Raw genomic sequence first — 55,810 nt, 5'->3', positions numbered from 1 at the left:
ACACCGTGGTGAAGTCCGCGAACCAGGCCTCGGCGATGAAGCCGGAATCCGGCAGCGGCACTTCATCCGGCGGCGCTGGCGGCAGCGGGCTGCCGCCGGAAAACTCGTCCGACAAGGGCGACGAAAAGAAGGATGAAAAGAAAACCACGTCCGGCACGGACGACAGCGGAGCGAAGAAAAATGAAACAGCCAAGAAGATGTATTGCAACTAAGACGCTGCTGTTCATGGCCTCGCTGCTGCTGTCGGCGGGGGCATGGGCAGCGCAGGCCGTGGGCACGGTGGTGAACCTGAGCGGGCCGCTGCTGGCGAAGAAGGCCGACGGCAGCGCCAAGGTGCTGTCGCTGAAGTCGGCGGTGGAGCAGGGCGACACGCTGATCAGCGAAAAGAGCACCTATGCCCGCATCAAGTTCATCGACAACAGCGAAATCACGCTGAAGCCGGGCACGCAGTTGAAGATCGACGACTTCAGCTTTGAGGAAGACAAGCCGGAAAAGGACAGCGCGGCGTTCAACCTGGTCAAGGGCGGCCTGCGCGCCGTCACCGGCACGCTGGGCAAGCGCAACAAGGAAAAGTTCGGAATGAACACGCCGACGGCAACCATCGGCATTCGCGGCACGACCTTCATCGCGGAGTATGTGGCGCCGGATGACAAGGCGGTCGCATCCTACGGCATGGCGTCACTGGCGGCAATGACGCCGGTGAACGCCGGCAGCTACGCCGATGCACGCAGCGACATGCCGCAGCCGGTGCCGCTGCAGGTGCTGCCGCTGCGCGTCGCGCAGGCCGACGACGGCACGCTGACCGGCCTGCGGGTGCACGTGATCGACGGCATGGTCAACCTGAGCAACGGCGGCGGCTCGCAGGACATCGGCGCCGGACAGTTCGGCCATGCGCAAAGCTTCAGCCTGCCGCCGGTGACGCTGCCGGCCGACCCGGGTATCCAGTTCACGCCGCCGCCGCAGTTCCAGGCATCCACCGGACCGCACGGCAGCGGCGGCACGGCGCAGAATTCCGAAGCGGTCGACTGCGAGGTCAGGTAGAACCGCGCCCAACGAAGGGGAGAGCAACATGACACCCAGCCGCGTGGCAGACAGTTTCAAACTGGTGGGGGCGGGCGCCGCATTCAAGGACGAGATCTGTGAAATGATTGCCGATTCCCGGCTGTTCATGGATCTCGACTGGAAGGATGTCGAAGGGCTGGCGAACTACATGCAGTGCTACCAGGTCGACGCCGGCGCCATCATCTTCAAGGAAGGCGAGCCCGGCAGCTACATGTGCCTGCTGGTCAAGGGCGAGGTTGAGATCTTCAAGTACGACCAGGACGGCAAGCCGCACCGCATCGTGCAGATCACCCGCGGCAAGACCGTGGGGGAAATGTCGATCGTCGACGGCGAGCCGCGCTCGGCCACCTGCATCGCTTCCGAGCAAAGCGTGTTGCTGCTGCTGACCAGGGACAGCTACAACCGCATCATCCATGACCGGCCCGCGCTGGCCGTGCAGATCCTGACTCGGCTCTCAAAGCTGATGAGCCAGCGGCTGCGCGGCGCCAGCGGGCAGTTGGTGGAATACCTCGGGCCGGAGCGGCGTAACGTTCCGGTCATTACCTGACCGGCGCGCAAGCAAGTGCTTAGGGTGGGGGCGCCGGGGTAGAGCGTAGCAAAACCCACCGAAAGCCGTACACGTGGGTGCATGGCGGGTTTCGCTGCGCTCTACCTCGGCGGCCCCACCCACGCTACGGTTCTCCGTGCATGCGGCACACTCCGTCTACTTGATACAAACCGCCCGCACCTGCTTGATATCGGTAATGCCCGACAGCACCTTTTCGATGCCATCCATTTTCAGCGTCAGCATCCCGTCCTCCAGCGCCGCCGCAAGCATCACCGCCACCCGGCTGTGCTCCTGGATCAGGCGCTTCAAGCGGTCGGTGCCGATCATCAGCTCGTGCAGGCCGACGCGGCCCTTGTAGCCGCCGTTGCACTGGTCGCAGCCGACCGCCTTGTACAGCTTGAACTTGCCGCCGGCGTCCGCGTAGTTCTTCCTCCAGCCGTTCAGTACGCCCTGCATGCCGGCATTCTGGTCCTTGAAGGATTCCGTATTCTTCAGTTCCTCGCAGTACTCGGCCAGCAGCAGGCGCAGTTCCTCCGGCGACGGCTCGTAGGCCATCTTGCAGTTCGAGCACAGCCGCTTTGCGAGGCGCTGTGCCAGCACCCCGAGCAGCGCATCGGCGAAGTTGAACGGGTCCATGCCCATGTCGAGCAGGCGGATGATGGATTCCGGCGCGCTGTTGGTATGCAGCGTGGCGAACACCAGGTGGCCGGTGAGCGAGGCTTCGATGCCCATCGACACGGTTTCCTTGTCGCGCATTTCGCCGACCATGATCACGTCCGGGTCGGCGCGCAGGAAGGCGCGCATCGCGGTTGCGAAATCGAGGCCGCTCTTGCGGTTCACCTGCACCTGGCGCAAACCCTTCTGCGTGATTTCGACCGGGTCTTCCGCAGTCCAGATCTTGGTGTCCGGTGTGTTCAGGTGGTGCAGCACCGAGTGCAGCGTCGTGGTCTTGCCCGAGCCGGTCGGACCGCACACGAAGAACAGGCCGTAGGGCTTGCTCACCGTGCTCTTCAGGCGTTCCAGGTTGTGCGGCAGCACGCCCAGCTTGTCGAGCGGGATCGGTTCGCCGGCGGCGAGGATACGCATCACCACGTCCTCGACGCCGCCGGCCGACGGGATCGTCGCCACCCGCAGTTCAATGTCCAGCGGCGCGTACTTCTTGAACTTGATCTTGCCATCCTGCGGCTTGCGGCGCTCGGAGATGTCAAGATCGCACATGATCTTGATGCGCGCAGTCAGCGCGTTGCGGTAGCTGGCCGGGATCTCGATATAGGGTTCCAGCGATCCGTCCTTGCGGAACCGGATCATGGTCTTTTCCTTGCCCGGCCGCGGCTCGATGTGGATATCGGACGCGTTCTGGCGGTAGGCGTCGATGATGATCTTGTTGACCAGCTTGACCAGCTCGTTCTCGGCTGCCGCCGACAGATCGGCTTCCGACAGCTCGGAGCCTTCCTCGTCGCCCGCCTCTTCCATGCCCGACAGCAGGTCGCCCACGGAGGTCAGGTCGGCTTCGGCGCCGAAGAACTGGTCGACGGTCTGCTTGAAGTCGCGCTGCGTCGTGACGCGATAGGCCAGCTTCGCCTTCGGGAACACGTTGTTGATCACGCGCGCGCTGCGCACATGCTCGGGATCGATCGCGAGCACGACGATGCCTTCCGGGCCTTCCTCGATCGGCATCCACTGGCTCTGCTCGACGAATTCGCGCTTGAGGTTCTTCAGCAGGTCGGCCGGCTTCACGCGGTCCGCCCTGAACGGTTCGTACGGCACGCCGAAATGCTTGGACAATGCCTGGCCGATCGAGGCCGGCTTGACCTGGAACTCGCTGACCAGGATTTCCTCGATGTCGTCGCTCTTGCGGCGTGCGGAGCGCGTGGCCAGTTCCAGTTCCGCCGCCGACAGCACCGCTTCCTCGACCAGGACGCTGTATTTGGAGCGGATCAGCGGCGCCGGCTTCAGGCGCTGGGTGTACGCGATCGCCAGCGTCTTGCACAGTTCCTTGATGCCCTCCTCGGCGACGACGGAAAACGCCTCGCCGCTGCGGTTGTTGATCAGCTGCACCGCGCCCAGCAGTTCGTTCCTGGTTTCGTCGATCAGCGGCGCCACCAGCATCTGCTTGGTGCGGTAGCCGGTGGCCTGGTCGACGCCGCGCTGGAAGTTCAGCTCGGGCGAATGCGACTTCAGTTCCATTGCGTCGTACACGTCGCGGATATTGATCACGCGGCGCGCCAGCGCGGCATAGCCGGCGATGCTTTGCGAGGAGATCGGCAGCTTGAAATCCTTGAAGGAATTCAGGCCGGTCTTGATCTTCGAGACGATGCAGGTCTTGTCGTCGGAGAGGACATACAGCGTCAGCCGGTCGGCCCCGAACAGGTCGCAGATGTCCTGCGACAGGTCGAGCATGATCTCGTCAAGGTTGCTGGTGGCGTGGATCTTGTTGGTGACGGCCTGCAGTTTCTTGAAGAATGCCAGGCGGATATTGGTGTCGTCCAGGGACTTGGGAGTGCCGAGTACCGCGCTCATTGGATGTGGTCCCTCATGCTTGTTTCATAAATATCAACGCCGCGAGTGACAGGGAGCCGGTTCGTCGGCCGGGAGGAGCGGCGGGCTGCGAACGCGTCATTCCCGGCGGACGGCGCCGGGACCGGTGCGCATGGGATCATGGTGTTGTGGTCTCGTGTATGATTCCGCCTTTCGGCGAGCTTCCCAATGATAATGGATCGCGTTGCGAAAATGTATCACGGAAGCAAGCTTAAGCATGTCCATCCTCTTTGCCTCGACGAAAAAGCCGCAAGCTTGCGGATTCCGTCTACAATCATTCAAAAAAGCAAAGGGAGGGGCGTCATGAGGTCGCATTCCGCGGTATGCGCGACCCCGGCCATGCTGCCGGGCTCGCATGATGCGCAGCACACAACAATTTGCCTGGGTCCGCCCGGCGTCGCAACATGAAATTGCAGGTACTTGGATGTGCAGGGGGCATCGGAGGCCGTGAACGGCTCACCACCAGCCTGCTGGTAGATGACGATATCCTGCTGGATGCGGGCACCGGCCTTGCCAGCCTCGATATCGAACAGCTCATACGCATCGAGCATGTGTTCATCACGCATTGCCATCTCGACCACGTGACCGGGCTGGCGCTGCTGGTGGACGCGGTGCAGGGCAAGAAATCCGGACCTGTGACGGTGCATGCGACGGAAACCGTGATCGCGTCCCTGAAAAAGCACCTGTTCAACTGGGTCCTTTGGCCCGATTTCGCCGCAATCCCCAATTCCGAACATCCTTCCCTGGTCTGGCACGCGATCGCGCCCGGCGCAGCCGTCACGCTCGGCGCGCGCTCGGTGAAACCGCATGCGGTCAACCATACCGCGGGCTCGGTCGCCTACATGGTCGACAACGCACGCGCAGGCTTCCTGTTCTCGGGCGACATGTCCTCGACGCCGGAACTATGGAGCGCGCTGCGCGAGGAGCGGAAACTGACCAAGGTCATCGTCGATTGCTCCTTCCCCAACGCGGACATGGAGCTTGCCGCGAAATCCATGCATTTCTGCCCGCGCGCGCTGATCAACGATATCCATGCCGTCGCGCATTCGATCGAATTCCTGATCTATCACCTGAAGCCCGGCCAGGAAGACCGGATCATGCGCGAGCTGGGCGAAGAAGGCGGCGGACGCGCGTTCCGCGCGCTCAAGTGCGGCGACATATTCAATTTCTGATGACCGAAGTTTGACCAGGGCGGGCGGGAACGGCGCGCACTCCAGGCGCGCGCCCGCAGCGGAGGCCGGCTGTGCCGGAAAAAGTATGAGTGATCCCAGTTACACCGACATTGCGCAACGGCTGGAACGGCTGACCGAACTGAGTGTCGAGCTCAGCACCAACCATGACATCCCGCTGCTGCTCGAAAAGATCCTGAAGGCGGCCAAGGGCATCACCCATGCCGATGGCGGCACGCTGTATCGCGCCAGCGACGACAAGCAGCGCCTTTGCTTCAACATTTCGATCAACGACACCCTCGGCATGTACCAGGGCGGCGCCAGCGGACACACGATCGACATTCCCGACATCCCGCTCGTCAACGTCGACGGCAGCAAGAACCTGTCCGCGGTGGCCGCATATGCGGCCAACACCGGCACCTCCGTCAACATCCAGGACGTGTACAAGGTGGACCTGTTCAACTTCTCCGGCATGCGCCGGTTCGACGAACGGTACAACTACCATTCGCAGTCCTTCCTCACGGTGCCGATGACGGACCATGAGGGCGAGGTGATCGGCGTGCTGCAGCTGATCAATGCCAAGGACCCGGCCACCGGCCACACCCGCGCCTTTTCCGACACCGACCAGCGTTTCATCGAAGCGCTGGCGTCCCAGGCCGCGATCGCGATCACCAACCAGCAGCTGATCCTGCTGCTGGAAAACCTGTTCGAATCCTTCGTCAAGCTGATCAACATCGGCATCGACGAAAAATCGCCGCATACCGGCCGCCACTGCGAACATGTACCGGAACTGACGATGATGCTGGCCGACGCGGTGCACGACGCCGACAGCGGGCCGCTGGCCAGCTTCCGGATGACCCCCGGCGACCGCAAGCAGCTTTGGATCGCCGGCCTGCTGCACGACTGCGGCAAGATCACCACACCGGTGCACGTGGTCGAGAAGGCGACCAAGCTGGAGGCGCTGTTCGACCGCATCCATCTGGTCGATGCCCGCTTCGAAGTGCTCAAGCGCGACGCCGAAATCCGCGCGCTGAAGGCCAAGCTGGCCGCCGGCAACGATACGAAGCGGCATGAGGAAATCAACCGCGGCTTGTCGGCGGAACTCGCGCGGCTGGATGACGACCGTGAATTCCTGCGCTTTGCCAACATCGGCTCCGAAGCGATGTCCCCCGAAGCGCAGGCGCGCGTGACCGAGATCGCCCGTTACCGCTGGACCGGACCGGACGGCTTCGAGCGCGACCTGCTGAGCGAGGATGAAATCGCGAACCTGACGATCCGCGCCGGCACGCTGAATGCGCAGGAGCGCGAGATCATCAACAACCACATCGCGGTCACCATCCGCATGCTGGAGTCGCTGCCATGGCCTAAGCACCTGCAGGCGGTGCCGGAGTACGCCGGCGGCCATCATGAGCGGATGGACGGCAAGGGTTATCCGCGGGGCCTGCGCGGCGACCAGATGTCGGTGCAGGCGCGCATGATGGCAATCGCCGACATCTTCGAAGCGCTTACTGCGAAGGACCGCCCTTACAAGAAGGGCAAGACGCTGAGCGAGTCGCTCGAAATCCTCGGCGGCTTTTGCGAGCGCAGTCACATCGATCCCGACCTGTTCGACATCTTCGTGCGCAAGAAGGTTTACCTGCAATATGCGGAGCGCTTCATGGATCCGTCGCAGATCGACGAGGTCGACGAGAGCAGGATACCCGGCTATGTGCCCTGACCCGCGCCGTCCCTTGCGCCGGGAGTGATCGTGCGCCGCCTCCTTTCCCGTTTCGGTTTCCGCTGGGCCATCGCGCTGCTGCTCACGCTTGCGGCGGTGCTGCAGATCCTGCAGTACCTGCCGGCCACCCTGGTTGACCGGATGGACGTCTTCCTGTACGACGCGCGCATGCGCGTGCAGCGCGGCGATCTCGATCCGCGCATCGTCATCGTCGACATCGACGAAAAAAGCCTGGCCGAGGTGGGACGCTGGCCATGGAGCCGGGATGTCGTCGCGCAGTTGATCGAAAAACTCGACGGCCGATACCACGCGCGCGCAATAAGCTTCGACGTGATCTTTTCGGAGAAGGACACCAGTTCCGGCTACGGCACGCTGGAGGCGCTGGCACGCAAGGAATTCAAGGATGTGTCCGGTTTCGGGCGGCGGGTGCGCGAGCTCAGGCCGGTGTTCGACTACGATGCGCGCATGGCCGCGGCGCTCGACGGCCGGCCGACGGTGCTCGGCTATTTCCTGTCCAACGAGCCGACCGCGATTACCAAGGGCTTGCTGCCGGCGCCCGCGTTCACCGTCGCCGATCTCGGCGGCGCGCAGATCGACTCGCTGGCCTACCAGTCCTTTACCGGCAACCTGGAAGAGCTGCAGGGCGCCGCCAAGGCCGGCGGCTTCATGAATCCGACGCCGGACCCGGATGGCAACATCCGGCGCCTGATCCTGCTGGCACAGGTCGGCGACAACTACTACGAATCGCTGGCGCTTGCCACCGCGCGGGTCGGCCTGGGCGCAAGCAGGATCAAGCCTATCCTGTTCAGCGAGAAGGAAACCCGGCTCTCCGGCGACGCCCACCTCGAGTACGGCGCGCTGAAGGCGCTGCGCCTGAACAGCAAGCCGCAGGCCACCTACATCCCGCTCGACCGCAACCTGACCGTGCGGATCAATTACCGCGGACCGGGCGGGCCGCGCGGCGGCCAGTACCGCTACGTGTCGGCGGTGGACGTGCTGAAGGACCGTGCTCCGGTCGACCTGCTCGCGGATACCATCGTGCTGATCGGCACGACGTCCGCGGGACTGAAGGACTTGCGGCCGGCACCGGTGAACATCGATTACCCCGGCGTGGAGATGCACGCCAACATCATCACTTCCATTCTGGACGGCGACTTCAAGCAGGAGCCGGACTTCAGCGTCGGGCTGCAGCTGGTGCAGGCGGTCGTGGTCGGCATCCTGCTCGGCCTGCTGCTGCCGGTGCTGACGCCGCTGCTTTCGATCCTGGTGTCGCTGGGCGCGGCCGCCGGCGTGATCGGGACGAACTACTGGATGTACCAGGAACTGAACTGGGTGGTGCCGGTTGCTGCGTCGCTGCTGCTGGTGATCGCCTTGTTCGTGTTCAACGTGGCTTGGGGCTACCTGTTCGAATACCGCAAGGGCAGGGCGATGGTGAGCCTGTTCGGCGAATACGTCGCCCCCGAGCTGGTGGCAGAGATGGCCGCCAACCCGGAAAACTACAGCATGGAAGGCGAGAGCCGCGACCTCACGGTGCTGTTCTGCGACGTCCGCGGCTTCACCACGATTTCCGAAGGGCTCGATCCGAACGCCTTGCGCGAATACATCAACATCTACCTGACCGCGATGTCGGAAGATATCCGCGGCAACCGCGGCACGCTGGACAAGTACATCGGCGACGCGGTGATGGCATTCTGGGGCGCGCCGGTCGAACTGCCCGATCATGCGGCGCGGGCGGTCGCGACCGCGCTGAAGATGCAGGAAACCGCGCGCGCGCTCAACGAGAATTTCATCGCGCGCGGCTGGCCGCCGCTGAAGATCGGCATCGGCCTCAATACCGGCGAGATGCGGGTCGGCGACATGGGATCGAAGATCCGGCGCGCGTACACGGTGATGGGAGATGCGGTGAACCTCGGTTCGCGCCTGGAAGGCATCACCAAGGTCTACGGCGTCGGCATCGCGGTCGGCGATGCGACCACGCGGGCGGCACCGCAATTCGCATACCGCGAACTGGACCGGGTGCGGGTCAAGGGAAAGAACGAGCCGGTGCCGATTTTCGAGCCGCTCGGCCTGGACGCCGGCATCGATGCCGCGCAGCGGGCCACGCTCGACCAATGGCATGACGCGCTGCGCCTGGTACGCGAACAGCAATGGGAGCGTGCCGGGCAGCTACTTCAGGCCCTGCATGCGGCCCAGCCGGACGACCTGCTTTATACGCTGTATCTCGAGCGGATTGCATACTACCGTGACCATCCTCCGGGCCCGGACTGGGACGGCGTGACCACGTTCGAGACGAAATAGCGGGCACTCGACACGTCACCTCCGGCGGTGCGCTCCCACGGCGGCCGTCATTCCTGTTCCGGTTCCACGCCGGGTGTGACTAGGACGCGCGACACCAGCTCGTGGGGAACGCATTCCCATTGGGGCGCCTGCTGGATGAACTGGCGTCTGTTCGGCTCGAACTTCGTCGGCAAGGTTTCGGTGCCGATGTCATCTCCCGTCGTGAACGGCGGGGGAGCGATTGATGCACCGCAACCGCGCCGCGAATGCGCAGCCGGGCGAAGGGGCGGCACGCTATAGTCGGCGGGTGCGATGCAATGCGGTTGAGGCGATTGTTGCGGCCGCGCCGGCTCTGCACATGAAAAGTGGCGATGTCGTGCGCCTGAGGAATGTCCTGTGCGAAGAAGAATTCCGAGTATCGAAGCCCTGATTGCGTTTGAGTGCGCCGCCCGCCATGAAAGTTTTACGCGCAGCGCAGACGAGCTGTGCCTGACGCAGAGCGCGGTCAGCAGGCAGGTTGCCTGTCTTGAAGAGTATCTTGGCGTCCCGCTGTTCAACCGGGTGAAGAAGCGGCTGAGCCTGACCGACATCGGCCGCATTTATGCGAAGCAGGTACGCGAGCATCTGGAGCGCATCGAGCGCGACACGCTGGCCGCGATGGCGCGCCGCGGCGCCGGCGGCATTCTCGAACTGGCGGTCATCCCGACCTTTGCCACGCGCTGGCTGATTCCGCGCCTGCCGCAATTTTATGCGCAGCACCCGGAGATCACGCTGAACCTGACCACGCGCGCCGAACCCTTCATGTTCAACGACACCATCTTCGATGCGGCCATCCACTTTGGCAGTCCGGCATGGCCGGGGGCGGTCGCGCACCACCTGTTCGGCGAGGAAATGATGCCAGTGTGCAGCCCGCGCCTGATGCAGGGGCGCGCCTCGTTGCGTGCGGCGGAGCTGGCGGCGCTGCCGCTGCTGCACCAGTCGGCGCGCGCGGAAGCGTGGCGGAACTGGTTCGTGCAGGCCGGCGTGCATGACGTGCCAAGCATGAAGGGGCAACGTTACGAGCTTTTTTCGATGCTGGTCGAGGCGGCGCGCGCCGGCCTGGGTGTCGCGCTGATGCCGCGCATCCTGGTGCTCGGCGAACTCGCCAGCGGCCAGCTGGTCATTCCCTGCGACATCGGGCTGCGCAACGAAAAGAGCTATTTCCTGGTCTATCCGGAATACAAGGCGGAATCGCTGCCGCTGAAAGTGTTCCGCCAATGGTTGATGGCGACGGCGCGGCAGTACAGCGAGACCGATCGCCCCGTGCGCCGCGCCGCTTCCGACGAACCGGACTACGTGATATCGCCCTGACGAACAAGCCTATGGAAAATCTGGAACGCATCGCCGATTATTTTGAACGTAACAAGCTGACGCTGGTCACCGCCGAATCCTGCACCGCCGGGCTGGTTGCCGCCATCCTCGGCGACGTACCGGGCTGCGGCGGCTGGCTGGAATGCGCCTACGTCACGTATGCGCCGCAGGCGAAGTGCCGCATCCTTGGTGTCAATCCGGCCACGATCGACAAATACAACCTGACCAGCGAGCCGGTGGCACGCGAAATGGCGGAGGGGGCACTGCGCAACAGCAGTGCCACCGCGGCAGTCGCCAACACCGGTATCGCCGGCCCGTCCGCGCAGGATGGCATTCCTCCCGGGACGATCTGCTTCGCCTGGGCCTTCGAGCACAACGGCACGACGGCAGTGTTTTCCGAAACCCGCCACTTCGATGGCGACCGCAATGCGGTACGCAAGGCGGGCGCGGAATACGCGATCTGGCGCATCGTGCATTACCACGCGCAACTGGAGGATAGGGGCACGGCGAACGCAGGTTAGCGGTGTCACGCCCTGCGCATGCATTGCGCGCTCAACTCGAGTTGTGCGACTGCCCGGCGGCGTCCGGCGCAAGATGCCGCCGGCTGCCGAACCAGAGCGAATATTGCCGCGTGATCTCGGCGCCGAGGAAAAAGATCTGCGCCGAGTAATACACCCAGAGCAGCAGCGCGATGATGGAACTGGCGGCGCCGAAGCTGGTGATGAAGTTGCTGTTGCCGAGATAGACGCCGATGACTTTCTTGCCGATGATGAACAGTCCGGCCGTCACGAAGGCGCCGACCCAGACGTCGCGCCAGGGCAGCCGCACCTGCGGCAGCAGCTTGTAGATTGCGGCAAACAGCGCGGCGATGACGAAAAACGAGATCGCGGACGATACCGGCAGCAGGATATAGGTGGCGTCGGACCAGAAGCCGCCGAGATATTTTTCCACCACCCCAAGCGCCGCATTGATCGTGAGTGAGACCAGCAGCAGGAAGGCCAGCACGAGGATCATCGAAAACGACAGCAGGCGGGTGCGGATGAACGCCAGGATGCCCGATTGGTGCGACCGCGGCACGTCCCAGATGTCGTCGAGGCTGTCCTTCAGTTCGCCGAACACGGTGGTCGCACCGACGGCCAGCAAACCGAGCGCGGCGAGCGTCGCGATCAGGCCGGCCTTCTGATTGCGCGCATTGGCCAGCAGCAACTGGATCGCCTCCGCCCCGGAAGGGCCGACCAGTCCGTTGAGTTCCTGGAAGATGGCGCCGCGCGCCGCATCGTCGCCGAAAATCGCGCCGGCGATGGCCAGCACGATGATGAGCACCGGCGCGAGCGAAAACAAGGTGTAGAACGCGAGCGCTGCCCCCATGCTGGAAGCCCGGTCGCTGAACCATTCATCCACCGCGCCCAGCACCAGGCCGCGCAGGCGCTGCAGGAATGTCGTTGGAGGTGCGTGTCCCTTGTCCATCGCCGGATCCGGAAACCATTCGTCCTGCCGATTATCGCGTGACGAAGCGCCGTGTTTCATGATGAAGGACAATTGCGCCTGTACGCGACATCTTGTATCGATACAACTTGTTTCACTCCTTACCAATCGACACTGGAAGGGGGCCGGGCTTTCGCGTTTAATGATTCCTCCTATTGCGAGGTAAGCATGAAACAAACCCCATCCCTGGCGTCCGGCGTCCTGCTGGGCGCCGCCATCCTGAGCGGATGCGCAAGTCCGGGCTACAGTCCCTATCCGGCTTCCGGTTCCTACCCGGTCCCGGTGCAGACCTATCCGGCCTCCACCCCCGCGTACGGCAGTTACGGCACCGTCGACTCCATCCAGATGCTGCAGCAAGGCGGTGCCGGCAATGGCGGTATCGGCGCCGGCGCGGTCATCGGCGGCGTGGTCGGCGGCATGCTCGGCAACCAGGTCGGGGGCGGCCGGGGAAAGAAGGCGGCCACCGTCGCCGGCGTGATCGGCGGCGCGATGGTCGGCCATGAAATCGAGCGCAACCGGGCGCACAATGCTTACCAGGTCGGCGTGCGCATGGATAACGGCGGCTACCGTACCTTGACGCAAGACAACGTGTCGGATCTGCAGGTTGGTGCCAGGGTACGGGTGGAAAACGACCGGGCGTATCGCTACTGAAGCACACGCCGCCGACAGATTCAATGACAATCCTGCAACCCTGCCGGATTCTGCCGGCTGTGGAAAAATATCTACAGACGATGCCCGGGGCAGATGCTAGAATCTGCTCCTTTTCTCAGGAGGAACATTAATGAACAAGACTGAACTGGTTGATGCAATTGCAGCGGATTGCGACCTGTCCAAGGTTGCCGCTCAGCGTGCCCTCGACTCCGTCATCAACAACATTGTGAAGTCCGTTGCAGAAGGCAAGACCGTGCAGCTCGTCGGCTTCGGCAGCTTTGCCAGCGGCAAGCGCGCGGAACGCACCGGCCGCAACCCGCGTACCGGCGAAGAAATCAAGATCGCTGCTGCCAAGACGGTCAAGTTCACCGCAGGCAAGGCATTCAAGGACGCCGTCAACGGCTGATCCTGCGTCGCGGCCGCAATTGCGCGCGCCGGACACACCGTATCCAGGGCAACGCCGCATTCGCGCGCGTTGCCCTTTTCATTTTCAGCGCATCATCCAGCGCCGCAGCGCAAAGCTCGCCGCATCCACCAGCGCGACCAGCACCAGCATGGCAACGATCACGGTGGCCGCCGCCTGCATCTGGAACAGCGACAGGTGGTACTTCAGCATCTGCCCCAGCCCGCCGGCCCCGACCACGCCCAGGATCGCGGCAGCGCGGATATTGTTTTCCCATCGATACAGGGTGTACGACACCATCTGCGGCAGCGCCTGCGGCAAGGTCGCGTAAAAGAAGGCCGGCAGCGGGCGCGCGCCATTGATGCGCAGCGTGCTTTCGGGCAGCGGCGAGCAGTTTTCCAGCGCATCGGCGAACAGGCGCCCGAGCACGCCGGTGGTATGCGCGGCCAGGGCCAGCGTGCCGGCAAACGGGCCGAGCCCGGCTGCGATCAGCAAAATGGACGCCCATACCAGTTCCGGGATCGAACGCGAGGCGTTGAGCAGCAGCCGCGTCGCGCCGCGCGCGGTGCGCCCGAACCTGCCGCTCGCGGGCAGCGCCAGCACCATGCCCAGGAGGGCGGCGATGACGGTGCCAAGCGCGGACATCGACAGCGTTTCCGCAGTGGCGACCGTCACCTTGTGCAGGAACGGCATGCCCAGCTCCGGCGGCGCGAAGCCGAGCAGGAATTCGCGCGTGGTGCGCAGCGCATCCATCGTGAAAAACGCTTGCCACTGCAACGGCAACGTCGCGAAACTGGCGATCACCAGTGCCGCCATTCCCGCCAGCAGCGCCATGGTCGACAGCCGCACCCGCTGCGCGGGCGGCATGGAGGAGCGCACTTCGCTTGTCATGCGAGTCTCCTGCGGCAGAACTTGCTGACGCCGTCCGCGCACGCGACCAGCAGCACGAACACCAGCAGCATGGTCGACACTTCGCCGCCGGCCAGCATCTTCATCGATTCATCCATCCGCTGGCCGAGGCCGCCCGCGCCGACGAAGCCCATCACGACCGAGCCGCGGATCGCGCATTCCCAGCGGTAAACGGTGTAGGACACCAGCTCCGACGCGGCTTCCGGCAATGCACCATAGAGCAGCGCCGCCAGCCGTCCGCTGCCGTTGCGCAGCAAGGCTTCGGTGGCGTGCGCGTCGGACGACTCGAGAATTTCCGCATAGACCTTGCCGAGCATGCCGCAATAGGTAAGCGCGATCGCGAACACTCCGGCGGTGGGGCCGAGGCCGACGATGCGAACCAGCAGCAGCGCCCATACCAGTTCCGGCACGCTGCGCAGCAGTACCAGCAGCCAGCGCACTGTCTGCCGGATTGCCTGGCCGAAGATCCCGCTGCGCCCGGTCCCCAGGCGCGACAGCGAGAGCCGTTCCGTCACCAGCAGCGTCAGCGGAATCGCGCCCAGCAGCGCGAGCGCCATGCCCGCGGTTGCCATCGCAATCGTTTCCCAGGTCGCCTGCGCCACCAGCAGCAGGAATTCAGGGGAGTGCGCCGGCGGCACGAACGCGGACAGGAAACGTCCGGTCGCCCGCAGGCTCTGCTCGTCCAGCAGCAGCCAGGGCTTGAATTCGCTCCACGCCAGCAAGGGCCAGAGCACGGCGAGGAACAGCACGATGGCGGCCACCCTGCCGTGCCAGGCCGGATCGGGATGAGCGTGGTGCGCGGAAGGCGGCGACATGTCAGAAGCAGCGCGTGATGAGCGGCATCGCGCCTTCATCTCCGGCCTGCTCGCTCGCCGGTGCAACGGCATCGCGCGCGGCGTGCTGGTAGAGGGTATCGATCATCGCGTCCGTGACCGCCTCGCGCGGCGCGTCGAACACGATCCGGCCGGCGCGCACGCCGACGATGCGCGGGAAGCAGGCGCGCGCCAGTTCCACCTGGTGCAGGCTGCAGACCAGCGTCGCATTGCGTGCCGCCGCTTCCTGCTGCAACACCGAGAGCGTGTGCGCAGCGAGCGCCGGATCGAGCGCTGACAGCGGTTCATCGACGAGGAAGGCTTGCGCCTGCGACACCAGCAGCCGCGCCATGCTGCAGCGCTGCCGCTCGCCGCCGGACAGCCGGTCCACCCGCATGTACAGCTTGTCCTGCAGATTGAAGCGGGACAGCGCGTCCCACGCCGCCCGCGCATCGGCCGGTTTCAGCAGCGACGCAAACGCCTGCCACAGCGTCCATTGCGGCAGGCGCCCCGCCAGCACCGCGGTCACCACGCGCTGGCGCGGCGGCAGCGGCGGGGTCTGCGGCGCCAGGAACAGGCGCGCGCGCAACGCGCGGCGGCTGGCGTTGCCCATTGCCCACGGATCTATGCCGAACGCGCGGAACTCCCCGGCATGCGGCCGGTTCGCGCAGGCGAGCGCATGCAGCAGCGTGGTCTTGCCGGCTCCCGACGGGCCGATCAGCGCCAGCTGCTCGCCCTGGGAAATCGCCAGCGTCAGGTCGGACAGCGCGGCAGGACTGGCGGCAGCGGAGGAAGAGTGACGTACGCTGACGCCGCGCAGTGCAAAACTCATTCTTATTTCAACAGGCCGGCGTTGCGTGCCGCTTTCTCGATCTGTTCATAATTTTCGGTCCTGGTGGGAATGAAGCGGGTGGCGCGCTGCAGTTCCAGGATTTCCTTGCCTTGCGCATCGTTCGCATTCAATGCGAGGAAGGCGTCGGTCAGCTTCTTGCGCAGCGACGGGTCCATGTCTGCGCGCACCGTCCAGTTGTAGTCGTAGTAACCCGGGGTAGTGTAGAACACGCGTACCGACTTGCTGTCGACCTTGCCCTGCGCGAGCAGTTTCTCCCAGACCGAAATATTGAGTGCGCCGGCATCGACCTTGCCTCCGGAAACCGCCGCCACCGTCGCGTCGTGCGCGCCGGAGAACGCGACCCGCTTCATGTCGGTATCCGGATTCACCTGGGCGGCGAGCAGGAAGAAGCGCGGCATCAGATGGCCCGACGTCGACGATTCGGAGCCGAAGGCGAAGGTCTTGCCCTTCAGGTCTTCCAGCTTATTGATCGCCTTGTCGGTAGTGACGAACACCGAGCGGAATTTTTCATCTTCTTCACGCTGCACGATTGGCACCACCTTGCCGTTGCTGCGGATCTTCGCCTGCACGAAGGTGAAACCGCCGAACCACACCATGTCCAGCTTGTTGTTGATCAGGCCTTCGACCGACGCGGCGTAGTCGGTGACCGGAACGAATTCGACTTTCATGCCGGTCTTCTGCTCCAGGTAGCTGCCCAGCGGCTTGAACTTGCGCTGCAATTCGGTCGGCGCTTCATCCGGGATCGCGGAGACGCGCAGCGTCTGCTGCGCATGCGCGGCGCCGGTGAGGGCGAGCGTGGCGAGCGCGAAAGCGAGACTGGTCAGGGTTTTCATCGGTCTGGAGAGGAAGGAAGGGAGCATGGTGGGTGTCTTGTTCCAGGGGAAACGCGAGCGATAGGCGCGGCGGCTGCCCCGAAAAAGCTGGTATTTTAATTAAACGGGCTGCCGTAGTCACACCAATTCGGCGCGGCGGACGATGTGGCAGTTGATACTCCGATAATGAAAATGAAAAGGGCCTGCATGCAGCAGGCCCTTTCCGTGCCGGGAGATGCGCCTCAGTCCGCCAGTTCGATCAGCAGGTCCTTGGCCGCCACCACCGCGCCCGGCTTCACATGCGCATGCCTGACCACCGCATCGCGTTCGGCGCGGATCATGGTTTCCATCTTCATCGCCTCGATCGACACCAGCGGATCGCCCTTGGCCACCTTCTGTCCCGGCTTGACCGCGAGCGTGACGATCATGCCCGGCATCGGCGCGCCGACATGGTTCGGGTTGCCGTCCTGCGCGCGCGGGTGGGTGACCTGCTTCACCGCGCCGGCCCGGTCGATGCGCACCATGCGCGCCTGGCCGTTCAGTTCGAAGAACAGCTTGCTCTGGCCTTCCTCTTCCAGTTCGGTGCGGCCCTGCAGGCGCATCACCAGCGTCTTGCCCTGGTCGATATCCACCGAGATCTCCTGGCCTTCCTTGAGGCCGTAGAAGAACACCGGCGTCGGCAGCACGCTCACGTCGCCATAGTTGCGGCGATGCTCCGCATAGTCGCGGAACACCTTCGGGTACATCAGCCAGGACGCGAGTTCCTGTTCGCTGATCGTGCGGCCCACCGCCTTTTCCGCATCGGCCCTGGCCTGCGCCAGGTCGACCGGGGGCAGGTTCGCGCCGGGGCGCCCCTCCATCGGCTTGCCGCCCTTCAAGACCTTCTTTTCCAGTTCCTGCGGGAAGCCGTCCGGCGGGAAACCGAGCTCGCCCTTGAACAGCGAGATCACCGATTCCGGGAAAGCGACTTCCTTGTCCGGGTTGCGCACGTCTTCCGGCGACAGGTCGTTGGCGACCATGAACAGCGCCATGTCGCCGACCACCTTCGAAGTCGGCGTCACCTTCACGATGTCGCCGAACAGCTGGTTCACGTCCGCATAGGCCTGCGCCACTTCCGTCCAGCGGTGCTCGATGCCCATCGCGCGCGCCTGCTCGCGCAGGTTGGTGTACTGCCCGCCCGGCATCTCATGACGGTACACGTCCGAGGTGCCGGAACGCATGTCGGCTTCGAACGGTTCGTACTGGCGGCGCACGCCTTCCCAGTACTGCGAGATCGCGAACATCGCCTGCTTGTCCATTCCCGGATCGCGCGCGGTGTGCTGCAGCGCTGCCGCGATCGAGCCGAGGTTGGGCTGCGAGGTCAGGCCGCTCATCGCATCCATCGCGCCATCGACCGCGTCGCAGCCGGCTTCCACCGCCGCCAGCACGCTCGCGGCAGCGATGCCGGAGGTGTCATGCGTATGGAAATGGATGGGCAGGCCGACTTCTTCTTTCAGCGCCTTCACCAGCTCGCGCGCCGCATGCGGCTTGCATACGCCGGCCATGTCCTTGATGCCGAGGATGTTGACGCCGGCCCTTTCCAGTTCCTTGGCCATGTTCACGTAGTACTTCAGGTTGTACTTCGGACGTGCCGGATCGAACGGATCGCCGGTATAGCAGATCGCGCCTTCGCACAGCGCGCCGGTTTCGCGCACCGCGTCGATCGCTACCCGCATGTTCTCGACCCAGTTCAGCGAATCGAACACCCGGAACAGGTCCACGCCGCCGGCCGCCGCCTGCTGCACGAAGTGCTTCACGACGTTGTCGGCGTAATTGGTGTACCCCACCGCATTGGACGCGCGCAGCAGCATCTGGAACAGGATGTTCGGCACCTGTTCGCGCAATTGTGCAAGGCGTTCCCACGGGTCTTCCTTCAGGAAGCGCATCGCGACGTCGAAGGTGGCGCCGCCCCAGCATTCCATCGAGAACAGGTTGGGCAGCATGCGCGCGTAGTAGGGCGCGATCGCCAGCATGTCGGCGGTGCGCATGCGGGTGGCGAACAGCGACTGGTGCGCGTCGCGCATGGTGGTGTCGGTGAGCAGCACCTGTGGCTGCTCCTTCATCCACTGCGCGAATTTTTCCGCGCCCAGTTCCTTGAACTTGTCGCGGGAGCCGGGCAGGATGGGGGCCGATCGGTGCACCCTCGGCAGCAGCGGCGCGGGGATCACATGGTCGATGTTCTTGCGCCCCTTCATTTCCGGATTGCCGTTGACGACGACGTCGCCGATGAAGCGCAACAGGCGCGTCGCTCGGTCGCGCCGCTTGGCGAAATGGAACAGTTCCGGCGTGGTATCGATGAAGCGCGTAGTGCATTCGCCCGACTTGAACAACGGATGGTTGATCACGTTCTCGAGGAAGGGCAGGTTGGTCGACACGCCGCGGATGCGGAATTCGCGCAGCGCGCGGTCCATCCGCGCGATCGCCTCGTCCGAGGCCGGCGCCCAGGCGGTTACCTTCACCAGCAGCGAATCATAGTAGGGCGTGATCACCGCGCCGGAATAGGCGGTGCCGCCGTCCAGGCGCACGCCGAAGCCGGCGGCGCTGCGGTAGGCGACGAGGCGGCCGTAGTCCGGCGTGAAGTTGTTTTCCGGATCTTCGGTGGTGACCCGGCATTGCAGCGCATGGCCGTTCAGGCGGATGTCCTGCTGCGCCGGGATGCCGGCGCCGTGTTCATCCTTCTCGCCGATCTTCATGCCTTCGGACACGCGGATCTGCGCCTTCACGATGTCGACCCCGGTCACCTGCTCGGTCACGGTATGCTCGACCTGGATGCGCGGATTGACCTCGATGAAGTAGAACTGGTTGGTGTCGGCATCCATCAGGAATTCGACGGTGCCGGCATGGGTGTAGCTGACCGCGCGCCCAAGGCGCAGCGCCGCGTCGCACAATTCGGCGCGGCTGGCGTCGTCGAGGTAGGGGGCGGGCGCGCGCTCGACCACCTTCTGGTTGCGCCGCTGCACCGAGCAGTCGCGCTCGAACAGGTGCACCAGGTTGCCGTGGGTGTCGCCCATCAATTGCACCTCGACATGGCGTGCGCGGCGCACCAGTTTCTCGAGGTACATCTCGTCATTGCCGAAGGCGGCGAGCGCCTCGCGCCGCGCGACCTCGAGCTGGCCGGGCAGGTCCGCCTCCGATTCGATCACGCGCATGCCGCGTCCGCCACCGCCCCAGCTTGCCTTGAGCATCAGCGGATAGCCGATCTCGGCCGCCATCTTCTTCGCCTGCTCGATGTCGTACGGCAGTGCGCTGGTGGCGGGGACCACCGGCACGCCCGCCGCAATCGCGGCGTTGCGCGCGGCAACCTTGTTGCCCAGGGTGCGCATCACGTCCGGTTTCGGGCCGATGAAGGTGATGCCGTTCTTCGCGCAGGCTTCTGCGAAATCCGGGTTCTCCGACAGAAAGCCATAGCCGGGATGGATCGCATCGACATCCGCTTCCTTCGCGATCCGGATGATGTCATCGATGTCGAGGTAGGCGGCGATCGGCTTTTTCCCTTCGCCGACGAGATAGCTTTCATCGGCCTTGAAGCGGTGCAGCGCGAAGCGGTCCTCGTTGGCGTAGATGGCCACGGTACGAATGCCGAGCTCCGCGGCTGCGCGCATGACGCGGATCGCGATTTCCGAACGGTTCGCAACCAGGATCTTGCGGATCGTGTGACGATGGTGGGACGTCTTCATGGTGGTTGAGGTGCAAAGTTAAGAATTCGGCTGGCGCAAGGATAAGGCAAGCGGCTCTCCCTGGCGTGAAACTTTTTCAACAGATGCGTAACCCTACGTGCGTATGCTGACAGCATGCTTGCACCGCTGCGGCAGGCGAAAAAAACCCCGCTCGCGGCGGGGTCGGACCTTGCTCTCGGGGCGATCAGGCAAGATTCTTTGCGACGAAATCCCAGTTCACCAGGTTCCAGAACGCTTCCAGGAACTTCGGGCGGGCATTGCGGTAGTCGATGTAGTACGCATGCTCCCACACGTCGCAGGTCAGGAGCGGCTTGTCGGCGGTGGTCAGCGGGGTGCCGGCATTGGAGGTGTTGACGATGTCGACCGAACCGTCAGCCTTCTTCACCAGCCAGGTCCAGCCGGAGCCGAAGTTGGTGGCGGCGGACTTGCTGAATTCTTCCTTGAACTTGTCGAACGACCCCCACTTCTGGTTAATCGCATCGGCCACCGCGCCGGTCGGTGCGCCGCCGCCGTTCGGCTTCAGGCAGTTCCAGAAGAAGGTGTGGTTCCACACCTGGGCGGAGTTGTTGAACAGGCCGCCGGAGGACTTCTTGATGATGTCTTCCAGGGACGCGTTCTCGAATTCGGTGCCCTTGATCAGGTTGTTCAGGTTGGTGACGTAGGTCTGGTGGTGCTTGCCGTAGTGGTATTCCAGGGTTTCCTTGGACATGTGCGGCTGCAGCGCATCCATCGGGTAGGGCAGGGGGGGCAGGGTATGTTCCATGGCGCTTCCTTTCGGTTGTTACGGTTGATGTTGTTTTTGAAAGCCGTCATTGTAAGACGGATACGGACAAACTGCATGACCGGCCGTGTTGATGCAGTACGGAGGATCTGCGGAAAAGCGCGGCGGCATTTGGTCCGCTAGTCCAATGTTGCCTGCACGCTTGCGATTCCGACTTCCGCCGAGCCTTCGGCGAGGCGGACGGTGACGGTTTCCCGCGGCCGAAGGTCCTGCGGCGCGCGCACGATCCTGCCTTTACCGTCCAGCACCATCGCATAGCCCCGTTCCAGCGTGCGCTGCGGATTCAGCAGTTCCAGCTGGGCTTCCAGCGCGGCAAGGGCCTGCCGGCGCCGGGCCAGCTGCGTCTCCATGCGCGATGCAAGCCGGCGCGCGTCGTCCTTGAGCCGTGCGCGCGCCGGACCGGTCTCCGGCAGTTGCGCGGCCAGCCGCGTCTGCAGGTGCGACAGCGCGTGGCGCGCCTCGTTGAGCGGCACGCGGGTGGCGTGCGCAAGCCGGGTCTGCAGCGCGCGCAGCTTGAGCCGTTCATGCACGATATACGCGGAGGGACTGACCAGGCGCCGCGACATCCAGTCCAGCGTTTGCGCTTTTTCTGCCACCAGCCGGCGGAACGCACGGGTAAGGTCGTCCGCATGCGCGCCGAGCGTCGCCAGCCAGTCGGCGCGCGGCGCCGCCGCCATTTCGGCGGCGGCGGTCGGCGTTGGCGCGCGCAGGTCGGCGGCAAAGTCGGCGATCGTGAAATCGGTCTCGTGGCCGACACCGGAAATCACCGGCGTCGAACACGCGGCGATTGCCCGCGCCACCACCTCTTCGTTGAAGGACCACAGGTCTTCGATGCTGCCGCCGCCCCGGCACACCAGTAGTACATCGCATTCGGCGCGGGCGGAAGCGGTCTGGATCGCCTGCGCGATCTTTTGTGCCGCGCCTTCGCCCTGCACCGGCGTCGGGTAGAGGATGACCCGCACATGCGGCGCGCGGCGCCGCAGCGTGCTCAGGATGTCGCGCAGCGCCGCCGCCTGCGGGCTGGTGACGATGCCGACAGTGCGCGCGAACAGCGCGAGCGGGCGCTTGCGCGCCGGATCGAACAGGCCTTCCGCATTCAGTTTTTCCTTGAGCGCGAGGAAGGCTTCGTACAGGTTGCCCACACCGGCGCGCCGGATCGCCTCGACATTGAGCTGGTAGTCGCCGCGCGGCGCATACAGTGTCACCAGCGCCCGCACCTCGACCTTGTCGCCCTCGCGCGGCGTGAAGCCGGCATACTGCGCGCGGCCGCGGAACATTACTGCGCGCACCTGGGCGGCGTCATCCTTGAGCGTGAAGTACCAGTGGCCGGACGCGGCGCGGGTGAAATTGGAGATCTCGCCGGACACCCAGGCCAGCGGGAAGCTGCGCTCAAGCATCCGTGACACTGCCTGGTTGAGCGCGGAAACCGTCAGCACAGGCGGCGTCGCGCCTGGGTTTTCATTCAGGGAACCAGTATTCATGCGGCATTCCAAGGCAAAAGCTGTCCACAGCCGCGCCAAATCGTCATTTTTTCGTCATATCTCGTTACAAACTGCAAGGCGGGGCTGTAAGTCATTGATTTTATTGAGAAAAGAAGTTGTGCCAAATTACCAGCTGGAAAATAAAAGTCCTTTGAAATCAAGCACTTTTGCTCTCCCGCAGGGTTTTACCCACATACTTATCCACAGCCGCTGTGCAGAACTTTTTGAGCGGCATTGCGCTGCAACGCCTTGCCCGCGGCGTCCCAACAGGATACATTCTGCATCCGACTGAATTCACTCCCAAGGAGCCCGTTTTGCTCGCCATTATCCAGGCCGCCGGCTGGCCGATCTGGCCGCTGCTGATTGCTTCCGTTATCGGTTTGGCACTGATCATCGAGCGCGTATTGTACCTGCGCCGCCGTCGCATCCTGCCGGCCAATCTGCTCGACGAAGTGATACGGGTGTATCAGAACGGCAAGATCAGCAACGAGGTCGTGACCAACCTGGAACAGAATTCGCCTCTTGGCCGGGTGCTCGCCGCCGGCCTGCGCAACGTCAACGCGCCGCGGGACGTGATGAAGGAGTCCATCGAGGAAGCCGGGCGCGGTACCGCGCACGAGCTGGAGCGCTTCCTGACCACGCTCGGCACCATCGCCACGCTGGCGCCGCTGATGGGACTGTTCGGCACGGTGGTCGGCATGATCGAGATCTTCGGCTCGCAAAACGCCACCGGCACCAATCCGGCGCAGCTGGCGCACGGTATCTCGGTCGCCCTCTACAACACCGGCTTCGGCCTGGCCATCGCAATGCCCGCGCTGGTGTTCTACCGCCACTTCCGCGCGCTGGTCGACGGCTTCCTGGTCGACATGGAGCAGCAGGCGGTGAAGTTCGTCGACATCGTGCACGGCAACCGCAAGTAGGGCGTCCTCATGAATTTCCGCAAAGGCACGCGCCGCGACGACCCGGAAATCAACCTGATTCCCTTCATCGACGTGTTGCTGGTGATCCTGATCTTCCTGATGATCACGACCACCTACAGCAGGTTCACCGCGCTGCAGATCACGCTGCCGACCGCCGACGCCGAGAAGGCGGTCGAGCAGCCGTTCGAAATCCAGGTCGGAGTCAATGCGCAGGGCCATTACGCGCTCGACAGCCAGCAGATATCGGCGCGCGATGCGTCCGCTTTGGCCTCGGAGCTGAAGGCTGTCGCCGATACGAAGGGGCAGGGGCGCAAGGATCCGGTGGTCATCATCAATGCCGATGCCACCGCCGCCCACCAGTCGGTGATCAACGTGCTGGAAGCGGCGCGCCTGGCCGGCTTCGAGAAAGTCACCTTTGCCGCGCAGACCAGCGGCAGGAAATGACGCAGGACGCCGAATCCTTCCTCTCCCGGGCCTGGCTGCGGCGCGGCCCGACCGCGACGGCACTGTGGCCGCTCTCCCTGGTATTCCAATCGATCGCCGGTTCGCGCCGCGTTCTTTATCGCGCCGGCGTACTGCATGCCGCGCGCCTGCCGGTGCCGGTGGTTGTGGTGGGCAACATCTTCGTCGGCGGCACCGGCAAGACCCCGCTGACGATCTGGCTGGTGCAGGAATTGCGGCGCGCGGGTTTTGTGCCGGGCGTGATTTCGCGCGGATACGGCGGGAAGAGCGCGGCGCCGGCCGAAGTGCTTGCAAGTTCCGCGCCGGAGCAGGCCGGCGACGAGCCGGTGCTGATTGCGCGCCGTGCGCAGTGTCCGGTAGTGGTGGGCAGGCGCCGGGTGGAGGCGGCGCGCAGCTTGCTGGCGCGTCATCCGGAGGTCAATGTCATCGTCTCCGACGACGGCCTGCAGCACTATGCGCTGGCGCGGGATGTGGAGATCGTGCTGTGCGATGAACGCGGCAACGGCAACGGACTGCTGCTGCCGGCCGGGCCGCTGCGCGAGCCGCCTTCGCGTCCGCGTGATTTCACCGTGTACAACGCGGCGCGGCCGCCGGCCGGCGCGCCGTCGGATGCGTACCGGATGCAGCTGGTGGCGGACGCTGCTTACTGTCTTTCCGCGCCGTCGAACACGCTTCCGCTGCATGCGCTCGCCTCCGGCGGCCAGCGCATCGCGGCGGCGGCCGGCATCGGCAATCCGTCCCGCTTTTTCGCGATGCTGCGCGCCGCCGGCCTCGCCGTCGACGAGCATCCGCTCGCTGACCATTACGATTTCACCGACAACCCGTTCGCGCGTATCGACGCAGATATCATCCTGATCACCGAGAAGGATGCAGTAAAATGTACGCGAATTGATACGATCAACCGCGACCCGCGCATCCGGGTCGTGCCGGTGACCGCGCGCATTGACCGCGCGCTCGCCGAACGCATAGTGGAGAAATGTCGTGGACGCCCGACTGCTTGATATCCTGGTTTGCCCTCTTTGCAAGGGCCCGCTTGAATACGATAAGAACGCGCAGGAACTGATCTGCAACCCGGACAAGCTTGCCTATCCGATCCGCGACGGCATCCCGATCATGTGGGCCGACCAGGCGCGCGACCTGAACGCCGCGCCCGCCTCCGCCAATTCCTGATACGCATGCCGGTTGCTCCCGCATGAGCTTTACCGTCATCATTCCCGCACGTCTCGCTTCGACCCGGCTGCCGAACAAGCCGCTGGCCGACCTCGGCGGCAAGCCGATGGTGGTACGCGTGGCGGAACGCGCCGCCCAATCCGGCGCCGCCTCGGTCGTGGTTGCCACCGACCATGCAGACATCCTCGCCGCCTGCCGGGCGCACGGCGTAAGCGCCTGCATCACGCGCGCCGACCATCCATCCGGTACCGACCGCATTGCGGAAGTTGCTGCCACCATGGGGTTGCCGGCGGATGCGGTGGTGGTCAATGTGCAGGGCGACGAACCGCTGATCTCTCCGGCACTGATCGCCGGCACCGCTGCGCTGATCGGCGACCGCGTGCCGATGGCCACCGCGGCGCATCCGATCGAGGCCGTGGCCGACATCTTCAATCCCAACGTGGTGAAGGTGGTGCTGGACAATGCGGGCCGGGCTCTCTATTTTTCACGTGCGACCATTCCCTGGCACCGCGACGGCTTCGCCGCCTCGAAGGAGGCGCTGCCGCCCGGCTATGTGCCGCTGAGGCACATCGGCCTGTACGCGTACAGCAATGCTTTCCTGCAGGCTTATCCCCGGCTGGCACTGTCGCCGCTGGAGCAGATCGAAGCGCTGGAGCAACTGCGCGTGCTCTGGCACGGCTATCCGATCGCGGTCCATGTGACCCCGGAGGCCCCCGCTGCAGGGGTGGATACGCCGGAGGACCTGGCACGGGTACGGCTGCATTTCGGTCAAGGAAATTAGAAGAAATCCGGCCGGGGACTCCGGTTCGGGTTAATTTTGTGGTAAGTTTCGTGAAAAGTTTGTGTGATAAAAAGCATGTCAATGCAGGAATGCCGCCCGCCCTGGCGGCCTATCCTGTCGCAAAAGAATTTAAAACCAGTCTAGGAAACTCTCATGCGCCTCATCCTTCTAGGACCGCCAGGTGCCGGTAAAGGCACGCAAGCGACTTTCATCAAGGAAAAGTTCAACATTCCGCAGATCTCCACCGGCGACATGCTGCGTGCCGCTGTCGCAGCGGGAACGCCGCTCGGGCTGGAGGCAAAGAAGGTGATGGATGCGGGCGGCCTGGTTTCCGACGACATCATCATCGGCCTGGTGAAGGACCGCCTGAAACAGCCGGATTGCGCCAAGGGTTACCTGTTCGACGGTTTCCCCCGCACCATTCCCCAGGCCGACGCGATGAAGGAAGCGGGTGTGGCGATCGACTACGTTCTCGAGATCGACGTGCCGGACGAAGCCATCGTCGAACGCATGAGCGGACGCCGCGTGCACCAGCCGTCCGGCCGCACCTACCACGTCAAGTTCAATCCGCCCAAGGTCGAGGGTAAGGATGACGTGACCGGCGAGGCGCTGATCCAGCGCGACGACGACAAGGAAGACACCGTGAAGAAACGTCTTGCCGTCTATCACAACCAGACTGAAGTACTGGTCGACTATTACAACAAATGGGCCCAGTCCGGTCAGCCGGGAGCACCTAAGTATCGCAAGATCTCGGGTGTAGGCCCGGTCGATACGATCCGGGACAATGCCTTCGCGGCCTTGTCTAAGTAAAGAAGAAGCGGACCTCGTGTCCGCTTTTTTTCCGCCTGGTAAGCGCAGCGCGGATCAAAGAATCCAGAGGGGAGCCGGTACCAGACACACAGCGGATTCGCTGCATGCAACAATACGAACCAACCGAATTTCTTCAGCAAGACAGTAGCGTCAGAAGTTTTTGCAGTGTAGTACTCGCGGGACGACGACAGCAGATGCCCCCGTGCAGCACCGGGCATATGCCGCCGCCGTCCTCCGGAACGTCGTTGTTTTAACTTAGTCGTGAAACTTGGAGGAGTCGATATGGCAACAGGATTGTGGTTGGCCGTAGCGTGCGGCATCATCGCCGTCGTTTACGGGTTGGTATCACGGAGTTGGATCTTGAGCCAGGACGCGGGTAATGCGCGCATGCAGGAAATCGCGGCGGCCATCCAACAGGGCGCCGGCGCGTACCTGGCGCGGCAATACAAGACGATCGGCATCGTGGGCGTCGTGCTCGCCATTCTGATCGGTGTCTTCCTCGACGCGACCACTGCCATCGGCTTCATCGTCGGCGCCGTGCTGTCCGGTGCCTGCGGCTTCATCGGCATGAACGTCTCGGTACGCGCCAACGTACGAACCGCACAGGCAGCCACCAGGGGCATCGGGCCGGCGCTTGCCGTCGCCTTCCGCGGCGGCGCCATCACCGGCATGCTGGTGGTCGGCCTCGGCCTGCTCGGCGTGAGCCTTTTCTTCTGGTTCATCAGCGACGGCAAGACGATCGATGCGACTACGCTCAAACCCCTGCTCGGCCTCGCGTTCGGCTCGTCGCTCATCTCGATTTTCGCGCGACTGGGCGGCGGCATCTTCACCAAGGGCGCGGACGTCGGCGCCGACCTCGTTGGCAAGGTCGAAGCCGGCATTCCCGAGGACGATCCGCGCAATCCGGCAGTGATCGCCGACAACGTGGGCGACAACGTGGGCGACTGCGCCGGCATGGCGGCCGACCTGTTCGAAACCTACGCGGTGACCCTGATCGCCACCATGACCCTGGGCGCGCTGATGGTGACGGGCGCCCCGCTCAACGCGGTCATCTATCCGCTGGTGCTGGGCGGCGTATCGATCATCGCATCGGTGATCGGCTGCAGCTTCGTGAAAGCAACGCCCAACATGAAGAACGTGATGCCGGCCCTGTACAAGGGGCTGATCATTGCCGGCGTGATTTCCCTGATCGCGTTCTACTTCGTGACGACCTGGATGTTCCCGGACGCAGTTGCGGTGGCAGGCGGCCAGAGCATCAGCGCGATGGCTTTGTTCGGCGCCTGCGTCGTCGGCCTGGTGCTGACCGCGCTGATGGTATGGGTCACCGAGTACTACACCGGCACCGACTACAAGCCCGTGCAGCATGTCGCGCGCGCATCGACAACCGGCCACGGCACCAATATCATCGCCGGCCTCGGCGTGTCGATGAAGTCGACTGCATGGCCGGTGCTGTTCGTGTGTATCGCGATCTGGGTGTCCTACGCGCTGGCAGGACTGTACGGCATCGCGGTCGCCGCCACCTCGATGCTGAGCATGGCGGGCATCATCGTTGCGCTGGACGCCTACGGTCCGATCACCGACAACGCGGGCGGCATCGCTGAAATGTCCGACCTGCCCGCCAGCGTGCGCGACATCACCGACCCGCTGGATGCGGTGGGCAACACCACCAAGGCGGTGACCAAGGGTTACGCGATCGGTTCCGCCGGCCTCGCCGCGCTGGTGCTGTTCGCTGACTACACCCACGCACTGGAAGCGCGCGGCATGCGTCTGTCCTTCGACCTGTCCGACCACATGGTGATCATCGGCCTGTTCATCGGCGGCCTGATCCCCTATCTGTTCGGCGCAATGGCGATGGAAGCCGTCGGCCGTGCGGCCGGCAGCGTGGTGGAAGAAGTGCGCCGCCAGTTCCGCGATATCAAGGGCATCATGGAAGGCACCGGCAAGCCGGAGTACGGCAAGGCGGTCGACATGCTGACCACGGCGGCGATCAAGGAAATGATCGTGCCGTCGCTGCTGCCGGTCGTCGTGCCGATCCTGGTCGGCCTGATCCTTGGCCCGGCCGCGCTGGGCGGCCTGCTGATGGGCACCATCATTACCGGCCTGTTCGTCGCGATCTCGATGTGTACCGGTGGTGGTGCATGGGACAACGCCAAGAAGTACATTGAAGACGGCCATCACGGCGGCAAGGGTTCGGACGCGCACAAGGCGGCCGTGACTGGTGACACCGTAGGTGACCCGTATAAGGACACTGCCGGTCCGGCAGTCAATCCGCTGATCAAGATCATCAACATCGTTGCCTTGCTGATGGTGCCGCTGCTGCCGGCAATCGGCACGTCGGCGCCGGCCGCGCATTCCACTGCGCCGGCCGCGATCACCGCTCCGGCGGCAACAGCTGCGGCAGCAGCTGCGCCCGCCGCCCCGGCCGATGCTTCTGCTGCATCGGCTCCCGCGCCAAAGAAGTAACGAGGCACCGTACGAAGGCCGCGCGAGCGGCCTTCCGGATACGGCAAGACCCGCCCGCCAAGGGCGGGTTTTTCTTTTTGCGAACGCCCATTGCGGCAGAGCGGACATGACACGCGCAAGCGTGCGGATGTGCGGCGTGATGACGCCGGTATTGAACGGCCGGTTGTCGCTTCGCCGAATACTGGCAGTTGTTTTACTTCCGCTGTGTCCCTGGTATCCGATGCATCAGTGTAGCGGGTAGACGCACACGGAAATCGTCATGCACAAAATGGAGTCAATTGATCGTCACACGCATAAGTACCAACACTCCCGCACCCGGATAAGCCTCGCGGTTTACGCGAAGGTCCGTCTGTTTGAGCACTGTCAAACAGACGGAATTCGTCCTTGAAAAGCCGGTATCAGCCGACCACACTACGGGCAGCCGATATTTGACCTCGCCGTCCCGCTTTCACGGACAGTCTCGGGCTGATATCGACTGTTCGTGTCCATACACGTTTGTCTGGACACATAGCATTCACTAACCATAAACGCGCCCAGTGAAATGCCCTGGCGCGATCACCAACTACATGGAACCCGTTCGGAGGACGGCGCATGCACGAGAGCGCCGTGGGAATTGCATTGATCATTTGCCAGGGCTGCTAGTCGCTTCCACATGAGGACCGAAAGATGAACGAACTCCAGCAAAACTTCTCCGGCGGACTACAAGGCGGGTTCAATCCTGCGCAGGCTTACGGGCAGCAGCTCGCGCCGCAAGGATTCTTTGGCAGCTTGCTCGGTGCTCCGCTCGGCGGGCTGGCCGGGAAGGGCATCGGCAGCCTGTTCGGCAACCCCAACCTCGGCGCGCAGATCGGACAGATCGCGGGCGGCATCGGTGGCTCGATCCTGCCGTTCGGCCTGGACCCGATATCGCAGGCGTATGGGCAGCAGCAGCTGGCGCCGCAGGGCTGGTTCGGCAACCTGCTGAGCCAGGTGGGGCAGCCGCTGGGAAGTGCGATCGGTGGTGCGTTCGGACAGCAGGGACTGGGCAGCGCGATCGGCGGCGCGGCCGGGCAGCTCGGCCGCATCCTGCCGTTCGGCCTGGATCCGATATCACAGGCGTATGCGCAGCAACAGCAACAGCAACTTGCGCCCCAAGGATTCTTTGGCAGCTTGCTCGGCGCTCCGCTTGGCGGGCTGGCCGGGAAGGGCATCGGCAGCCTGTTCGGCAACCCCAACCTCGGCGCGCAGATCGGACAGATCGCGGGCGGCATCGGTGGCTCGATCCTGCCGTTCGGCCTGGACCCGATATCGCAGGCGTATGCGCAGCAGCAGCTGGCGCCGCAGGGCTGGTTCGGCAATCTGCTGAGCCAGGTGGGGCAGCCGCTGGGTAGTGCGATCGGCGGCGCATTCGGACAGCAGGGGCTGGGCAGCGCGATCGGCGGCGCGGCCGGGCAGCTCGGCCGCATCCTGCCGTTCGGCCTGGATCCGATATCGCAGGCGTATGCGCAGCAACAGCAGCTGGCGCCGCAGGGCTGGTTCGGCAACCTGCTGAGCCAGGTGGGGCAGCCGCTGGGTAGTGCGATCGGCGGCGCCTTCGGGCAGCAGGGACTCGGCAGCGCGATCGGCAATGCGGCCGGGCAGCTCGGGCGCATGCTGCCGTTCTACGCCGACCCGGCCGCGCTCGCATACGCGCAACAGCAGCAGGCGGGGTACCCGGGCTTCCAGACTTCATCGCAGGGCGGCAGCACGACGGGCATGGCCCAGCCGACCATTCATTAACGGCCGTAGTTCGCCGGGGAGGCGTCGCGGCGACGCGTTCCCGGCATTTTCAAGGAGAGTGCGATGCCGCTGCTTACACCTGGCTCCGGCAAGGGGAGGTACATCGTTCGTGCCGAGGATCCGAAAAAGCTGGCCGAATTCATTTTCGAATCGGAAGCCGATCCGGAACTCGAACTGGCCGATCTCATCGGCCCGGCTGGCGCACCGCATACCGCTGTTTTCCTCATGCCGCACGAGAAAGCAAAGGCGCTGCAGGAACGATTCTGCACCTCGTCCGACAGATTGATCATCGAGCGCGACCGTCCGCTCTCACTCTTCGAGAACGGCGGCGACTAGTTTAAATACGGAAGGAAAGAATATGGCCAAACAACCTGAAACGGGAAACTCAGCTCCGCCGGAGAGTGCGGCGCAGGGCGGGGAAGGCAGCACCGCATCAGCCGGAAATCCGAAACGCCCTGCCGTACCGCAGGCTGCGGCATCTCCCGTGGGCGCTGAGCAGCCCGCCGGCCGGCGGGCGGTTACGCCGCGCAAGGGGCAGTACCTGGTTACGGCGCGCCGGTCGCCGGGCATGCAGCTGATGGGCTTGCAGCCACTGTCGTCCTCGCTCATCGAGCAGTCACTTCGTGCGATGCCCGATATCGAAGTGGTCGATACGGTCGGACCGAAGACCATCATGGGGGCACTGGCCGACGGTTATTCCGATGCGCCTTCGGTGCTTGTCGCAAAGATGACCGAGCAGAAGGCAGTGACCTTGCACCAGCAAGGGCAGGGCCGTCTGATCGTCGAGCGCGACCAGAGCCTTGCGTTGCTTGAGCCTTCGCTCCAGATGCCGCCGCTCGTGGCCGGTGTCGCGCCGACGGCAGGACCGGTGCTGTCGTCGGTGTTTGTCGTGCTCGGCAAGGACAATGCGCCGGTCAAAGATGCGGAAGTCTACCTTTTCGGCAGCTTCCTGCCCGCGACCGGGACTACCGATGAGCGCGGTCAGGTCACGCTGACCCTGTTCGGCGAAACCACGCAGACGGTGCGCGCCTTGTACGTCAAGCCGAAATTCGACTACTGGAGCTTCTACCAGCCCCAACCCGACATCTCGACCGACGAAGCGAACGTGGTCGGCCTGCGGCCGCTGTCGGACGTGCCTTCACTTGCCGGGTTCCCGGGGCAGCAGGTATATACCTGGGGCCAGAAGGTAATGCGCCTGGACCAGCTTCCGGGAGAGTACCGCGGGCAGGGCATCAAGGTTGCGGTGGTGGACTCCGGCATCGCGAATGCGCATGAAGACCTGGGCAAGGTGCGCTTCGGGTTCGACATCCTGAACAAGAAGACGAATGCCGATACCTGGAATGAAGACACGATCGCGCATGGTTCCCACTGCGCGGGCGTGATCGCGGGCGCGGACAATGCCAAGGGGGTGCGCGGCTTCGCGCCGGACGCCGAGGTGCATGCCTGCAAGCTGTTCCCCGGAGGGCAGGTCAGCCAGCTGATAGATGCGCTCGAGTACTGCATCGAAAAGCAGATCGACGTCGTCAATCTCAGCCTGGGAGGGGCCGACCCCTCGGAAGCGATGGAGCAGCAGTTGCTGCGTGCCAGGCGAGCCGGGGTGGCCTGCATCGTTGCCGCCGGCAATTCGGGCGGGCCGGTACAGTATCCGGCTTCTTCGCCGCACGTACTTGCAGTGGCGGCGGTCGGCAAGCTTAATGAATTCCCCGCCGACAGCTATCATGCGCAGACGATTACGCAGTTCATCGACGGTAACGGGTTTTTCTCGGCGAAGTTTTCCTGCTTCGGGCCGGAAATCGCCGTATGCGGGCCGGGCGTCGCGATTACCTCTTCGGTCCCACCCAACAACTTCGCGGTCTGGGACGGCACCTCGATGGCCGCGCCGCATATCACCGGGCTTGCGGCTCTCATCCTCGCGCATCACCCGGACTTCCGCACGACGTACCGGGAACGCAGTGCCGAGCGGGTCGACCGGCTGTTCCAGATCATCCGGATGAGCGCGCGCCGCATCAATGTCGGCGACCCCAGCCGCGCAGGCTTCGGGCTGCCGGACGTGCTGGTCGCGCTTGGGTTGCAGCAGCCTCAGGCAGGCATTCCGGCCGGCGCGACGGCAGCGCCGCAGGCAGCGGCGATCGGCGGACTGATGGGAAACGCGGCTGCCGGCAGCCAGGCGATGGGGCCGCAGAGCTTCAATCCCTACCCGGCCGGTTACGCCGAACACCCGCAGCTGTCACCGCAGGCACTCGCCGCGGGGCAATGGCAGCAGCAATTCGGTGGTATCGACCCGGCGTATGCGGCGTACATGTCCTCGCTCTACCGGCGGCAGGGTTTCCCGTTTGCTCCGGCATTCGGCAGACAGGGCTGGTAACTGCATGTAGCGGCGGGAGGGGCCGCAACGGCACTGGTTCGAAAGGCAGCTTCGGCTGCCTTTTTTACTTTTCCGGCCGGATTTTCGCTACAATTGTCCCGATTTTACGTTTACGTAAACGTCACTAACCTTTCCGATATTCAAGAAGAGGAAGATATGCAGATCCAGAACAGCGTATTCATCATCACCGGCGGCGCTTCCGGCCTCGGTGCGGCAACGGCGCGCATGATCGCGGAAAACGGCGGCAAGGTCGTGCTGGCAGACGTCCAGGTCGAGGCAGGCGAGAAGCTGGCTGCCGAACTGAAGGGCAAGTTCGTCAAGTGCGATGTCACTTCCGAGGCCGACGGCCGCGCAGTGGTCGATGCGGCGACTGCGATGGGCACGCTGCGTGGCCTGGTCAACTGCGCTGGCGTGGCGCCGGCGGTGAAAACCGTGGGCAAGGATGGCCCCCATCCGCTCGACGTTTTCCAGCGCGTGGTCAACATCAACCTGGTCGGCACCTTTAACATGGCGCGCCTCGCGGCGGACGCGATGGCCAAGGCCGACGCAACCGGGCAGGGCGAGCGCGGCGTGATCATCAACACCGCGTCCGTGGCTGCCTATGACGGCCAGATCGGCCAGGCTGCCTATGGTGCTTCCAAGGCCGCGGTGGTCGGCCTGACGCTGCCGATGGCGCGCGACTTGTCGCGCAACGGCATCCGCGTGATGACGATCGCCCCCGGCATCTTCGAAACCCCGATGCTGCTCGGCATGCCGCAGGAAGTGCAGGATGCGCTGGGCAAGATGGTGCCGTTCCCGCCGCGCCTCGGCAAGCCGGAAGAGTATGCGCACCTGGCCAAGACCATCATCGAGAACGTGATGCTCAACGGCGAAACGATCCGTCTGGACGGCGCGATCCGCATGCAGCCGAAGTAAGCAGGCGTACCGGGCTTGAGGTGAGCTATCTCAAGCCCGTGCCGGATTGACGGCATCGCGGCATGACAGGTTTTCGCCGCCAATCTAGACTAAGACAAGCCCATGGCTTGTCTTTTTCTTTTCCGGAGCGATCGATGACGACAACAAGACTGTATGCGATGGCAGCGGCAGCCATGCTGCTTGCCGGATGCGCGAGCACCACGGAGCCGCAGCAGCGCGCCTCCGCCCCGGGGATGCAGGCGCCGGAACGGGCGACCGGTTACACTGAAAAGCCGGGATGGACCGCGAAGAAGTACATGGTGGCCGCCGCCAATCCGCTCGCCGCCGACGCCGGCTACCAGGTGCTGCGCGCGGGGGGCACTGCGGTCGATGCGGCGATCGCGGTACAGATGGCCCTGACGCTGGTCGAGCCGCAATCTTCCGGCATCGGCGGGGGCGCCTTCCTGCTGCATTTCGACGGCAAGACGATCAAGGCCTTCGACGGCCGCGAAACCGCGCCGTCCGCGGCGCACGAAAAGCTCTTCCTTGGTCCGGACGGCAAAGCGCTTCCGTTCCACGATGGCGTGGTCGGGGGGCGCTCCGTCGGGGTGCCGGGCGTGGTGCGCATGCTGGAACTCGCGCACCGGCAATACGGCAAGCTGCCGTGGGCGACACTCTTTGCGCCGGCGATCAAGCTGGCCGAGGAGGGGTTCAGGGTCAGCCCGCGCCTGCATGCGATGCTCAAGACCGAGCAGCATCTGAAGAAGGACCCTGTAGCCGCCGCTTATTTCTACGATCAGAACGGCAATCCCTGGCCTGCGGGGCAGGTGCTGAAGAACCCGGAGCTGGCGCAAGCATTGCGCGACATCGCGACCGGCGGCGCCGACGCGTTCTACCAGGGCCAGCTTGCGCGCGACATCGAGGCGAAGGTGAAGTCTCACCCGACCAATCCCGGCCTGCTTACCGCTGCCGATATCGCCGGCTACCAGGCGAAGGTGCGCGAGCCGGTCTGCAGCGATTACAAGTCCTGGACGGTGTGCGGCATGCCGCCGCCGTCTTCCGGCGGGATCGCGATCGCGCAAATGCTGGGCATGCTGGAAGCGAAGGACATCCGGGCATTCGCGCCGAAGGAAGGCGTGCCGAGCGCGGAAGCGGTGCACCTGTTCTCGGAGGCCGGCCGCCTCGCCTACGCCGACCGCGCACGCTATGTGGCCGACACCGATTTCATACCGCTGCCCGGGAACAGCGCCCGGCCGTTGCTCGACAAGAAATACCTGGCCGAACGCGCGGCGCTCATCACCGACAAGTCGATGGGGCAGGCGAAGTTCGGCATCCCCCCGGCGACAACGCTTGCGCTTGGCGAGGACACCTCGCCGGAACTGCCGTCGACATCGCACATCTCCATCGTCGATGCCGCCGGTAATGCGATCTCGATGACGACCACCATCGAGGACGCGTTCGGCTCCCGTCAGATGGTGCGTGGCTTCCTGCTCAATAACCAGCTGACCGACTTTTCCTTCGATCCGGTCGACGCCAGCGGCGCTGTCGCCAACCGTCTGCAGCCGGGCAAGCGTCCGCGCAGCTCGATGGCGCCGACGCTGGTGTTCGAGAAGGGAACGCGCAAGCTGCTGATGTCGACCGGATCGCCCGGCGGCTCGGCCATCATCAACTATGTCGCCAAGGTCCTGGTGGGAACGCTGGACTGGGGGCTGAATGTGCAGCAGGCGATCAACCTGCCGAACTTCGGCAGCCGCAACGGGCCGACCGAACTGGAGCAAGGCCGGGTGCCGGAAAGCCTGGTCGAACAGCTGAAAGCGAAGGGACACAACGTGCGCCTGATGGAGCAGAACTCCGGCCTGCAGGGCATCATGCGCATGAACATCCACGGCGAGGAGATGTGGTTCGGCGGCGCCGACCCGCGGCGTGAAGGCGTCGTCAAGGGCGACTGATCATTCCGTCAACGCCGCGGCTGGCCGGCGTCGTTTTTTCATCCGCCGCAGCCGCCGCGCCTCCCCAAACGCGGCGCCGCCTGCTAATCTCTTGCTATGGGTAAACAAAAGAGAACCGGGCTGGTGCTGACTGGCGGCGGCGCACGCGCGGCCTACCAGGTCGGCGTCCTCGACGGCGTATCGGCCATCCTGCGCGAAGCCGGCTGGCAGCCGCAGCACAATCCCTACGACATCATCTGCGGTACCTCGGCCGGCGCGATCAACGCGACGGCGCTCGCCTGCCATGCAGACAACTTCGACGAGGGCCTGCAAATGGTCCTGCGCGTGTGGGAGCAAATCAGCGCCGAGCAGGTCTACCGCGCGGATTCGCTTGGCGTGCTCCGTTCCGGTGCGCGCTGGCTGTCGCTGCTGTCCTTCGGCTGGCTGCTGCGCACATGGAAGACCAATCCGCCCAACTCCCTGCTCGACAATACCCCGCTGGTCACGCTGCTGAACCGGATGCTGAATTTTCCCCGGCTCGACGCAGCGCTGATGGACGGTGCGCTGCATGCGCTTGCCGTCACCGCGTCGTCCTATACCGCTGGGCGGCATATCACGTTCTTCCAGTCGGATGCCAACATCGAACCCTGGGTGCGGTCGCAGCGTCTGGCCTTGCGCAGCCAGATAGGCGTCGAGCATCTGCTGGCGTCGTCCGCGATTCCGCTGATTTTTCCGGCCACGCCGATTTACTGCAATGGCCGGCGCGAGTACTTTGGCGACGGCTCGATGCGGCAGCTTGCGCCGATCTCGCCGGCGATCCACCTGGGCGCCGACAAGGTGCTGGTGATCGGCGCCGGCAGGCTGTCGGAACAGGCGAGGGAGGTGCAGGACCACGTCCAGTATCCGAGCGTGGCACAGATTGCCGGCCACGCGATGTCGAGCATTTTCCTCGACAGCCTTGCGGTTGACATCGAACGGATGGCGCGCATCAACCTCACCCTGTCGATGCTGACCGAGGAGCAGCGCGCGCGCACGCCGCTGCGTCCGGTGGACCTGCTGATCATCGCGCCTTCCGAGCGTCTAGACGAACTGGCAAGCCGGCATGTGCAGAGCCTGCCGGGACCGATGCGCATGCTGCTGGGCGCAATCGGCGCGACCGAAGTGCGGGGCGGGGCACTGGCATCGTATCTGCTGTTCGAATCGAGCTACACCGGGGAGTTGATCGCGCTCGGGCGCAAGGATGCGCTGGCGCGCAAGGAAGATGTGCTTGCGTTCTTTGGAGCGCAGCATGTCACAGCGGCGCCGGAAGCGCTGGCCAGGACGGCCTGACGGGACGCCGGCATGCCGCATGCGGCATGCCGGATTGGCGGTCAATAGTCGTAGCGGTGGTGGTGGTGGCGGTGCTTGCGATGATGATGCTTCCGGTGGCGGACTTCCTCTACGTAATATGTCGGACCGTATACGACCGGCGCTGGCTGGACATAAACCGGGCGCGGTCGGACGTAGACCGGCTGTGGCTGCACATAGACGACCGGCGGCGGCGCATAGACCGGGGCCGGCGGGTATGGCGAACCGACGCTGATGGACCAGCTTACGTCGCCGCCGGCACTAGCCAGCGGCGCGGCGACGGCAAGTGCGGCGGCTGCGAGCAATTTAATGGTTAAAAACCCGATGTGTTTCATGGTGCTCTCCTTGATGATCTGCTGAGTATTTAACGGCAGATCTCTGCGCCCCGGCTACCCGCAATTGTTCAAGCGCAAGTAAGTTTTGCAACAATTTGTGAACGGCAATTCCAGGTTCTTTTTTCATTGCTATCTTGGCAATGTCGCCATTAAGGGCGGCCCTCGAAACAGGAGCGAACGCCGGTGCGGATAGCCGCTCGAAATCGAGGCGCGAGGGTTGCCTCGCACCTGACAAAACGTTACCCTACGGTATCCCGCGTGGCGCGTTGTTGCAATTCAATTAATTCAACCGGCAGCCGACAATGATCGCTAAGCTACTGAAAAGTTGGACGTTTTTTGTCCTTGCGTTTTTCCTTTCAGCCAGTGTCATGGCAAGGGAGGGCGATGGCCTCGGCGTGGTGCCGGTGGATCGTCTGCCCAGGGAAGCGCAACAGACGCTGGCCCTGATCAAGCAGGGCGGCCCGTTTCCATATCGAAAGGATGGAAGTGTTTTTCGGAACTATGAAGGGGTTTTGCCGAAACAGAAGCGCGGGTATTATCACGAATTTACGGTGCCTACCCCCGGTGCGCGCAATCGTGGCGCGCGGCGTATCGTTGCCGGCGGCGACCCGAGGACATCGGGCGAATACTATTACACCGAAGATCATTACGCGACTTTCAGGCGCATCAAAGAGTAACGACATGCGAATCGAGTCACTGCACAGCGACCCCGTCCAGCTAATCGCACGAGCCGAGGAAGACATGAGCTTGTTTAAAACCGTGCCGCCTAACGTGGTGCAGTCCATTCGCGCCTTCCGGGTCAACGAGTTGCAGGAGGAGGCTGCCCGTCTCGGCCAGCATTTCCTGTATGCCTACTGTGCGGATGCCACGACCAAGCAGCAGGTGCTCTCGAGGATCGCCACCGCATTCCATTTTCCCAAGCATTTCGGCAAGAACTTCGACGCGCTCGCCGACTGCCTGACCGACCTCGCGTACAAGGCCGGCCCGCAGCCGGGCTTCCTGGTCGTGATCGAGCAGTTGCCCAATACCCCGAAATTCGACAAGGAAGCACGCGAGACGCTGCTGGATGTGTTCCGCGATGCCGCCGATTTCTGGGCCGAGCGCAAGGTTGCTTTCCGCGTGTTCTATTCGTTTCAGTAACTGTTTCGCATCTCCAGGGAAGCCGACCCGCCCGGGGTCGGCTTTTTTTATTCAGAGGAAAGAAGCCGCTACGGTACAATGCGCGCCATGAAAAACATCGTGATCCTGATTTCCGGACGCGGCAGCAACATGCAGTCCATCGTGCGCGCCGCCCGCTCCGAGCAGTGGCCTTGCCGCATTGCCGCAGTCATCAGCAACCGCGCCGACGCCCAAGGCCTCGAGTTTGCCGCTGAACACGGTATTCCGACCGCGGTGGTGGCGAGCAAGGCCTACCCGAGCCGGGAAGCGTTCGACGCCGCACTGCAGGCCGAGATCGATAAATTCGCGCCGGACCTGGTGGTGCTGGCCGGATTCATGCGCATTCTGACGCCGCCCTTCGTGGAACATTACGCCGGACGCATGCTCAATATCCACCCGTCGCTGCTGCCCAGCTTCCCCGGGCTGGCAACCCATCGGCAGGCGCTCGCCGCCGGCGTGAAAGTGCATGGCGCGACAGTGCACTTCGTTACCGCCGAACTCGACCACGGCCCGATCGTCGAACAGGCGGTGGTGCCGGTGCTGCCTGACGATGACGAGCACACCCTGGCCGACCGCGTGCTGGCGCAGGAACACATTATTTACCCGAAGGCGGTACGCTGGTTCGTTGAAGGCAGGCTGCGCATCGATAACGGTATCGTGCGCGTCGCCGCTGACGCCAATCCGCCTGTTTGAAGGAATCCGATGAGATTGCATCCCGCCGTCGTCGGCCATACCGAGGAAGCGCTGCGTGAAATCCTGCGCTTTACCGGCCCGGCCGACGTTGTCCTGTCACGCTATTTCCGCGAGCATCCCAAGCTCGGCCCCCGCGAGCGCAATGCCATCGCCGAAGGCGTCTACGCAGTGCTGCGCAACAAGCTGGCCTACGCGAGTTTTGCCGAATCCGGCAGCGGCCCGGCGATGCGCCGCCTCGCCTTGCTCGGACTGGCCGACGTGGTCGGCGTCGATGCGCTCGGCGGCATCGTCGCCGAAGAGAGTGAATGGCTGCAGCGCATCGCACAGATCGACCGCAATTCGCTGCCCCTCGCATTGCGCGCCAATCTGCCGCCATGGTTGCTCGACAAGCTGGTTGCGCGCGATGGCGAAGCCGCCACGATGCAGCTGGCCGAGTCGCTCAACCGGCCGGCGCCGCTTGATATGCGCGTCAACGCATTGAAGGCAAAACGCGATGAAGTCGTCGCCGAACTGGTCAAGGCCGGCCTCGACTGCGCCCCCACACCTTATTCGCCGCTCGGCGTGCGGGTCATGAAGAAACCGGCGCTGCAGAACCTGCCGCTGTTCAAGGACGGCGCGATCGAGGTGCAGGATGAGGGCAGCCAGCTGCTGGCGCAGATCCTCGGCGCCAAGCGCGGCGAAATGGTTGCCGATTTCTGCGCCGGTGCGGGCGGCAAGACGCTCGCCCTCGGCGCCGCGATGCGCAACACGGGCCGGCTGTATGCATTCGACGTGTCGGAAAAGCGTCTGGCCAAGCTCAAGCCACGGCTTGCGCGCAGCGGCTTGTCCAACGTGCATCCGGTAGTCATCGCCCACGAGAACGACGCCAAGGTGAAGCGCCTGGCTGCGAAGCTCGACCGGGTGCTTGTCGATGCGCCTTGCAGCGGCCTAGGTACCCTGCGCCGCAATCCCGACATGAAATGGCGCCAGTCGCCGGAGTCGGTAACCGAGCTGAACGCTAAGCAGACGGCTATTCTCGCAAGTGCCGCGCGGCTGGTAAAACCGGGCGGCCGCCTGGTCTACGCTACCTGCAGCCTGCTGGACGAGGAGAACGAAGCGATCGCCGCGCAGTTCCTGGCAGGCCACGAGGATTTCGCGCTCATCCCGATGAGAGACGTGCTTGCAGAGCAAAAGATCGCGCTCGAGATGGGCGACCACCTGAAGCTGCTTCCGCACATTCACCAGACCGACGGATTCTTCGCAGCGGTATTCGAGCGCCGCAAATGATCCGGCGGGTGCTGCTTGCCATCGCGCTGCTGTCGGTAACGGCGGTACACGGCACGGCGCTGGAACCGGTGCCTGCCGCCCGCGGCTCGCTTGAACCGCTTTTTACGCCGTGGGATGACATCGAGACCGCCGTCGTCGGGGTCATCGACGGCGCGCGACAGCAGGTTCTGGTGCAGGCTTATCTATTGACCAGTAAAAAAATCGCAACTACCCTGATCGCGGCACACCGGCGCGGCGTCGATGTGCGCGTGCTGGTCGATGCCGGGCAGCTGGACAAGGTCGCTTCCTCGCAGGCGCCGGCGCTGGCGAACGCGGGAATCCCGGTGTGGCTGGAGACGAAATACCAGAATGCGCATAATAAGGTGATCGTGGTCGATGCGCGGACGCCGGCTGCGACGGTCATCACCGGCAGTTTCAATTTCACCTGGACTGCCCAGCACAAGAACGCCGAAAACATACTGATTGCGCGCGACAACCCGGCGCTGGCCACACGTTATGCCCGCAACTGGGAGCGGCACCGGGAAGACGCGACACCCTACAAGAAATGAAACAGACTCTCCTTTCCAGCCTGATAACCGATCTGTGGAGCGACCTGCGCGATCCCGGCCTGTTGTGGCAGCTATCAGCGCTGACGGCCTGCCTGGTCCTCGGCTGGGCGCTCGGCCGGATATTGCGCGGCCGCCTGACCGCGCATGACGTGCAGATGCGGGTCATGCGTCTCGGCGTGGAAAGCTTCTCACGCGTGCTCGTGCCACTGGTGACGCTGGCGCTGATCGCCGTCGCCAAGCTGCTGCTCCAGCAATCGCAGAACGTCAACCTGCTGCGGGTCGCCATCCCGCTGGTCGGTTCCTTTGCGCTGATCCGGCTCGCGTTCTATGTGCTGCGCCGCATCTTCGCGCGCGGCGGGAACGCCGGCAGCTTCCTGGTGACCTTCGAGAAGGTGTTCGCAACTCTGGTCTGGTGCGGCGTGGCGCTGTACATCACCGGCATGTGGACCGATCTGTTGGAGTATCTCGACCAGGTCGTCCTTCCGGTCGGCCGGCACAAGGTGTCCCTGCTGGTGATCGCGCAGGCGGCGCTGTCGGTGCTGGTCACCCTGGTCGTGGCGCTATGGGGCGGCGCAGTGCTCGAAGAGCGGCTCATGCGCATGGATAGCGTCCACTCCTCGCTGCGCGCCGTGGCGGCGCGGCTTGGGCGCGCGATCCTGATCCTGCTGGCGGTGCTGATCAGCCTGTCGCTGGTCGGGATCGACCTGACTGTGCTATCCGTGTTCGGCGGCGCGCTCGGCGTCGGCCTAGGGCTTGGTTTGCAGAAAATCGTCAGCAGTTACGTATCCGGCTTCGTCGTGCTGCTCGAACGCAGCCTGACAATCGGCGACGTCGTGACTGTGGACAAGTATTCAGGACAGATTACGCAGATCAACACCCGCTACACCGTGCTCAGGGGAGGGGACGGCATCGAAACCGTAATCCCGAACGAAATGTTGCTATCGGGCACGGTACAGAACTATTCGCTCAGCGACCGCATACTGCGCCTGTCTACCCGGGTTACCGTGGCGTACAAGAGTGATGTGGACCTGGTGCTGGCGTTGCTGATCGACGCCGCCGCCAGCGTGGACCGCGTACTGAAGGATCCGGCACCGCATGCCTTCCTGATGCGCTTCGACGCGGACGGCTTTGAAATGGAACTCGGGTGGTGGATCGCCGACCCCGAGAACGGACGCTCCAACGTGCTGTCGGATGTTAACCGGGCGGTATGGAAAAATTTGCAAGAGCACCGCATCGAGGTGCCGTATCCGCAGCGGGAAATCCGGCTGCTTGACCTTCCTCCGGCAGTCGAAAACCGGGTATCCAGGGCTATGCGGGCCACCGAAACGCAATAACAGCGTAAAATCGGGGCAAATTTGCACTCTGCCCGTCGGTTTTTGACTGACAGACAGTCTCCAGCAGCTCTCTGGATGCGCCAACTCGACATATCAAGGACTGATCCACAATGCTCGACGCAGTACTGAATTTTCTTTCCAATGGCTTGGCCGGTGCTTCCGGCTGGGAAAAACTGATTTACACGCTGGTTGTCACGCATATCACAATCGCCAGCGTGACGATCTTCCTGCACCGCTGCCAGGCGCACCGCGCACTCGAGCTGCATGCAATTCCGAGCCATTTCTTCCGTTTCTGGCTGTGGCTGACGACCGGCATGGTGACGAAGGAATGGGCGGCCATCCATCGCAAGCACCATGCAAAGTGCGAAACCCCTGATGACCCGCACAGCCCGGTGACGCGCGGCATCAAGAAGGTACTGCTGGAGGGGGCCGAGCTGTATCGGAGCGAGTCGAAGAACCGCGAAACCATCGAAAAGTACGGCCATGGCACGCCGGACGACTGGATCGAGCGCAACCTCTACAGCAAGTACAGCTGGCAGGGCGTGGGCCTGATGCTGATCATCAACGTGATGCTGTTCGGTGTCATCGGCCTGAGCATCTGGGCAGTGCAGATGCTGTGGATTCCGGTAACGGCAGCCGGCATCATCAACGGCATCGGTCACTACTGGGGCTATCGCAACTACGACTGCACAGACGCATCGACGAATATTTTTCCGCTCGGCATCATCATCGGCGGCGAGGAACTGCACAACAATCACCACACCTTCGGCACCTCTGCGAAGCTGTCGTCCAAATGGTATGAATTCGATATCGGCTGGCTGTATATCCGCATTCTGGAGACGCTTGGGCTGGCAAAGGTGAAGAAGGTAGCGCCGGCGCCAAAGTTCGACCGTCAGAAAGCCGTCGCCGATTTCGATACGCTGCAATCGGTGATCGCCAACCGTTACGACGTGATGGCGAAATATGCGAAATCGGTCCGGCGTGCGTGGCGCGATGAGTTCGATCACCTGGCCGGGAAGGCGAAGCTCGAAGTCAGGTTTCTGAAAAACGCCCGCAAGCTGCTGCAACGTGAGCCGGGCAAGCTGGAGGCGCCGCAGAAACAGCAGCTGGTCGAGCTGTTTGCGCATAGCAATGCTCTCAAGACCATGCATGAGATGCGCGTCGAACTCGGCGCGATCTGGGAACGGTCCAACTCCAGCCGGGAACAGCTGCTGCTGCAGTTGCAGGACTGGTGCGCGCGGGCGGAGGCGTCCGGCATCAAGGCTCTGCAGGAATTTTCGCTGCGCCTGCGCAGTTACGCGTGATTCGCTGACGAAGGAAAAACGCGGCCCGGAAATATCCGGGCCGCGTTTTTTTGCGCGCCTCTATTCGCCCACCCAAACAAAAAGCCCCGCAGGGCGGGGCTTTTTATAACGGAAGCCGGATCAATTACTTGATCTTGGTTTCCTTGTATTCCACGTGCTTGCGTGCCTTCGGATCAAACTTCATGATCGTCATTTTTTCAGGCATGGTGCGCTTGTTCTTCGTGGTGGTGTAGAAATGACCGGTACCGGCGGTCGATTCCAGCTTGATTTTGTCGCGGTTAGATTTTGCCATGATGATTTCCTGATGAGTTCCGCTTAGATTTTCTCGCCACGTGCGCGCATGTCAGCAAGCACGGCGTCGATGCCGATCTTGTCGATCACGCGCAGGCCGGCGTTGGAGATGCGCAGGGAAACCCAGCGGTTTTCGGATTCAACGAAGATGCGGCGATTCTGCAGGTTCGGCAAAAAGCGACGCTTGGTCTTGTTGTTTGCATGGGAAACGTTGTTGCCGACCATCGGCCCCTTCCCGGTGACTTGGCAAACACGTGCCATGGTTAACTCCTTAAAAAGATCCGGAATTCGGAAAAACCGAGAGTATAGCGAAAAAAATCTGCATTTTCAACGACTTGCGAAAATTAAGTGTGTCTTGAAATACTCGTCGAATTTAACAATTGTCTGGGGCATGGGATTACATGTCACCGTGCTCCGCGAATGAATACACATGCCGCCCCGCGACGACCAGGTGATCGAGCACGCGCACATCGACCAGGGCCAAGGCCTGCTTGAGTGCGGTTGTCAGCGCGCGGTCCGCGGCACTCGGCTCCGGCGTCCCGGAAGGATGGTTGTGCGCGAGGATGATGCCCGCCGCATTGTGCGCGAGAGCCGCTTTAACGACTTCGCGCGGGTAGACGCTGGCATGCATCAGCGTCCCGCGGAACAGCTCCTCGGCCGCGATCAGCCGGTTCTTCACATCGAGGAACAGCACGGCGAAGGACTCGTAGGGCTTTTTCGCCAGCAGCAGCTGCAGGTATTGCTTGACCACCTGTGGCGAGTTGAGCGTTTCGCCCGCGCGCAACTCCTCGATGAGGGAGCGCCGCGCGAGTTCCATTACCGCCTGCAGCTGCGCGAACTTTGCTGGTCCCAGCCCTATCAGTTCCGAAAACTCGTCCAGGCTGGCGGAAAAAAGGCCGTGCAGCGAGCCAAAGTGCCCGATCATCTCGCGCCCGAGGTCGACTGCGCTCTTGCCGCTGACCCCGACGCGCAGGAAAACCGCCAGCAGCTCGGCATCGGACAAGGTCTGGGGACCATGCTTGATCAGGCGCTCGCGCGGGCGCTGATCGGTGGGCCAGTCGGAAATCGCCATGAGAGAGTCTGGTGGTTGCGGGTAGTGCAAGCGTATAAAAGAATTGCAAAATATGCAACTGACTTCGGGGAGCCTTTAAGGCATGGGCATCGCCGCGAAGGGGCAACCTGCATGACAGCCAGCTGGCATACAATAGCGGGTTACCACCTCACCAAGAGATCCCATGTCGAATCAAGCCCTGCCCGTCGTGACGGAAAACGCCTACCTGACCCTGCACTACCGGCTCGCCGTCGCCGATGGTAATAACATTGTTAGTACATTCGAGGAAAAGCCCGCGACCCTGCATCTTGGCACCGGGCAGCTCGCACCCTTCCTCGAGGAGTGCCTGATGGGCTTGTCCGAAGGAGCGCACCAGATATTCGAACTGCCGCCGGAAAAGGCCTTCGGCCCGCGCAATCCGGACCTGATCCAGCGCGTATCGCGCGCCGCTCTTGACCAGAATTCCGCGGGAGACGACGAATATGCGATCGGCGACCTGATCGAGTTCAATGCGCCGAGCGGCGGTCGCTTCTCGGGCGTGCTGCGCGCGATCGACGCCGAAAGCGCACTGTTCGACTTCAACCACCCGCTCGCAGGGCAGGCCATCCGGTTCGAAGTCCGGATCATCGGCATACTGTAAATTTGAATCGGCCCAACAAGGATGACAGGGAATGGATAAGGAAGTCCTGCTCGCACAGCCGCGCGGATTCTGTGCCGGCGTAGACCGCGCAATCGAGATCGTCGAACGCGCGCTGGCGGAGTTTGGCGCACCCATTTACGTGCGCCACGAGATCGTGCATAACGCCTACGTGGTCGAGGACCTGCGCCGCAAGGGCGCGATCTTCATCGAGGAGCTGGACGAGGTTCCGGCCGGGAATACCGTGATCTTCTCTGCGCACGGGGTATCCAAGGCGGTGCAGGAAGAGGCGCGGGCGCGCGGCTTGCGGGTGTTCGATGCGACCTGCCCGCTGGTGACCAAGGTGCACGTCGAAGTCGCGAAGATGCGCCGGGAAGGCCGCGAGATCATCATGATCGGGCATGACGGACATCCGGAGGTCGAGGGCACGATGGGGCAGGCTGATGAAGGCATGCACCTGGTGGAGAACGTGGCGGACGTGGACCGTCTGCAGGTCGCCAATCCCGACATGCTCGCCTATGTGTCGCAGACGACCCTGTCGGTGGACGATACCTCCGACATCATCGCCGCGCTCAAGCGCCGCTTTCCGAACATCTCGGAGCCGAAGAAGGGGGATATCTGCTATGCCACCACGAACCGGCAGGAAGCGGTCAAGTTCATGGCGCCGCAGGTGGATCTCGTGATCGTCGTCGGCAGCCCGAACAGCTCCAATTCGAATCGCCTCAGGGAAGTCGCTGAAAAGAAGGGCACGGCGGCCTACATGGTGGACAATGCCTCCCAGATCGATCCGGCCTGGATCGCCGGCCGCAGCAGGATCGGCGTCACTGCCGGAGCGTCCGCTCCCGAGGTGCTGGTGCAGGCCGTCATCGACCGCTTGAAATCGCTGGGTGCGCAAAGCGTCCGCTCGCTGTCGGGCGTCGAGGAGAACGTTACTTTCCCCTTGCCAAAAGGTTTGTCGGTTTCACATATGGAGTGATTTCAGGAAATGCCACGGCTTTTGGTCAGTCCGGAATTAAATTCAGGGTGGCGCTGTAAATTCCATCAATTGTTTTTTGCGACTGTCGTTATGATGCAGCCTGCAATGACACTAGGTGTTACAAACTGCCTAGTCGCCGACTTTCCGCCGTCGTCATAGCTTGGAATGCTTCGGTGACGGCGGAGTGCCGATCGAATCAGTGCGGGCGGCGGGCGGACGCGGCAAATATTCAGGAAGTTTTTTGCTTTTTTGAATATAAAGAAGATATCCGTCCCGGAATGCAGGGCACGCCGCGGAGGGAGCCTGCTTTCACGAGAGCCTGAATCTGGTTGTCATGGTTCTAACATCGGCACCGGCACCGTTGTTGCTTCGGCACGGTATGAATAAACATTCCGCAATAATGTTTCATAACGGAACAGGTTCGGTATAATGCCGCCCGGTTCTGTGCGCTCATAAGGCACCACCTTACTATAAAAAGTTTTTACCGAAGACGGCGAAGGAGACACGATCATGCGCATTCAACCCACCCCAGTCATTCGCATTGCCGTGGCAGGTCTGTTCAGATAAATAACGAATTCACCGAGCGGCACCCCGAGATTTTTCCCGGGTGCCGTTTTTGTTATCTGAATCGATTTGCTGCATCCGCACATTGCGTCGCGACGTTGTAACCGATTTGAACGATCTTTAAAGAGAGTAGGCAAACATGGATACATTTATCCAACAAATCATCAATGGACTGGTGCTAGGTAGCATGTATGCGCTGGTCGCGCTCGGGTACACCATGGTGTACGGCGTTCTGAATCTGATCAACTTCGCGCATGGCGACGTGTTGATGGTGGGCGCAATGGTCGGGGTGACCATCCTCAAGATCCTGGAGACCGCGGCGCCCGACCTGCCCGGCATCGTCAAGCTATGCATCGCGATCCTCGGCGCGATCCCGGTCTGCGTGATCGTCAACGTGGTCATCGAACGTGTCGCCTACCGACGGCTGCGCAATGCGCCGCGTCTGGCGCCGCTGATCACCGCGATCGGCGTGTCCATCCTGCTGCAGACCTTCGCGATGATGATCTGGGGCCGCAGCCCGATTCCCTTCCCGCAAGTGATGCCGGCCGAACCGTTCGAGATCGCCGGCGCGCTGATTTCCCCGACCCAGGTGATGTTGCTGGTCCTCGCCGCCGTCGCGATGCTGGGCCTTGTCCTGCTGGTGGAGCGCACCCGCATGGGCCGCGCAATGCGCGCCACGGCGGAAAACCCGCGCGTGGCCGGCCTGATGGGCGTGGACGCCAACAAGGTGATCGTGATGACCTTCGCGATCGGCGCGGCACTCGCCGCGGTCGCCGGGGTGATGTGGGGCGCCAACTACTCGTCGGCGCAGTTCGCGATGGGCTTCGTGCCCGGCCTGAAGGCGTTCTCCGCGGCTGTGCTTGGCGGCATCGGCAATATCTACGGCGCGATGGTCGGCGGCATCCTGCTCGGCCTGATCGAAAGCCTGGGTGCCGGCTACATCGGCGATCTGACCGGAGGCTTCCTCGGCAGCCACTATCAGGACATCTTCGCATTCATCGTGCTTATTATCGTACTCACACTGCGTCCGTCCGGCATCATGGGTGAACGTGTTGCGGACCGTGCGTAAAGGAGAGCTTCATGTCTACACTATTCGACGTTAAACAGAATCCGCGCAAGGCGTTCATCAGCTTTGCGATTCTCGGGGCAGTGTTGCTCGCCTTCCCGTTCATCGCATCGAACTTCGGCAACTCCTGGGTCCGCATCATGGACCTGGCGCTGCTCTACATCATGCTGGCGCTCGGCCTGAACATCGTGGTCGGCATGGCCGGCCTGCTCGACCTTGGCTACATCGCGTTCTACGCGCTGGGCGCCTACATGACCGGCCTGCTGGCGTCGCCGCAGTTCGCGACGGTGCTCGAATCCTTCGTCAACACCTATCCGATGGTCGGCGATGCGCTGATCTGGATCGTGGGCGAAGAGGCTGCCAAGAACGGCATCCACCTGTCGGTGTGGCTGATCGTGCCGTTCGGCGCGGCGCTGGCGGCGGTGTTCGGCGCGCTGCTCGGTGCACCGACGCTCAAGCTGCGCGGCGACTACCTGGCGATCGTGACCCTGGGCTTCGGTGAAATCATCCGTATCTTCATGAACAACCTGAATGCGCCGGTCAACATCACCAACGGCCCGCAAGGCATCAACCTGATCGACCCGATCCGTATCTTCGGCGTGTCGCTGGCCGGCGAACCCGGTTCCAATGCCACCGTGAAGTTCCTCGGTTTCTCGATGCCGTCGGTCAACGCGTATTACTTCCTGTTCCTGCTGCTGTGCGGCCTGATCATCTTCGTATCCGTACGCCTGCAGCATTCCCGTCTCGGCCGTGCCTTCGTTGCGATCCGTGAAGATGAAATCGCCGCCAAGGCGATGGGCATCAATACCCGCAACGTCAAGCTGCTGGCATTCGCGATGGGCGCCTCCTTCGGCGGCGTCGCCGGCGCCATGTTCGCGTCTTTTCAGGGCTTCGTGTCGCCGGAATCGTTCTCACTGATGGAATCGATCGCGGTACTGGCGATGGTGGTGCTTGGCGGTATCGGCCATATTCCGGGCGTCGTGCTCGGCGGTGTGATTCTCGCCGCGCTGCCTGAAGTGTTGCGCCACGTGGTCGAACCGATGCAGCGCCAGCTGTTCGGCACCGTGCTGATCGAAGCGGAAGTGCTGCGCCAGCTGCTGTACGGCCTGGCGATGGTCGTCATCATGCTGTACCGTCCGGAAGGCTTGTGGCCGTCACCCAAGCATGAAGACCGCATGGATGCGAACGCGAAGAAACGCCTCGACGAAAAAGAACCTGCTGCGCTGGCTGCATAAGGAAATTCCATGAGCGAACAAATCATTCTGAATATCGCAGGCGTGAACAAGCGTTTCGGCGGCCTGCAGGCGCTGTCGGACGTCAACGTCAAGATCATGCGCGGCCAGATTTATGGCCTGATCGGCCCGAACGGTGCGGGCAAGACCACGTTCTTCAACGTGATCACCGGCCTGTACCAGGCCGACACCGGGTCTTTCGAGCTGGCCGGCAAACCGTACTCGCCGTCCGCGCCGCATGAGGTCGCAAAGGCCGGCATTGCGCGTACCTTCCAGAACATCCGCCTGTTCGGTGAAATGTCGGCGGTGGAAAACGTGATGGTGGGCCGCCATGTGCGCACCAAGCAGGGCGTGCTGGGCGCAGTGCTGCACCACAAGGCAGCGCGCGAGGAAGAGGCTTCGATCCGCCGCCGCGCAATGGAACTGCTGGACTTCGTGGGCATCGCGCAATTCGCGCACCGCACTTCCCGGCACCTGTCCTACGGCGACCAGCGCCGCCTGGAAATCGCACGTGCACTGGCGACCGAACCGCAACTGCTGGCGCTGGACGAACCGGCTGCAGGCATGAATGCCACCGAAAAACTCGCGCTGCGCGAGCTGCTGGTGAAAATCAAGGCCGAGGGTAAGACGATCCTGCTGATCGAACACGACGTGAAACTGGTGATGGGACTCTGCGACCGCTTGACGGTTCTGGACTACGGTAAACCGATTGCGGAAGGCGTGCCGGCCGAGGTGCAAAAGAACCCGGCTGTGATCGAGGCATATTTGGGAGGATCTCACTAATGAGCGAAAACATTCTGAAGATCAGCGGCCTGAAAATCGCTTACGGTGGCATCCAGGCGGTCAAGGGCATCGACCTCGAAGTGAACAAGGGCGAGCTCGTCACGCTGATCGGTGCCAACGGTGCAGGCAAGACCACGACGCTGAAGGCGATCACCGGCACCCTCCCGGGCTGCAAGGTGGAAGGCCAGATCTACTACACCGGCCAGCAGATCCAGGGCGCGAAGTCCTTCGCGCTGGTGAAGAACAAGCTGGCGATGGTGCCGGAAGGACGCGGCGTATTCACCCGCATGACCATTCTGGAAAACCTGCTGATGGGCGCGTATATCCGCGACGACAAGGATGGCATCCAGGCCGATGTCGACAAGTGGTTTGGCGTGTTCCCGCGCCTGAAGGAGCGCTCCTCCCAGCTGGCCGGCACGCTGTCCGGCGGCGAGCAGCAGATGCTGGCGATGGCCCGCGCGCTGATGAGCCATCCGAAGCTGCTGCTGCTGGACGAGCCGTCGATGGGCCTGTCGCCGATCATGGTGGAAAAGATTTTCGAAGTGGTGCGCAACGTGTCCGCGCAAGGCGTGACCATCCTGCTGGTGGAACAGAACGCGAAGCTCGCGCTGCAGGCAGCGCATCGCGGCTACGTGATGGACTCCGGCCTGATCACGATGACCGGCAACGCCAGCGACATGCTCGACGATCCGAAGGTGCGCGAAGCCTATCTCGGCGAAGCCTGACCCTGGGTCCGCATATCCTGCAAGCCGCCTTGTTCGCCTCCGCGACAAGGCGGTTTTGCTTTGTGCCCGTGCCGAACGGCAGACAGCGCGATGCGATGGCATAATCGAAAAAACCAAGGAGATACGCCATGCAATTTGCCATTCCGCCGCAACCCCAGGCCGCTGTTCCCGTCGCCGGCAGCGACAAGGTATTTCCGGTCCATCGCATTTATTGCGTCGGCCGCAATTATGTCGAGCACGCCAAGGAAATGGGCGGCACCGGCCGCGAAGCGCCGTTCTTTTTCATGAAGCCCGCCGATGCGGTTCTTCCCGTGCCGCACGGTACTACCGGTGAAATGCCTTTCCCGGGCATGACCAATGACCTGCATCACGAGATTGAGCTGGTGGCGGCGCTCGGCAAGGGCGGGAAAAACATCCCCGCGTCGGCCGCGCTGGAGCATGTCTGGGGCTATGCTGTCGGCCTCGACATGACGCGCCGCGACCTGCAAGGCGAAGCGAAGAAGCTTGGCCGTCCGTGGTGCACAGGCAAGGGATTCGATTATTCGGCACCGATCGCGCCCATCCATCCGGTGGCCGAAACCGGGCATTTCAGCAAGGGCACGATCCGGCTCGACGTCAACGGCGCGACGCGCCAGAGCAGCGACGTCGAAAAGCTGATCTGGAATATCGCCGAGACGATCGAGCATCTGTCGAAATACTACGAGTTGCGTGCCGGCGACCTGATTTTCACTGGCACCCCGGCCGGCGTTGCCGCTGTTGCACCGGGTGACCTGCTGGAAGGCGCAATTGAAGGCCTGGGTGAATTGCGCGTGAAGATCATTTGATAGTGGCGCTCGCCGCATGGAGGGCATCGTGAAGCTCTACAGCTATTTTCGCAGCTCCGCCTCGTATCGCGTTCGCATTGCGTTGAACCTCAAGGGACTGGCGTACGACATTGTCCCGGTCCATCTCCTGAAGAACGGCGGCGAACAGCTCTCGCCTGAATACCGGCAGCTCAATGCCGATGGACTTGTGCCGGTACTGACTGACGATACGCAGGGCGAGGCTGCGGCATTGACGCAGTCGCTCGCGATTATCGAATACCTCGAAGAGACGCATCCGCAGCCGGCGCTGCTGCCGGCAGAGCCGTGCGACCGTGCCTGGGTGCGCGGCATCGCACTCTCGATCGCCTGCGACATCCATCCGCTGAACAATCTGCGCGTGCTGCGCTACCTGGTACGCAACCTGAATGTCAGCGAAGACGACAAGAACGCATGGTACCGGCACTGGTGCGAACAGGGACTGGCGGCGCTGGAAACGACGCTGGCCAGGGACAAGCGCAGCGGCCGGTTCTGCTACGGCGACACGCCTACGCTTGCCGACTGCTGCCTGGTTCCGCAGGTCTTCAACGCGCAGCGGCTGAATTGCGACTTGTCGCGCCTGCCGACCATCATGCGCATCAATGACGCCTGCCTGGCGCTTGACGCCTTTGCCAATGCCGCGCCGGCCGTGCAGCCGGATGCCGAGACATCCTAGGCCTGGTAGGCAATCACTTGCTGGCGCTGCTCGCCCAGCCCGTCGATGCCAAGCACCATTTCGTCACCGCGCTTGAGGAAGCGCGGCGGCTTCATGCCCATTCCGACCCCGGGCGGCGTGCCGGTGGTGATGATGTCACCGGGCAGCAGCGTCATGAACCGGCTGACGTAACTTACGATCTCGGCCACTGAAAAGATCATCGTGCGGGTGTTGCCCGACTGGACGCGCTTGCCGTTCAGGTCCAGCCAGAGATCGAGACGCTGCGGGTCGGGTATTTCGTCGCGCGTCACCAGCCAGGGGCCGACCGGCCCGAAGGTGTCGCAGCCCTTTCCCTTGTCCCACTGCGACCCGCGCTCGAGCTGGTATTCACGCTCGGACACGTCGTTGACGACACAATAACCCGCGACGTGACGCAGTGCATCCTTCTCGCTGACATAACGCGCGGCGGTGCCGATGACCACGCCGAGTTCCACCTCCCAGTCGGATTTTTTCGACCCGTTCGGCAGCATCACCGGATCGCTCGGGCCGGACAGACAGGAGGTGGCCTTCATGAAGACGATCGGCTCCTTCGGTATCGGCATGCCGGCTTCGGCCGCGTGGTCCGAATAGTTCAGGCCGATGCCGATGAACTTGCCTGTCCCCGTGAGCGGAACGGCGAAGCGTGGCTTGCCGCGTACGGCGGGCAGCGCTTGCGGATTGATCTTCGCGAGCCTCGCGAGCGCCTTGTCCGACAACTGCCCGGGGCCGATGTCATCAATGATCCCCGACAGGTCGCGCAGCCTGCCCTGTTCATCGATGAGTCCGGGTTTTTCCTTGCCGATGCGGCCGTAGCGCGCCAGTTTCATGCGATCTCCTTGTAGGGCGTGATGCCTCGTTTCTTCTTGGCACCGGAACATCGCAATATAGGCGGGCGCCGCCTTGTTGTCCATGCTACGGCACGCATCTTACCGGAGGCCGGCAAGGACGCCGAACCGGCCTTGCCGGCAGGGCGTCGTAATTCCTTGCTTACGTCAGCCGGTCCCGCAGGTCGTGAACCGGGTTGTGAAACGGCGCCGAAACGGCGACACGAGGTCCTCCTGCCAGGCGCATTCTGCGCAAGGATCATGATGCGCGTGCCGCCGTGGCGGCACGCCGGAACGGCGCGGCGACCCGGCCGGCCGTTCCTGCTGCGGCGATGCTACATGACCAGGAAGATCAGCGACAATCCGGCGAGCATCGCTGTTGCGAGCAGCATGACGACGAACGGGATTTTCATCTCAGCCTCCTTCCGAGAAAAGCGTGTACTCGGTGCGATGAACCCTTTCAATCGCTTAGGCGAATCGGACGCAGGAAAAGTTTCGGTGCGAAGGGCGCCCCCGACATACCTGCCTTGATTTTAATCAACGTCAAAAAATGCTTTTAAATCAGTGGCCTGTGTTCTGATGAGAATACTTTTCCACAAAGTTGGCCACAGTTTGTGGGGGTAAGGCCGTTCAGGGTGATGTGGGCGGGATGATCAGTTTTCCCAGCAGGCTGAGGCGACGCGCCACTTCCGATAATCCTTCCACCGGCGATTCCGGGGCTTCCTGATCGGATGCGTCGACGGTGGTGGCCTCAGGTTGTGCTGCGGGAGGAATCGGGTCTTCGTCTGGTTTCGGCATGGGCACCCCTGGGCGAATGGCGTGCAGCCATATTAAAGCCGGTGGCAGAGAGCATGTTGACCTTGCTCATTCGGCAACCGGAGGCGCCGCAAGCATTCGCCGTTCCCTGAAGCGCTCAGCGGCTCCAGACGCTGCCCGACCACCCGGGGCCGCCCATCTGCGCACCGGCGCCATTGCCGCCGCGTAGCCGACGCTGATGATGAAGGGGAGGGGAATGGCGGCGGAATCGCGGGCCCGATTCGACGCGCATGCCGAATGAGGGCGCGGCATACAGCGGTGGCGCAACGTGGACCGGCACCGGGTCGTACACAGGCGCCGGGACGACATAGTACGCCGGAGGAGTCGAGTAATACGTTGGAGGTGTCGAGTAAGTCACAATGGGCGCGGCACCGTATGTGGTCACGGTTTCCCGGTACGCCGGTTGCGATTCGTAAGTCGCGCAACCGGACAACAGCAGCGATATCACCGCGGCAAATGAAGTAACAAGCTTGCTCATTGCATATAGTCTCCTCCGGGGATTATAGGAATGCTTATGACGACCCCGAGAAAAGTTACCAGTCGTTACAAGTAGGCCCTGGGAGCAGCGGCGAGGCAGCAACGCCGGTGGTTAGGGCATCGCACGGTGCTGTCGCCGGGCGAACTTTTCACTGCCTGTTCCAGTGTGCCGGCCAGCCGCTGCATGACGAAGGCAATTCCGCACAAACAAAAACCCGCGTTCTCACCGGGAGTGGCGCGGGCTTTCGGACGATATTGAACTGCAGGCTTGGTCCCGCCGCCGGGAATCGAACCCAGATCTAGCGCTTAGGAGGCACTCGTTCTATCCATTGAACTACGGCGAGACTCGCAATGGCCTGAAATTGCAGCCAAGGCGAGATTATAGCCGAGACAACGGCAGGAAATCCTTCCGGCGTTCCGCTTATCGGTACAATGCGTGCTTCTGATCCCAATCGGGCGGCGTCCAAGCCGTCAATCCTTGTTTTATGGCTGTCATCTCCCTTACTAATGCCCAGCTTGCGTTCGGGCACGTCGCATTGCTTGACCATACCGAGTTTTCGCTGGAGGCGGGTGAACGCGTCGGCCTGATCGGCCGCAATGGCACCGGTAAATCCTCGCTGCTGAAGATCCTCTCCGGCATGTCGAAACTGGACGACGGCCTGCTGGTGATGCAGCAGGGTGTCAAGGTGGCCTATGTCGAACAGGAGCCGCAGTTCGAAAGCGGGGCTACCGTATT

Annotated in this window: 55 protein-coding genes and 1 tRNA gene (1 of these 56 cut by a window edge); 39 read left to right on the top strand and 17 right to left on the bottom strand. The window is 63.1% G+C overall.

Annotated features, from left to right (window positions below; translation table 11 throughout):
* The 3 genes in view from VEC01_RS02065 to VEC01_RS02055 are tightly spaced (at most 28 nt apart) and all read left to right on the top strand, a layout consistent with a single transcriptional unit that may run on beyond the window.
* A protein-coding gene (locus VEC01_RS02065) for a filamentous hemagglutinin N-terminal domain-containing protein (RefSeq protein WP_324898257.1) crosses the window boundary here: on the top strand, positions 1-212 show its end. 5,512 nt of this gene lie to the left of the window's left edge; the window shows 212 of its 5,724 coding nt (coding positions 5,513-5,724); the start codon falls outside the window, past its left edge; the stop codon is at positions 210-212.
* Positions 181-1,041 carry a FecR family protein gene (locus tag VEC01_RS02060; RefSeq protein ID WP_324898255.1) on the top strand — a complete coding sequence of 287 codons (861 nt, stop codon included), beginning with the start codon at positions 181-183 and terminating at the stop codon, positions 1,039-1,041. The genes VEC01_RS02065 and VEC01_RS02060 overlap by 32 nt, the downstream gene beginning before the upstream one ends.
* Before the next feature lie 28 nt (positions 1,042-1,069).
* Positions 1,070-1,609, top strand: coding sequence for a cyclic nucleotide-binding domain-containing protein (locus VEC01_RS02055; RefSeq protein WP_324898253.1), 540 nt, complete (start codon positions 1,070-1,072; stop codon positions 1,607-1,609).
* A gap of 156 nt (positions 1,610-1,765) precedes the next feature.
* Here the strand turns inward: VEC01_RS02055 and VEC01_RS02050 are convergent, their stop codons facing one another.
* Positions 1,766-4,129, bottom strand: coding sequence for an ATPase, T2SS/T4P/T4SS family (locus tag VEC01_RS02050; RefSeq protein WP_324898251.1), 2,364 nt, complete (start codon positions 4,127-4,129; stop codon positions 1,766-1,768).
* Positions 4,130-4,551: 422 nt separating this feature from the next.
* Between VEC01_RS02050 and VEC01_RS02045 the strand changes: the two genes are divergently transcribed.
* From VEC01_RS02045 to VEC01_RS02025, 5 genes are all read left to right on the top strand, one after another.
* Positions 4,552-5,319, top strand: a complete 768-nt coding sequence (locus tag VEC01_RS02045) for a 3',5'-cyclic-nucleotide phosphodiesterase (protein WP_324898249.1) — start codon at positions 4,552-4,554, stop codon at positions 5,317-5,319.
* Positions 5,320-5,404: 85 nt separating this feature from the next.
* Entirely contained in the window at positions 5,405-7,033 is a 1,629-nt protein-coding gene (locus VEC01_RS02040; protein WP_324898247.1) for a GAF and HD-GYP domain-containing protein, read from the top strand.
* Between the two features lie 27 nt (positions 7,034-7,060).
* On the top strand, positions 7,061-9,331 hold the full coding sequence (locus VEC01_RS02035; RefSeq protein ID WP_324898293.1) for an adenylate/guanylate cyclase domain-containing protein: 2,271 nt from the start codon (positions 7,061-7,063) through the stop codon (positions 9,329-9,331).
* Positions 9,332-9,706: 375 nt separating this feature from the next.
* A complete protein-coding gene (gene gcvA / locus VEC01_RS02030) occupies positions 9,707-10,660 on the top strand; it encodes a transcriptional regulator GcvA (RefSeq protein WP_324898245.1) in 954 nt (317 codons plus the stop codon).
* Between the two features lie 11 nt (positions 10,661-10,671).
* The gene (locus VEC01_RS02025) at positions 10,672-11,181 is read left to right on the top strand and encodes a CinA family protein (protein ID WP_324898243.1); all 510 of its coding nucleotides are present in this window, start codon (positions 10,672-10,674) and stop codon (positions 11,179-11,181) included.
* A 31-nt stretch (positions 11,182-11,212) separates the two neighbouring features.
* Here the strand turns inward: VEC01_RS02025 and VEC01_RS02020 are convergent, their stop codons facing one another.
* On the bottom strand, positions 11,213-12,127 hold the full coding sequence (locus VEC01_RS02020) for a YihY/virulence factor BrkB family protein (RefSeq protein WP_324898241.1): 915 nt from the start codon (positions 12,125-12,127) through the stop codon (positions 11,213-11,215).
* A 186-nt stretch (positions 12,128-12,313) separates the two neighbouring features.
* On the opposite strand from VEC01_RS02020, the gene VEC01_RS02015 reads away from it, so the two are divergent.
* Positions 12,314-12,796, top strand: coding sequence for a glycine zipper 2TM domain-containing protein (locus VEC01_RS02015; protein WP_324898240.1), 483 nt, complete (start codon positions 12,314-12,316; stop codon positions 12,794-12,796).
* A gap of 130 nt (positions 12,797-12,926) precedes the next feature.
* Complete coding sequence (locus VEC01_RS02010; protein WP_324898238.1) at positions 12,927-13,202, top strand: HU family DNA-binding protein; 276 nt, start codon at positions 12,927-12,929, stop codon at positions 13,200-13,202.
* Between the two features lie 84 nt (positions 13,203-13,286).
* On the opposite strand, the gene phnE is transcribed toward VEC01_RS02010, so the two are convergent.
* From phnE to xseA, 7 genes are all read right to left on the bottom strand, one after another.
* Positions 13,287-14,090, bottom strand: a complete 804-nt coding sequence (phnE, locus tag VEC01_RS02005) for a phosphonate ABC transporter, permease protein PhnE (protein WP_324898235.1) — start codon at positions 14,088-14,090, stop codon at positions 13,287-13,289.
* The gene (locus VEC01_RS02000; RefSeq protein ID WP_324898234.1) at positions 14,087-14,923 is read right to left on the bottom strand and encodes an ABC transporter permease; all 837 of its coding nucleotides are present in this window, start codon (positions 14,921-14,923) and stop codon (positions 14,087-14,089) included. Before VEC01_RS02000 ends, phnE begins: the two co-directional genes overlap by 4 nt.
* A 1-nt stretch (position 14,924) precedes the next feature.
* Positions 14,925-15,752, bottom strand: a complete 828-nt coding sequence (locus VEC01_RS01995; RefSeq protein WP_324898232.1) for a phosphonate ABC transporter ATP-binding protein — start codon at positions 15,750-15,752, stop codon at positions 14,925-14,927.
* A gap of 2 nt (positions 15,753-15,754) precedes the next feature.
* Positions 15,755-16,606 (bottom strand): putative selenate ABC transporter substrate-binding protein, encoded by an 852-nt coding sequence (locus tag VEC01_RS01990; RefSeq protein ID WP_422656545.1) that lies wholly within the window; start codon positions 16,604-16,606, stop codon positions 15,755-15,757.
* A gap of 221 nt (positions 16,607-16,827) precedes the next feature.
* Entirely contained in the window at positions 16,828-20,301 is a 3,474-nt protein-coding gene (locus tag VEC01_RS01985) for a pyruvate carboxylase (RefSeq protein WP_324898228.1), read from the bottom strand.
* A gap of 184 nt (positions 20,302-20,485) precedes the next feature.
* The gene (gene sodB, locus VEC01_RS01980; RefSeq protein ID WP_324898226.1) at positions 20,486-21,064 is read right to left on the bottom strand and encodes a superoxide dismutase [Fe]; all 579 of its coding nucleotides are present in this window, start codon (positions 21,062-21,064) and stop codon (positions 20,486-20,488) included.
* Positions 21,065-21,201: 137 nt separating this feature from the next.
* Complete coding sequence (gene xseA / locus VEC01_RS01975) at positions 21,202-22,563, bottom strand: exodeoxyribonuclease VII large subunit (protein WP_324898225.1); 1,362 nt, start codon at positions 22,561-22,563, stop codon at positions 21,202-21,204.
* Between the two features lie 314 nt (positions 22,564-22,877).
* Between xseA and VEC01_RS01970 the strand changes: the two genes are divergently transcribed.
* The 13 genes from VEC01_RS01970 to VEC01_RS01910 all read left to right on the top strand — a co-directional run bounded on the left by VEC01_RS01970 (position 22,878) and on the right by VEC01_RS01910 (position 37,443).
* A complete protein-coding gene (locus tag VEC01_RS01970; protein ID WP_324898223.1) occupies positions 22,878-23,483 on the top strand; it encodes a MotA/TolQ/ExbB proton channel family protein in 606 nt (201 codons plus the stop codon).
* A gap of 9 nt (positions 23,484-23,492) precedes the next feature.
* Complete coding sequence (locus VEC01_RS01965; protein ID WP_324898221.1) at positions 23,493-23,927, top strand: biopolymer transporter ExbD; 435 nt, start codon at positions 23,493-23,495, stop codon at positions 23,925-23,927.
* Complete coding sequence (gene lpxK / locus VEC01_RS01960) at positions 23,924-24,946, top strand: tetraacyldisaccharide 4'-kinase (RefSeq protein ID WP_324898220.1); 1,023 nt, start codon at positions 23,924-23,926, stop codon at positions 24,944-24,946. The genes VEC01_RS01965 and lpxK overlap by 4 nt, the downstream gene beginning before the upstream one ends.
* The gene (locus tag VEC01_RS01955; protein WP_324898218.1) at positions 24,927-25,115 is read left to right on the top strand and encodes a Trm112 family protein; all 189 of its coding nucleotides are present in this window, start codon (positions 24,927-24,929) and stop codon (positions 25,113-25,115) included. The genes lpxK and VEC01_RS01955 overlap by 20 nt, the downstream gene beginning before the upstream one ends.
* Before the next feature lie 22 nt (positions 25,116-25,137).
* Positions 25,138-25,896: a 3-deoxy-manno-octulosonate cytidylyltransferase gene (gene kdsB, locus VEC01_RS01950; protein WP_324898216.1), complete on the top strand. Its 759-nt coding sequence runs from the start codon at positions 25,138-25,140 to the stop codon at positions 25,894-25,896.
* A 153-nt stretch (positions 25,897-26,049) separates the two neighbouring features.
* Positions 26,050-26,706: an adenylate kinase gene (gene adk, locus VEC01_RS01945; protein ID WP_324898215.1), complete on the top strand. Its 657-nt coding sequence runs from the start codon at positions 26,050-26,052 to the stop codon at positions 26,704-26,706.
* Between the two features lie 282 nt (positions 26,707-26,988).
* Positions 26,989-29,169 (top strand): sodium-translocating pyrophosphatase, encoded by a 2,181-nt coding sequence (locus VEC01_RS01940; RefSeq protein ID WP_324898213.1) that lies wholly within the window; start codon positions 26,989-26,991, stop codon positions 29,167-29,169.
* 666 nt (positions 29,170-29,835) lie between these two features.
* On the top strand, positions 29,836-30,927 hold the full coding sequence (locus VEC01_RS01935; RefSeq protein ID WP_324898211.1) for a glycine zipper family protein: 1,092 nt from the start codon (positions 29,836-29,838) through the stop codon (positions 30,925-30,927).
* Between the two features lie 63 nt (positions 30,928-30,990).
* Positions 30,991-31,263 carry a hypothetical protein gene (locus tag VEC01_RS01930; protein ID WP_324898209.1) on the top strand — a complete coding sequence of 91 codons (273 nt, stop codon included), beginning with the start codon at positions 30,991-30,993 and terminating at the stop codon, positions 31,261-31,263.
* 148 nt (positions 31,264-31,411) lie between these two features.
* The gene (locus tag VEC01_RS01925; RefSeq protein ID WP_324898207.1) at positions 31,412-33,292 is read left to right on the top strand and encodes a S8 family serine peptidase; all 1,881 of its coding nucleotides are present in this window, start codon (positions 31,412-31,414) and stop codon (positions 33,290-33,292) included.
* Positions 33,293-33,448: 156 nt separating this feature from the next.
* Positions 33,449-34,207, top strand: a complete 759-nt coding sequence (locus VEC01_RS01920) for a 3-hydroxyacyl-CoA dehydrogenase (RefSeq protein ID WP_324898205.1) — start codon at positions 33,449-33,451, stop codon at positions 34,205-34,207.
* Positions 34,208-34,341: 134 nt separating this feature from the next.
* The gene (ggt, locus tag VEC01_RS01915; protein ID WP_324898203.1) at positions 34,342-36,135 is read left to right on the top strand and encodes a gamma-glutamyltransferase; all 1,794 of its coding nucleotides are present in this window, start codon (positions 34,342-34,344) and stop codon (positions 36,133-36,135) included.
* A 96-nt stretch (positions 36,136-36,231) separates the two neighbouring features.
* A complete protein-coding gene (locus VEC01_RS01910) occupies positions 36,232-37,443 on the top strand; it encodes a patatin-like phospholipase family protein (RefSeq protein ID WP_324898201.1) in 1,212 nt (403 codons plus the stop codon).
* Positions 37,444-37,484: 41 nt separating this feature from the next.
* On the opposite strand, the gene VEC01_RS01905 is transcribed toward VEC01_RS01910, so the two are convergent.
* Positions 37,485-37,796, bottom strand: coding sequence for a hypothetical protein (locus VEC01_RS01905; RefSeq protein ID WP_324898199.1), 312 nt, complete (start codon positions 37,794-37,796; stop codon positions 37,485-37,487).
* 302 nt (positions 37,797-38,098) lie between these two features.
* Here VEC01_RS01905 and VEC01_RS01900 point away from each other — a divergent pair, with 302 nt between their 5' ends.
* From VEC01_RS01900 to VEC01_RS01870, 7 genes are all read left to right on the top strand, one after another.
* Positions 38,099-38,473, top strand: a complete 375-nt coding sequence (locus tag VEC01_RS01900) for a ribonuclease (protein WP_324898197.1) — start codon at positions 38,099-38,101, stop codon at positions 38,471-38,473.
* Between the two features lie 64 nt (positions 38,474-38,537).
* Positions 38,538-38,936 (top strand): barstar family protein, encoded by a 399-nt coding sequence (locus tag VEC01_RS01895; RefSeq protein ID WP_324898195.1) that lies wholly within the window; start codon positions 38,538-38,540, stop codon positions 38,934-38,936.
* A gap of 78 nt (positions 38,937-39,014) precedes the next feature.
* The gene (purN, locus tag VEC01_RS01890) at positions 39,015-39,647 is read left to right on the top strand and encodes a phosphoribosylglycinamide formyltransferase (protein WP_324898193.1); all 633 of its coding nucleotides are present in this window, start codon (positions 39,015-39,017) and stop codon (positions 39,645-39,647) included.
* Between the two features lie 9 nt (positions 39,648-39,656).
* Positions 39,657-40,913, top strand: a complete 1,257-nt coding sequence (locus VEC01_RS01885) for an RsmB/NOP family class I SAM-dependent RNA methyltransferase (protein ID WP_324898191.1) — start codon at positions 39,657-39,659, stop codon at positions 40,911-40,913.
* Positions 40,910-41,461, top strand: a complete 552-nt coding sequence (locus VEC01_RS01880; RefSeq protein WP_324898189.1) for a phospholipase D family protein — start codon at positions 40,910-40,912, stop codon at positions 41,459-41,461. The genes VEC01_RS01885 and VEC01_RS01880 overlap by 4 nt, the downstream gene beginning before the upstream one ends.
* Positions 41,458-42,795, top strand: a complete 1,338-nt coding sequence (locus VEC01_RS01875) for a mechanosensitive ion channel family protein (protein WP_324898187.1) — start codon at positions 41,458-41,460, stop codon at positions 42,793-42,795. Before VEC01_RS01880 ends, VEC01_RS01875 begins: the two co-directional genes overlap by 4 nt.
* Before the next feature lie 110 nt (positions 42,796-42,905).
* The gene (locus VEC01_RS01870) at positions 42,906-44,099 is read left to right on the top strand and encodes a DesA family fatty acid desaturase (protein ID WP_324898185.1); all 1,194 of its coding nucleotides are present in this window, start codon (positions 42,906-42,908) and stop codon (positions 44,097-44,099) included.
* Between the two features lie 124 nt (positions 44,100-44,223).
* On the opposite strand, the gene rpmG is transcribed toward VEC01_RS01870, so the two are convergent.
* From rpmG to radC, 3 genes are all read right to left on the bottom strand, one after another.
* On the bottom strand, positions 44,224-44,391 hold the full coding sequence (gene rpmG / locus VEC01_RS01865; protein WP_220810504.1) for a 50S ribosomal protein L33: 168 nt from the start codon (positions 44,389-44,391) through the stop codon (positions 44,224-44,226).
* 23 nt (positions 44,392-44,414) lie between these two features.
* Positions 44,415-44,651, bottom strand: a complete 237-nt coding sequence (rpmB, locus tag VEC01_RS01860) for a 50S ribosomal protein L28 (RefSeq protein WP_324898181.1) — start codon at positions 44,649-44,651, stop codon at positions 44,415-44,417.
* A 136-nt stretch (positions 44,652-44,787) separates the two neighbouring features.
* A complete protein-coding gene (gene radC / locus VEC01_RS01855; protein WP_324898179.1) occupies positions 44,788-45,462 on the bottom strand; it encodes a RadC family protein in 675 nt (224 codons plus the stop codon).
* Positions 45,463-45,625: 163 nt separating this feature from the next.
* Here radC and VEC01_RS01850 point away from each other — a divergent pair, with 163 nt between their 5' ends.
* Positions 45,626-46,081: a peptidylprolyl isomerase gene (locus VEC01_RS01850; protein WP_324898177.1), complete on the top strand. Its 456-nt coding sequence runs from the start codon at positions 45,626-45,628 to the stop codon at positions 46,079-46,081.
* Positions 46,082-46,112: 31 nt separating this feature from the next.
* The gene (ispH, locus tag VEC01_RS01845; protein ID WP_324898175.1) at positions 46,113-47,054 is read left to right on the top strand and encodes a 4-hydroxy-3-methylbut-2-enyl diphosphate reductase; all 942 of its coding nucleotides are present in this window, start codon (positions 46,113-46,115) and stop codon (positions 47,052-47,054) included.
* Positions 47,055-47,386: 332 nt separating this feature from the next.
* On the opposite strand, the gene VEC01_RS01840 is transcribed toward ispH, so the two are convergent.
* A complete protein-coding gene (locus tag VEC01_RS01840) occupies positions 47,387-47,572 on the bottom strand; it encodes a hypothetical protein (RefSeq protein WP_324898173.1) in 186 nt (61 codons plus the stop codon).
* Positions 47,573-47,757: 185 nt separating this feature from the next.
* Here VEC01_RS01840 and VEC01_RS01835 point away from each other — a divergent pair, with 185 nt between their 5' ends.
* The 6 genes from VEC01_RS01835 to maiA all read left to right on the top strand — a co-directional run bounded on the left by VEC01_RS01835 (position 47,758) and on the right by maiA (position 52,939).
* Positions 47,758-48,687, top strand: coding sequence for a branched-chain amino acid ABC transporter permease (locus tag VEC01_RS01835; protein WP_324898171.1), 930 nt, complete (start codon positions 47,758-47,760; stop codon positions 48,685-48,687).
* 11 nt (positions 48,688-48,698) lie between these two features.
* Positions 48,699-49,919, top strand: coding sequence for an ABC transporter permease subunit (locus VEC01_RS01830; protein WP_324898169.1), 1,221 nt, complete (start codon positions 48,699-48,701; stop codon positions 49,917-49,919).
* 9 nt (positions 49,920-49,928) lie between these two features.
* Complete coding sequence (locus tag VEC01_RS01825; protein WP_324898167.1) at positions 49,929-50,699, top strand: ABC transporter ATP-binding protein; 771 nt, start codon at positions 49,929-49,931, stop codon at positions 50,697-50,699.
* Entirely contained in the window at positions 50,699-51,424 is a 726-nt protein-coding gene (locus VEC01_RS01820) for an ABC transporter ATP-binding protein (protein WP_324898165.1), read from the top strand. The genes VEC01_RS01825 and VEC01_RS01820 overlap by 1 nt, the downstream gene beginning before the upstream one ends.
* Positions 51,425-51,552: 128 nt before the next feature.
* On the top strand, positions 51,553-52,248 hold the full coding sequence (locus VEC01_RS01815; RefSeq protein WP_324898163.1) for a fumarylacetoacetate hydrolase family protein: 696 nt from the start codon (positions 51,553-51,555) through the stop codon (positions 52,246-52,248).
* A 28-nt stretch (positions 52,249-52,276) separates the two neighbouring features.
* Positions 52,277-52,939 carry a maleylacetoacetate isomerase gene (maiA, locus tag VEC01_RS01810; protein WP_324898161.1) on the top strand — a complete coding sequence of 221 codons (663 nt, stop codon included), beginning with the start codon at positions 52,277-52,279 and terminating at the stop codon, positions 52,937-52,939.
* Here maiA and VEC01_RS01805 read toward each other — a convergent pair.
* From VEC01_RS01805 to VEC01_RS01795, 3 genes are all read right to left on the bottom strand, one after another.
* Positions 52,936-53,784, bottom strand: a complete 849-nt coding sequence (locus VEC01_RS01805; RefSeq protein ID WP_324898159.1) for a fumarylacetoacetate hydrolase family protein — start codon at positions 53,782-53,784, stop codon at positions 52,936-52,938. The genes maiA and VEC01_RS01805 overlap by 4 nt on opposite strands.
* A 627-nt stretch (positions 53,785-54,411) precedes the next feature.
* Positions 54,412-54,579: a hypothetical protein gene (locus VEC01_RS01800; protein ID WP_324898157.1), complete on the bottom strand. Its 168-nt coding sequence runs from the start codon at positions 54,577-54,579 to the stop codon at positions 54,412-54,414.
* 764 nt (positions 54,580-55,343) lie between these two features.
* Positions 55,344-55,418: transfer RNA gene (locus tag VEC01_RS01795), tRNA-Arg, on the bottom strand.
* Between the two features lie 141 nt (positions 55,419-55,559).
* Between VEC01_RS01795 and VEC01_RS01790 the strand changes: the two genes are divergently transcribed.
* Positions 55,560-55,810 (top strand): ATP-binding cassette domain-containing protein (locus tag VEC01_RS01790; RefSeq protein WP_324898156.1); only part of this gene is annotated, 251 nt, incomplete at its 3' end.

The sequence above is a fragment of the Noviherbaspirillum sp. genome, assembly GCF_035627455.1.
In the GTDB taxonomy this organism is placed as follows: Bacteria; Pseudomonadota; Gammaproteobacteria; order Burkholderiales; family Burkholderiaceae_D; genus Noviherbaspirillum.
The sequence above is the reverse complement of the archived record's forward strand: the minus strand, read 5'-3'. Positions and strand labels throughout refer to the sequence as shown.

What these genes read in the sequence shown, in the direction of transcription:
- VEC01_RS02060 (WP_324898255.1), top strand. Translation starts at nt 181, where the DNA reads ATGAAACAGCCAAGAAGATGTATTGCAACTAAGACGCTGCTGTTCATG.
- VEC01_RS02055 (WP_324898253.1), top strand. Translation starts at nt 1,070, where the DNA reads ATGACACCCAGCCGCGTGGCAGACAGTTTCAAACTGGTGGGGGCGGGC.
- VEC01_RS02050 (WP_324898251.1), bottom strand. Translation starts at nt 4,129, where the DNA reads ATGAGCGCGGTACTCGGCACTCCCAAGTCCCTGGACGACACCAATATC.
- VEC01_RS02045 (WP_324898249.1), top strand. Translation starts at nt 4,552, where the DNA reads ATGAAATTGCAGGTACTTGGATGTGCAGGGGGCATCGGAGGCCGTGAA.
- VEC01_RS02040 (WP_324898247.1), top strand. Translation starts at nt 5,405, where the DNA reads ATGAGTGATCCCAGTTACACCGACATTGCGCAACGGCTGGAACGGCTG.
- VEC01_RS02025 (WP_324898243.1), top strand. Translation starts at nt 10,672, where the DNA reads ATGGAAAATCTGGAACGCATCGCCGATTATTTTGAACGTAACAAGCTG.
- VEC01_RS02020 (WP_324898241.1), bottom strand. Translation starts at nt 12,127, where the DNA reads ATGGACAAGGGACACGCACCTCCAACGACATTCCTGCAGCGCCTGCGC.
- VEC01_RS02015 (WP_324898240.1), top strand. Translation starts at nt 12,314, where the DNA reads ATGAAACAAACCCCATCCCTGGCGTCCGGCGTCCTGCTGGGCGCCGCC.
- VEC01_RS02010 (WP_324898238.1), top strand. Translation starts at nt 12,927, where the DNA reads ATGAACAAGACTGAACTGGTTGATGCAATTGCAGCGGATTGCGACCTG.
- phnE (WP_324898235.1), bottom strand. Translation starts at nt 14,090, where the DNA reads ATGACAAGCGAAGTGCGCTCCTCCATGCCGCCCGCGCAGCGGGTGCGG.
- VEC01_RS02000 (WP_324898234.1), bottom strand. Translation starts at nt 14,923, where the DNA reads ATGTCGCCGCCTTCCGCGCACCACGCTCATCCCGATCCGGCCTGGCAC.
- VEC01_RS01995 (WP_324898232.1), bottom strand. Translation starts at nt 15,752, where the DNA reads ATGAGTTTTGCACTGCGCGGCGTCAGCGTACGTCACTCTTCCTCCGCT.
- VEC01_RS01990 (WP_422656545.1), bottom strand. Translation starts at nt 16,606, where the DNA reads ATGAAAACCCTGACCAGTCTCGCTTTCGCGCTCGCCACGCTCGCCCTC.
- VEC01_RS01985 (WP_324898228.1), bottom strand. Translation starts at nt 20,301, where the DNA reads ATGAAGACGTCCCACCATCGTCACACGATCCGCAAGATCCTGGTTGCG.
- sodB (WP_324898226.1), bottom strand. Translation starts at nt 21,064, where the DNA reads ATGGAACATACCCTGCCCCCCCTGCCCTACCCGATGGATGCGCTGCAG.
- xseA (WP_324898225.1), bottom strand. Translation starts at nt 22,563, where the DNA reads ATGAATACTGGTTCCCTGAATGAAAACCCAGGCGCGACGCCGCCTGTG.
- VEC01_RS01965 (WP_324898221.1), top strand. Translation starts at nt 23,493, where the DNA reads ATGAATTTCCGCAAAGGCACGCGCCGCGACGACCCGGAAATCAACCTG.
- lpxK (WP_324898220.1), top strand. Translation starts at nt 23,924, where the DNA reads ATGACGCAGGACGCCGAATCCTTCCTCTCCCGGGCCTGGCTGCGGCGC.
- kdsB (WP_324898216.1), top strand. Translation starts at nt 25,138, where the DNA reads ATGAGCTTTACCGTCATCATTCCCGCACGTCTCGCTTCGACCCGGCTG.
- adk (WP_324898215.1), top strand. Translation starts at nt 26,050, where the DNA reads ATGCGCCTCATCCTTCTAGGACCGCCAGGTGCCGGTAAAGGCACGCAA.
- VEC01_RS01940 (WP_324898213.1), top strand. Translation starts at nt 26,989, where the DNA reads ATGGCAACAGGATTGTGGTTGGCCGTAGCGTGCGGCATCATCGCCGTC.
- VEC01_RS01935 (WP_324898211.1), top strand. Translation starts at nt 29,836, where the DNA reads ATGAACGAACTCCAGCAAAACTTCTCCGGCGGACTACAAGGCGGGTTC.
- VEC01_RS01930 (WP_324898209.1), top strand. Translation starts at nt 30,991, where the DNA reads ATGCCGCTGCTTACACCTGGCTCCGGCAAGGGGAGGTACATCGTTCGT.
- VEC01_RS01920 (WP_324898205.1), top strand. Translation starts at nt 33,449, where the DNA reads ATGCAGATCCAGAACAGCGTATTCATCATCACCGGCGGCGCTTCCGGC.
- ggt (WP_324898203.1), top strand. Translation starts at nt 34,342, where the DNA reads ATGACGACAACAAGACTGTATGCGATGGCAGCGGCAGCCATGCTGCTT.
- VEC01_RS01910 (WP_324898201.1), top strand. Translation starts at nt 36,232, where the DNA reads ATGGGTAAACAAAAGAGAACCGGGCTGGTGCTGACTGGCGGCGGCGCA.
- VEC01_RS01905 (WP_324898199.1), bottom strand. Translation starts at nt 37,796, where the DNA reads ATGAAACACATCGGGTTTTTAACCATTAAATTGCTCGCAGCCGCCGCA.
- VEC01_RS01900 (WP_324898197.1), top strand. Translation starts at nt 38,099, where the DNA reads ATGATCGCTAAGCTACTGAAAAGTTGGACGTTTTTTGTCCTTGCGTTT.
- VEC01_RS01895 (WP_324898195.1), top strand. Translation starts at nt 38,538, where the DNA reads ATGAGCTTGTTTAAAACCGTGCCGCCTAACGTGGTGCAGTCCATTCGC.
- purN (WP_324898193.1), top strand. Translation starts at nt 39,015, where the DNA reads ATGCGCGCCATGAAAAACATCGTGATCCTGATTTCCGGACGCGGCAGC.
- VEC01_RS01885 (WP_324898191.1), top strand. Translation starts at nt 39,657, where the DNA reads ATGAGATTGCATCCCGCCGTCGTCGGCCATACCGAGGAAGCGCTGCGT.
- VEC01_RS01880 (WP_324898189.1), top strand. Translation starts at nt 40,910, where the DNA reads ATGATCCGGCGGGTGCTGCTTGCCATCGCGCTGCTGTCGGTAACGGCG.
- VEC01_RS01875 (WP_324898187.1), top strand. Translation starts at nt 41,458, where the DNA reads ATGAAACAGACTCTCCTTTCCAGCCTGATAACCGATCTGTGGAGCGAC.
- VEC01_RS01870 (WP_324898185.1), top strand. Translation starts at nt 42,906, where the DNA reads ATGCTCGACGCAGTACTGAATTTTCTTTCCAATGGCTTGGCCGGTGCT.
- rpmG (WP_220810504.1), bottom strand. Translation starts at nt 44,391, where the DNA reads ATGGCAAAATCTAACCGCGACAAAATCAAGCTGGAATCGACCGCCGGT.
- rpmB (WP_324898181.1), bottom strand. Translation starts at nt 44,651, where the DNA reads ATGGCACGTGTTTGCCAAGTCACCGGGAAGGGGCCGATGGTCGGCAAC.
- radC (WP_324898179.1), bottom strand. Translation starts at nt 45,462, where the DNA reads ATGGCGATTTCCGACTGGCCCACCGATCAGCGCCCGCGCGAGCGCCTG.
- VEC01_RS01850 (WP_324898177.1), top strand. Translation starts at nt 45,626, where the DNA reads ATGTCGAATCAAGCCCTGCCCGTCGTGACGGAAAACGCCTACCTGACC.
- ispH (WP_324898175.1), top strand. Translation starts at nt 46,113, where the DNA reads ATGGATAAGGAAGTCCTGCTCGCACAGCCGCGCGGATTCTGTGCCGGC.
- VEC01_RS01840 (WP_324898173.1), bottom strand. Translation starts at nt 47,572, where the DNA reads ATGCGCATGATCGTGTCTCCTTCGCCGTCTTCGGTAAAAACTTTTTAT.
- VEC01_RS01835 (WP_324898171.1), top strand. Translation starts at nt 47,758, where the DNA reads ATGGATACATTTATCCAACAAATCATCAATGGACTGGTGCTAGGTAGC.
- VEC01_RS01830 (WP_324898169.1), top strand. Translation starts at nt 48,699, where the DNA reads ATGTCTACACTATTCGACGTTAAACAGAATCCGCGCAAGGCGTTCATC.
- VEC01_RS01825 (WP_324898167.1), top strand. Translation starts at nt 49,929, where the DNA reads ATGAGCGAACAAATCATTCTGAATATCGCAGGCGTGAACAAGCGTTTC.
- VEC01_RS01820 (WP_324898165.1), top strand. Translation starts at nt 50,699, where the DNA reads ATGAGCGAAAACATTCTGAAGATCAGCGGCCTGAAAATCGCTTACGGT.
- VEC01_RS01815 (WP_324898163.1), top strand. Translation starts at nt 51,553, where the DNA reads ATGCAATTTGCCATTCCGCCGCAACCCCAGGCCGCTGTTCCCGTCGCC.
- VEC01_RS01805 (WP_324898159.1), bottom strand. Translation starts at nt 53,784, where the DNA reads ATGAAACTGGCGCGCTACGGCCGCATCGGCAAGGAAAAACCCGGACTC.
- VEC01_RS01800 (WP_324898157.1), bottom strand. Translation starts at nt 54,579, where the DNA reads ATGCCGAAACCAGACGAAGACCCGATTCCTCCCGCAGCACAACCTGAG.